General features: G+C 59.7%; 57 protein-coding genes, 1 tRNA gene and 1 riboswitch (2 of these 59 only partly in view). Of the genes, 33 read left to right on the top strand and 25 right to left on the bottom strand.

All coding sequences use genetic code 11. The features are described 5' to 3' along the window. From BT119_RS09420 to BT119_RS09400, 5 genes are all read right to left on the bottom strand, one after another. Positions 1-1,571 carry the 5' portion of a winged helix-turn-helix domain-containing protein gene (locus BT119_RS09420; RefSeq protein WP_175550565.1) on the bottom strand. The gene continues 1,159 nt to the left of window position 1, outside the view, so the window shows 1,571 of its 2,730 coding nt (coding positions 1-1,571); it begins with the start codon at positions 1,569-1,571; the stop codon falls past the left edge of the window. 209 nt (positions 1,572-1,780) lie between these two features. Beyond that, complete coding sequence (locus BT119_RS09415; RefSeq protein ID WP_003365535.1) at positions 1,781-3,145, bottom strand: DUF1329 domain-containing protein; 1,365 nt, start codon at positions 3,143-3,145, stop codon at positions 1,781-1,783. A gap of 28 nt (positions 3,146-3,173) precedes the next feature. Next, complete coding sequence (locus BT119_RS09410) at positions 3,174-5,111, bottom strand: DUF1302 domain-containing protein (protein WP_003365537.1); 1,938 nt, start codon at positions 5,109-5,111, stop codon at positions 3,174-3,176. Between the two features lie 309 nt (positions 5,112-5,420). Further along, positions 5,421-7,103, bottom strand: coding sequence for a fatty acid--CoA ligase (locus tag BT119_RS09405; RefSeq protein ID WP_072365506.1), 1,683 nt, complete (start codon positions 7,101-7,103; stop codon positions 5,421-5,423). Between the two features lie 169 nt (positions 7,104-7,272). After that, entirely contained in the window at positions 7,273-7,905 is a 633-nt protein-coding gene (locus tag BT119_RS09400) for a LysE family translocator (protein WP_054080648.1), read from the bottom strand. Between the two features lie 237 nt (positions 7,906-8,142). On the opposite strand from BT119_RS09400, the gene BT119_RS09395 reads away from it, so the two are divergent. Further along, complete coding sequence (locus BT119_RS09395; RefSeq protein ID WP_054080647.1) at positions 8,143-9,141, top strand: class I SAM-dependent methyltransferase; 999 nt, start codon at positions 8,143-8,145, stop codon at positions 9,139-9,141. Between the two features lie 39 nt (positions 9,142-9,180). Then, positions 9,181-9,374: riboswitch (yybP-ykoY riboswitch) on the top strand. Positions 9,375-9,387: 13 nt separating this feature from the next. Beyond that, the gene (locus BT119_RS09390; RefSeq protein WP_003365548.1) at positions 9,388-9,972 is read left to right on the top strand and encodes a TMEM165/GDT1 family protein; all 585 of its coding nucleotides are present in this window, start codon (positions 9,388-9,390) and stop codon (positions 9,970-9,972) included. Positions 9,973-10,026: 54 nt separating this feature from the next. On the opposite strand, the gene BT119_RS09385 is transcribed toward BT119_RS09390, so the two are convergent. From BT119_RS09385 to BT119_RS09370, 4 genes are all read right to left on the bottom strand, one after another. Continuing rightward, on the bottom strand, positions 10,027-10,845 hold the full coding sequence (locus tag BT119_RS09385; RefSeq protein ID WP_003365550.1) for a M48 family metallopeptidase: 819 nt from the start codon (positions 10,843-10,845) through the stop codon (positions 10,027-10,029). 183 nt (positions 10,846-11,028) lie between these two features. After that, positions 11,029-11,658: an SOS response-associated peptidase gene (locus BT119_RS09380; protein WP_003365552.1), complete on the bottom strand. Its 630-nt coding sequence runs from the start codon at positions 11,656-11,658 to the stop codon at positions 11,029-11,031. 28 nt (positions 11,659-11,686) lie between these two features. Next, positions 11,687-11,947, bottom strand: coding sequence for a putative signal transducing protein (locus BT119_RS09375; protein ID WP_072365504.1), 261 nt, complete (start codon positions 11,945-11,947; stop codon positions 11,687-11,689). Continuing rightward, positions 11,947-12,129 carry a CPXCG motif-containing cysteine-rich protein gene (locus BT119_RS09370; RefSeq protein WP_002552181.1) on the bottom strand — a complete coding sequence of 61 codons (183 nt, stop codon included), beginning with the start codon at positions 12,127-12,129 and terminating at the stop codon, positions 11,947-11,949. Before BT119_RS09370 ends, BT119_RS09375 begins: the two co-directional genes overlap by 1 nt. A 106-nt stretch (positions 12,130-12,235) precedes the next feature. Here BT119_RS09370 and BT119_RS09365 point away from each other — a divergent pair, with 106 nt between their 5' ends. Together BT119_RS09365 and BT119_RS09360 are read left to right on the top strand one after the other, a co-directional pair. Next, positions 12,236-13,399: a 1-acyl-sn-glycerol-3-phosphate acyltransferase gene (locus BT119_RS09365; protein WP_032609513.1), complete on the top strand. Its 1,164-nt coding sequence runs from the start codon at positions 12,236-12,238 to the stop codon at positions 13,397-13,399. A 298-nt stretch (positions 13,400-13,697) separates the two neighbouring features. Next, positions 13,698-13,904 carry a hypothetical protein gene (locus tag BT119_RS09360; RefSeq protein ID WP_003346138.1) on the top strand — a complete coding sequence of 69 codons (207 nt, stop codon included), beginning with the start codon at positions 13,698-13,700 and terminating at the stop codon, positions 13,902-13,904. 74 nt (positions 13,905-13,978) lie between these two features. On the opposite strand, the gene BT119_RS09355 is transcribed toward BT119_RS09360, so the two are convergent. Continuing rightward, entirely contained in the window at positions 13,979-14,560 is a 582-nt protein-coding gene (locus BT119_RS09355) for a YajG family lipoprotein (RefSeq protein WP_003365560.1), read from the bottom strand. Between the two features lie 228 nt (positions 14,561-14,788). Here BT119_RS09355 and BT119_RS09350 point away from each other — a divergent pair, with 228 nt between their 5' ends. Both BT119_RS09350 and mqo read left to right on the top strand, forming a co-directional pair. Then, complete coding sequence (locus tag BT119_RS09350) at positions 14,789-15,022, top strand: hypothetical protein (RefSeq protein ID WP_003365562.1); 234 nt, start codon at positions 14,789-14,791, stop codon at positions 15,020-15,022. A 721-nt stretch (positions 15,023-15,743) separates the two neighbouring features. Further along, positions 15,744-17,252, top strand: coding sequence for a malate dehydrogenase (quinone) (gene mqo, locus BT119_RS09345; protein ID WP_046719915.1), 1,509 nt, complete (start codon positions 15,744-15,746; stop codon positions 17,250-17,252). Positions 17,253-17,340: 88 nt separating this feature from the next. Here the strand turns inward: mqo and BT119_RS09340 are convergent, their stop codons facing one another. Beyond that, positions 17,341-18,237 (bottom strand): homocysteine S-methyltransferase family protein, encoded by an 897-nt coding sequence (locus BT119_RS09340; protein WP_060708708.1) that lies wholly within the window; start codon positions 18,235-18,237, stop codon positions 17,341-17,343. Between the two features lie 110 nt (positions 18,238-18,347). Here BT119_RS09340 and BT119_RS09335 point away from each other — a divergent pair, with 110 nt between their 5' ends. After that, positions 18,348-19,169 carry an ABC transporter substrate-binding protein gene (locus BT119_RS09335; RefSeq protein WP_003365572.1) on the top strand — a complete coding sequence of 274 codons (822 nt, stop codon included), beginning with the start codon at positions 18,348-18,350 and terminating at the stop codon, positions 19,167-19,169. Further along, complete coding sequence (locus tag BT119_RS09330; RefSeq protein ID WP_054080645.1) at positions 19,166-19,999, top strand: amino acid ABC transporter permease; 834 nt, start codon at positions 19,166-19,168, stop codon at positions 19,997-19,999. The genes BT119_RS09335 and BT119_RS09330 overlap by 4 nt, the downstream gene beginning before the upstream one ends. Positions 20,000-20,197: 198 nt before the next feature. Here the strand turns inward: BT119_RS09330 and BT119_RS09325 are convergent, their stop codons facing one another. The 3 genes from BT119_RS09325 to BT119_RS09315 all read right to left on the bottom strand — a co-directional run bounded on the left by BT119_RS09325 (position 20,198) and on the right by BT119_RS09315 (position 21,679). Continuing rightward, entirely contained in the window at positions 20,198-20,485 is a 288-nt protein-coding gene (locus BT119_RS09325) for a PA4642 family protein (protein ID WP_003365576.1), read from the bottom strand. A 66-nt stretch (positions 20,486-20,551) separates the two neighbouring features. Further along, positions 20,552-21,055, bottom strand: a complete 504-nt coding sequence (locus BT119_RS09320; protein ID WP_003365577.1) for a hypothetical protein — start codon at positions 21,053-21,055, stop codon at positions 20,552-20,554. A gap of 66 nt (positions 21,056-21,121) precedes the next feature. Continuing rightward, positions 21,122-21,679, bottom strand: coding sequence for a hypoxanthine-guanine phosphoribosyltransferase (locus BT119_RS09315; RefSeq protein ID WP_003433705.1), 558 nt, complete (start codon positions 21,677-21,679; stop codon positions 21,122-21,124). A 207-nt stretch (positions 21,680-21,886) separates the two neighbouring features. On the opposite strand from BT119_RS09315, the gene upp reads away from it, so the two are divergent. Both upp and BT119_RS09305 read left to right on the top strand, forming a co-directional pair. Beyond that, entirely contained in the window at positions 21,887-22,525 is a 639-nt protein-coding gene (gene upp / locus BT119_RS09310) for a uracil phosphoribosyltransferase (protein WP_003365583.1), read from the top strand. 4 nt (positions 22,526-22,529) lie between these two features. Further along, on the top strand, positions 22,530-23,807 hold the full coding sequence (locus tag BT119_RS09305; RefSeq protein WP_003365584.1) for a uracil-xanthine permease family protein: 1,278 nt from the start codon (positions 22,530-22,532) through the stop codon (positions 23,805-23,807). 195 nt (positions 23,808-24,002) lie between these two features. Here BT119_RS09305 and hemH read toward each other — a convergent pair whose 3' ends face one another. Together hemH and BT119_RS09295 are read right to left on the bottom strand one after the other, a co-directional pair. Then, the gene (gene hemH / locus BT119_RS09300; protein WP_024661430.1) at positions 24,003-25,025 is read right to left on the bottom strand and encodes a ferrochelatase; all 1,023 of its coding nucleotides are present in this window, start codon (positions 25,023-25,025) and stop codon (positions 24,003-24,005) included. Positions 25,026-25,052: 27 nt separating this feature from the next. Then, entirely contained in the window at positions 25,053-25,955 is a 903-nt protein-coding gene (locus BT119_RS09295; protein WP_003433707.1) for a TIGR01777 family oxidoreductase, read from the bottom strand. Positions 25,956-26,243: 288 nt separating this feature from the next. Between BT119_RS09295 and BT119_RS09290 the strand changes: the two genes are divergently transcribed. The 12 genes from BT119_RS09290 (at position 26,244) to BT119_RS09235 (ending at position 36,188) form a co-directional block, all read left to right on the top strand. Then, on the top strand, positions 26,244-27,230 hold the full coding sequence (locus tag BT119_RS09290) for an NAD(P)/FAD-dependent oxidoreductase (RefSeq protein WP_003365592.1): 987 nt from the start codon (positions 26,244-26,246) through the stop codon (positions 27,228-27,230). After that, positions 27,227-27,442, top strand: a complete 216-nt coding sequence (locus tag BT119_RS09285) for a TIGR02450 family Trp-rich protein (RefSeq protein ID WP_002552164.1) — start codon at positions 27,227-27,229, stop codon at positions 27,440-27,442. The genes BT119_RS09290 and BT119_RS09285 overlap by 4 nt, the downstream gene beginning before the upstream one ends. A 107-nt stretch (positions 27,443-27,549) precedes the next feature. Next, on the top strand, positions 27,550-28,512 hold the full coding sequence (locus BT119_RS09280) for a YbgA family protein (RefSeq protein WP_072365501.1): 963 nt from the start codon (positions 27,550-27,552) through the stop codon (positions 28,510-28,512). A 3-nt stretch (positions 28,513-28,515) separates the two neighbouring features. Next, on the top strand, positions 28,516-29,418 hold the full coding sequence (locus BT119_RS09275; RefSeq protein WP_044309899.1) for a MerR family transcriptional regulator: 903 nt from the start codon (positions 28,516-28,518) through the stop codon (positions 29,416-29,418). A 9-nt stretch (positions 29,419-29,427) separates the two neighbouring features. Further along, on the top strand, positions 29,428-30,876 hold the full coding sequence (gene phrB, locus BT119_RS09270; RefSeq protein WP_072365499.1) for a deoxyribodipyrimidine photo-lyase: 1,449 nt from the start codon (positions 29,428-29,430) through the stop codon (positions 30,874-30,876). Next, positions 30,869-31,291, top strand: a complete 423-nt coding sequence (locus tag BT119_RS09265; RefSeq protein WP_003433711.1) for a nuclear transport factor 2 family protein — start codon at positions 30,869-30,871, stop codon at positions 31,289-31,291. Before phrB ends, BT119_RS09265 begins: the two co-directional genes overlap by 8 nt. Beyond that, a complete protein-coding gene (locus tag BT119_RS09260) occupies positions 31,288-32,076 on the top strand; it encodes an SDR family NAD(P)-dependent oxidoreductase (RefSeq protein ID WP_072365497.1) in 789 nt (262 codons plus the stop codon). Before BT119_RS09265 ends, BT119_RS09260 begins: the two co-directional genes overlap by 4 nt. Then, entirely contained in the window at positions 32,073-33,320 is a 1,248-nt protein-coding gene (locus tag BT119_RS09255) for an NAD(P)/FAD-dependent oxidoreductase (RefSeq protein ID WP_003433713.1), read from the top strand. Before BT119_RS09260 ends, BT119_RS09255 begins: the two co-directional genes overlap by 4 nt. Continuing rightward, the gene (locus BT119_RS09250) at positions 33,317-34,117 is read left to right on the top strand and encodes a DUF1365 domain-containing protein (protein ID WP_003433714.1); all 801 of its coding nucleotides are present in this window, start codon (positions 33,317-33,319) and stop codon (positions 34,115-34,117) included. The genes BT119_RS09255 and BT119_RS09250 overlap by 4 nt, the downstream gene beginning before the upstream one ends. Beyond that, complete coding sequence (locus BT119_RS09245; RefSeq protein WP_003433715.1) at positions 34,104-35,372, top strand: SAM-dependent methyltransferase; 1,269 nt, start codon at positions 34,104-34,106, stop codon at positions 35,370-35,372. Before BT119_RS09250 ends, BT119_RS09245 begins: the two co-directional genes overlap by 14 nt. Then, positions 35,365-35,874 carry a DUF2878 domain-containing protein gene (locus tag BT119_RS09240; protein ID WP_072365495.1) on the top strand — a complete coding sequence of 170 codons (510 nt, stop codon included), beginning with the start codon at positions 35,365-35,367 and terminating at the stop codon, positions 35,872-35,874. Before BT119_RS09245 ends, BT119_RS09240 begins: the two co-directional genes overlap by 8 nt. Next, a complete protein-coding gene (locus BT119_RS09235) occupies positions 35,829-36,188 on the top strand; it encodes a YkgJ family cysteine cluster protein (RefSeq protein WP_044309893.1) in 360 nt (119 codons plus the stop codon). Before BT119_RS09240 ends, BT119_RS09235 begins: the two co-directional genes overlap by 46 nt. 438 nt (positions 36,189-36,626) lie before the next feature. On the opposite strand, the gene BT119_RS09225 is transcribed toward BT119_RS09235, so the two are convergent. The 6 genes from BT119_RS09225 to hemA all read right to left on the bottom strand — a co-directional run bounded on the left by BT119_RS09225 (position 36,627) and on the right by hemA (position 42,026). Continuing rightward, on the bottom strand, positions 36,627-37,145 hold the full coding sequence (locus BT119_RS09225) for an acyloxyacyl hydrolase (RefSeq protein ID WP_002552154.1): 519 nt from the start codon (positions 37,143-37,145) through the stop codon (positions 36,627-36,629). A 118-nt stretch (positions 37,146-37,263) separates the two neighbouring features. Beyond that, on the bottom strand, positions 37,264-38,079 hold the full coding sequence (gene murI / locus BT119_RS09220; RefSeq protein WP_065349110.1) for a glutamate racemase: 816 nt from the start codon (positions 38,077-38,079) through the stop codon (positions 37,264-37,266). Beyond that, positions 38,072-38,842, bottom strand: a complete 771-nt coding sequence (locus tag BT119_RS09215; protein ID WP_161428593.1) for a molybdopterin-synthase adenylyltransferase MoeB — start codon at positions 38,840-38,842, stop codon at positions 38,072-38,074. The genes murI and BT119_RS09215 overlap by 8 nt, the downstream gene beginning before the upstream one ends. Beyond that, entirely contained in the window at positions 38,836-39,669 is an 834-nt protein-coding gene (prmC, locus tag BT119_RS09210; protein WP_072365492.1) for a peptide chain release factor N(5)-glutamine methyltransferase, read from the bottom strand. Before prmC ends, BT119_RS09215 begins: the two co-directional genes overlap by 7 nt. Beyond that, the gene (gene prfA / locus BT119_RS09205) at positions 39,670-40,752 is read right to left on the bottom strand and encodes a peptide chain release factor 1 (protein WP_003404940.1); all 1,083 of its coding nucleotides are present in this window, start codon (positions 40,750-40,752) and stop codon (positions 39,670-39,672) included. It lies immediately after the preceding gene. After that, a complete protein-coding gene (gene hemA, locus BT119_RS09200; RefSeq protein WP_003433718.1) occupies positions 40,749-42,026 on the bottom strand; it encodes a glutamyl-tRNA reductase in 1,278 nt (425 codons plus the stop codon). The genes prfA and hemA overlap by 4 nt, the downstream gene beginning before the upstream one ends. 226 nt (positions 42,027-42,252) lie before the next feature. Between hemA and BT119_RS09195 the strand changes: the two genes are divergently transcribed. From BT119_RS09195 to BT119_RS09150, 10 genes are all read left to right on the top strand, one after another. Then, positions 42,253-43,980, top strand: a complete 1,728-nt coding sequence (locus BT119_RS09195) for a tetratricopeptide repeat protein (protein WP_003433719.1) — start codon at positions 42,253-42,255, stop codon at positions 43,978-43,980. A gap of 4 nt (positions 43,981-43,984) precedes the next feature. Continuing rightward, positions 43,985-44,602 (top strand): lipoprotein insertase outer membrane protein LolB, encoded by a 618-nt coding sequence (gene lolB, locus BT119_RS09190; RefSeq protein WP_058416363.1) that lies wholly within the window; start codon positions 43,985-43,987, stop codon positions 44,600-44,602. 2 nt (positions 44,603-44,604) lie between these two features. After that, positions 44,605-45,453 carry a 4-(cytidine 5'-diphospho)-2-C-methyl-D-erythritol kinase gene (ispE, locus tag BT119_RS09185; protein WP_003365629.1) on the top strand — a complete coding sequence of 283 codons (849 nt, stop codon included), beginning with the start codon at positions 44,605-44,607 and terminating at the stop codon, positions 45,451-45,453. 37 nt (positions 45,454-45,490) lie between these two features. Next, positions 45,491-45,565 (top strand) — tRNA-Gln (locus tag BT119_RS09180). 45 nt (positions 45,566-45,610) lie between these two features. Then, entirely contained in the window at positions 45,611-46,552 is a 942-nt protein-coding gene (locus BT119_RS09175; protein WP_003317125.1) for a ribose-phosphate pyrophosphokinase, read from the top strand. A gap of 124 nt (positions 46,553-46,676) precedes the next feature. After that, entirely contained in the window at positions 46,677-47,291 is a 615-nt protein-coding gene (locus BT119_RS09170) for a 50S ribosomal protein L25/general stress protein Ctc (RefSeq protein ID WP_003365632.1), read from the top strand. A gap of 164 nt (positions 47,292-47,455) precedes the next feature. Then, positions 47,456-48,040, top strand: coding sequence for an aminoacyl-tRNA hydrolase (gene pth, locus BT119_RS09165; protein ID WP_003317127.1), 585 nt, complete (start codon positions 47,456-47,458; stop codon positions 48,038-48,040). A 21-nt stretch (positions 48,041-48,061) separates the two neighbouring features. Next, positions 48,062-49,162: a redox-regulated ATPase YchF gene (ychF, locus tag BT119_RS09160; protein WP_003433722.1), complete on the top strand. Its 1,101-nt coding sequence runs from the start codon at positions 48,062-48,064 to the stop codon at positions 49,160-49,162. A 228-nt stretch (positions 49,163-49,390) separates the two neighbouring features. Further along, positions 49,391-50,155, top strand: coding sequence for a serine O-acetyltransferase EpsC (gene epsC / locus BT119_RS09155; protein WP_072365490.1), 765 nt, complete (start codon positions 49,391-49,393; stop codon positions 50,153-50,155). 14 nt (positions 50,156-50,169) lie between these two features. Beyond that, entirely contained in the window at positions 50,170-51,060 is an 891-nt protein-coding gene (locus BT119_RS09150) for a VOC family protein (protein WP_072365488.1), read from the top strand. A 142-nt stretch (positions 51,061-51,202) separates the two neighbouring features. Here BT119_RS09150 and BT119_RS09145 read toward each other — a convergent pair whose 3' ends face one another. Further along, a complete protein-coding gene (locus tag BT119_RS09145; RefSeq protein ID WP_072365486.1) occupies positions 51,203-52,621 on the bottom strand; it encodes a mannose-1-phosphate guanylyltransferase/mannose-6-phosphate isomerase in 1,419 nt (472 codons plus the stop codon). 276 nt (positions 52,622-52,897) lie between these two features. Between BT119_RS09145 and BT119_RS09140 the strand changes: the two genes are divergently transcribed. Beyond that, positions 52,898-54,046: a glycosyltransferase family 4 protein gene (locus tag BT119_RS09140; RefSeq protein WP_072365484.1), complete on the top strand. Its 1,149-nt coding sequence runs from the start codon at positions 52,898-52,900 to the stop codon at positions 54,044-54,046. 43 nt (positions 54,047-54,089) lie between these two features. Here the strand turns inward: BT119_RS09140 and BT119_RS09135 are convergent, their stop codons facing one another. Together BT119_RS09135 and BT119_RS09130 are read right to left on the bottom strand one after the other, a co-directional pair. After that, complete coding sequence (locus tag BT119_RS09135) at positions 54,090-55,496, bottom strand: TolC family outer membrane protein (protein ID WP_072365482.1); 1,407 nt, start codon at positions 55,494-55,496, stop codon at positions 54,090-54,092. Then, positions 55,493-56,299 carry the 3' portion of an HlyD family type I secretion periplasmic adaptor subunit gene (locus BT119_RS09130; protein WP_072365480.1) on the bottom strand. 516 nt of this gene lie beyond the right edge of the window, so 807 of the gene's 1,323 nt are visible here — the last part of the coding sequence; its start codon lies beyond the right edge, outside the window; the stop codon is at positions 55,493-55,495. The genes BT119_RS09135 and BT119_RS09130 overlap by 4 nt, the downstream gene beginning before the upstream one ends.

The following is a 56,299-nucleotide window of genomic DNA, read 5'->3' as shown; positions in this document are numbered from 1 at the left end:
TTGGCAACTGCGAGGTTGGCCAGTGTCGACAGGCACACCAGCCGCTGCCCATAGCGTTTTTCCGGCAGGCTCAGCAGGGCTTCGGTGCAATAGCGCTGAGTCTTTTCGCTGTCTCCACGGCCACGGGCGATGATGCCGCTGAGCGCCAGCCACTGGGCGAGCATGGATTTCTGAGCGGTTGCCGAGGGCGCCGGCAGAAACCGGCTCAGTTGATTGGCCAGTTCTTCGGCGGCATCCAGCTGGCAGGCCAGCCCCAGCGCCCAGGCGTAGAGCACGATCAGGCGTGGCGTGCTGGTCAGCAGGTCATCCGGCAAATCCATCTTCCAGCGCAGCAGCATGCCGACGTTCTGTTCGGCCAGCAGTTGCTCTTCCGAGAGGTTCTGCACCAGATTGGCCGCCACATCCAGATGCCCGGCGCGTAACGCCTGCTCGACCGCTTCGTCCAGTTGGCCCTGAGCGCTGAACCAGCGGCAGGCATTGAGGTGCAGACGGGTCGGTGGTGCACCGGCCGCCTGACGCGCGCGCAACAGATCGGAAAACAGATGGTGATAGCGAAACCAATGGCCCTGCTCGTCCAGCGGCACCAGAAAAACCTGATGCGCCTGCAGATAACCCAGCATCTCAACACTGTCATGGCTGTCCCGCGCGGCGTCGCACAGCTCGGCGCAAAAGCGTTCCAGGCAGGCGGTATCGTAGAGAAACGCCTGAACATCGGCAGGCAGGCAGTCGATCACTTCTTCAAGCAGGTACTCGCGAATCAGCACCTCACTGCCACGCAGCGCCTGGGGCAAGGCGCTTTCGTCGCCGGCTTCGGATGCCGCCAGCAACCAGAAGCGTAGCCCGGCGACCCAGCCTTCGCTGCGCTGAATCAGGCTTTGCAACGCCTCGCTGTCGAGCGACCCGCAGTGCCGCTCCAGCACTGCCATGGATTCGGCGTGCGTGAGGCGCAGGTCCTGTTCGTTGATTTCCAGCAACTGCCGCGTCAGACGCAAGCGTGCCAGATGCCAGTCCGGGCGCTGTCGGCTGGTCACCATCACCACCAGCCCGGCCGGCAGATGATTGAGAAGGAACTGCAGGCAGCGATCGAGTACCGGTCCCTGGGCCAGATGATAGTCATCGAGCACCAGCAGCAGCGGCTTGCTCAGTATCAGGTGCATGGCCAATTCGTCGAGCAGGCCGTCGAGCCACTCCTCGAAGGCAAACGGCTGGTGGCGCTGGCGCATCTTCAGCAGGCTCATCGCCTGCACGCCCAGTTGCGGGAAGAACTGTTGAAGGCTGGCCAGCAAACGCTCAAGAAAACGGCCCGGGTCGCTGTCCCGCGCGCTCAGACCCAGCCATACGTTTTGCCAGTTGTCCGGCAACCCCTGACAGAACTCGACAGCCAGCGAGCTCTTGCCGAACCCGGCCGGGGCGCAGATCAGCAGCAGTCGGCCGCCAAGCCCCGCATCGAGACGCTGACACAGGCGCGCACGGGGGACATAACCCTCAGGCAGAGGTGGACGGAAAAATCGTCCTTCCAACGCAGGAATCGCGCCGTCTGCAAACCCTTGCATTCGGGACAGATCAGTCATGGCCGGCTCGTGTAGGAATCGTTGTTTCGGCATCGCGGTGTTCGGAGACTAGCGGGTAAATCGCTACTTTTGAAAGGCCATCACCGAAAAGACTGTAACAAAATTCCTACAGCTTATAAGGCCGCTTTCCACAACTGAAAAAGCCCCGGTCAAGGGGCTTTTCAGGCGCACAAGGCAGGCGCTGCGCTACAGCGTGTATCGATCAGGTATCAACGAACCCCTTCCTGACGCAGCGCGTTGGGGGTGAAGTCGCTGGTGCCGGCCGTGAAGCCGAACTCGTAGGCTTTCTTCTCTTCGTTCTTCATGCCCAGCGCCACGTAGCGACCCGATTGCAGGTCGTACAGTGTTTCTACCGCGTACCACGGCACTTGCTTGTCGTAGTAGTTTTCCGAGTGTGCCTCGGCCACGCGCCACAACTGACCACGCCCGTCGTAATGATCGATGACGGCAGCCTGCCAGGTGTCCTCATCGATGAAGAAGTCACGCTTGGCATAGATATGACGCTGCCCTTCCTTGAGGGTAGCGGTCACGTGCCAGACGCGGCGCAGCTCGTAACGGGTCAGGTCCTGGTTAATATGGCCGGCCTTGATGATGTCGGCGTACTTGAGCGTCGGATCGTCCAGCTTGTGGCTGTTGGCGGCGATGTACATTTCCTGCTTGCCGATCAGTTTCCAGTCATAGCGATCCGGCGCGCCGTTGTACATGTCGAGGTTGTCGGAGGTGCGCAGCCCGTCGGACGCGGTGCCCGGCCCGTCATAGGACACCTGCGGCGCACGCCGGACGCGGCGTTGACCGGCGTTGTACAGCCAGGCCGAACGCGGCTCCTTCACCTGATCGAGGGTTTCATGCACCAGCAGCACGCCACCGGCCAGACGCGCCGGGGCGGTGACTTCCTGCTTGAAGTAGAACAGCACGTTGCCCGGATTTTTCGGGTCGAAATCCCTCATCTTGTCGCGAAACACGAACTGATCGGAGAAATACACCAGGCTGTAGGAGCCGTTGGGCTGTGGCGTGGCCTGGGTGACCAGACGCTTGACGCTGCCGCCCCGGTAGCGGGTGATGTGGTTCCAGATGACCTCGACACCGCTGGCCGGGATCGGGAACGGGATGGCCGTGTCGAAGTTTTCCAGACCACTGCCGCCGCCGACCAGCTTGGTGGTGGTGGCATTCTTTTTGATCGCGGCGAACACGTCATCCGGCACGGTGGCACCGCGATGGGTCGGGTACACCGGAATCCGGTAGCTGTCCGGGTAACGCTTGAACATCGCGTATTGGCCCGGCGCCAGCTTGTCCTTGTACTGCTCGACATTGGCCGCAGTGATGATGAACAGCGGTTTTTCACTGGCATACGGGTTGGCAAGGAAACCCTTGCTGTCCACCGCCCCGGCGTTTTTCGGCATCGGGCTCCAGGCTGGAATGGTGTTGGCCGCATTACCGGCCTTTTCCGCGCCCATCGGCGTCAGCGAGGTGCCCAGCTTTGCCGCTTCGGACTCGGATACCGCAGCCATCACCCCTGTCGCCAGCAGCGACAGACCCAGAACCCCGGCTTGCAACAGACTTTTTGTTATTTTCATGTTCATCGTCATCCTGAAAACCATGTTCTTAGAAGTTCATGCCGAAGCTGAGCGCCACGAAGTCCCGGTCATCGACCGTGGTGTACTTGCCATCAAAGAAGTTGGTGTAGGAAAGATTCGCGGTGTAGGTGTTCTGGTACTCGGCATCGAGCCCCAGGCTGACGGCCTTGCGTCCCTCTTCGAAGTTGCCGCCAGGGCCGGGTGAATAACCTTTGACGTCATGCGACCAGGCCACGCTCGGCTTGAGGTTGACCCCGGCAAACACGCTGTTGTAATCCCAGATGGCACGCGCGCGGTAGCCCCAGGAGTTGGCAGTGGTAAAGCCGTCGTCTTCGCAATAGCGGGTCAGGTTGTTCTGCTCGGCACCGGTCAGCGTGCCGGCGTTCAGCGTTGCGCATTGACCGCCAGGCAGCGGCCCAGGGCCATACACCGGATCGCGTCCGTAACGGATTTTGGAGGTGCTTTCGAGCCCGCCCACGTGCGTCCAACCCACTTCACCGACCACCGTCAGACGCTCTGCGCCCATGACCTGATCGAAGAACTGGGTAAATGTGGTCTGCATCTGGGTGATTTCTTTGCGGCGATAACCGGCTTGATCCGTATTCGGCTGACCGCTGAGCAGCGACACGTTGGGGTTGAGCGGCGAAATGCCCGAATAGAGGATGTCGGTGGTGTTGACCTGAATCGGTGCGTTGGGGCGGTAGCTGATCTCACCGCTCCACGCCGTGCCGGTGGGCAGCGTGGTCGAGAAGCTCAGGCCGTACAGGCGAATGTCTTCGGGGTACTCAACGTAGTAACTGGAGTTGCCCGCCACCACCACCGGCAGCAGGCTGGGGGCCAGCGCGGCGGCCGTGCTGGCAGGAATGCCGTTGCGAACCAGCGAACCGACCAGCCCTTGCGGACTGAACGAAGCGGCCGAGCCGCCGCGCCCGCTGAAAATCGGTGCACGGCTGTGGTAATTCATCATGTACGCGCCGAACTCGGTATCCAGCGGTTCGAAGTTGTAACGCAAGGCGAAACCGAACTGGCCGCTGTCGCGCGCATCGCGGTCAGGGCCTCGACGCACCACCGCGCCCTCATCCGGGTTGCCGAACACCACGCCCTGCTGCGACAGCGAATTGAACACCGCACCGCGCGCGCCGGCTGGCAAACCGGCCGCCGTCAGCGAGCTGTTCAGGCCGCTGCGGCTGCGCAAGACCGCCAGGTTGTTGTTGCAGCCATCGGCAATCACATCGGGTTGCGAGAAGAAGGTGCCGCAGTTGTCGACGACCGTCTGATCCCATTCCAGCTGGTAGAAACCTTCGGCAGACAGGTTGTCGGTCAGGCTCTGGGACAGGTAGAACATGTTGACCGGAATCAGGCCTTCCTTGATTTCCGAACCGGGCCGCCGGAACGCCGAGACATCGATCGGGTTGACGCTGTTGATGCCGCCCTGAATGAAGGTACTTTCACCCCAACTGATGACCTGCTTGCCGAAGCGCACCGCGCCGGGCTGATCGGCAATCGAATAGTTGTGATAGACGAAGGCGTCGAGCAGCTGGAACCCGGACGACTTGGCGCCCTCTTTGCGGCCCGAGTCGCTGATGTCCTTGAACTCGCGGTTTTCATCCTTGAGTTCGAAGTCGTACCAGTATTTGCCGCGCAGGAAAACGCCGGTGTCGCCGTATTTCAATTCCAGATCATGAATGCCCTTGAAGATCTTCGAAAACGTCTCCCCACGCTTGAAGTTCAAGTGACCGTCATCGGACGTCTGCGACAGACCACGCCCACCGTTGTTGGCGCCGATCAGGTTCTTGTTGGGATTGGCAGTCGACCAGCTCGCGCCCACCGACAGCGAGGAGTCGAAACTGCCTTCGATCTCGCCAACGTTAAAGGTCACGGCAAAGGCCGGGCTGGCGAGCGATGAGGCAAGGCTGACAGCCAGAGGCAGCCTGGCCCGACGCCAGAAGGGGGATGTGCTTGTCATCGACGCTACTCCTTGTGTTTTATTGTTATGGCGGTGGGGAAATCCAGAAACGAATCAGTCATCGAATCAACACACACGCCAGGTCCGCTCTTGCCATTCCCGGTGCTGACTATAGCCAGCACACTCTGACGCTAGATCCCTCTAAAGTGTGATTTGCACGACCAACGCCTCTGGACCGCCCGTTTCCGGGAGGCCGCCAAAAAACATGTGGCGGGGAGGATGGCGTAATTTGCAAATTTGGCAAGTCACAGAGCAGGACCTGCAGCGCAGACACGTGCCGTCGCCGACGGATACGGCACGCCCGAGGTGTCAGAGGGTCGACAGAAAGGCACTGTTGCTGCTTTGCCACTCCACGATGTCCAGGCGCATGCGTTTCTTGTCCAGCTTGCCGACGCTGGTCTTGGGAATTTCGGTAACAAGCGCGATCTGGCTGGGAATGGCCCACTTATTGATATGACCTTGCTCGACAAACGGCTTGAGGTGTTCCTTCAAACCCTTGGCATCGAGCTGGTGGCCATCACGAATCACCAGCAAGGCAAACGGCCGCTCTCCCCATTGCGGATCGGCGATGCCGACCACCGCCACTTCGCGCACTGCCGGGTGGCGACTGCACAAGTCTTCGAGTTCCAGCGAGGAAACCCATTCGCCACCGGTCTTGATCACGTCCTTGATACGGTCGCGAATGTCGATGAAGCCCATGCCGTCCAGCGTCGCTACATCGCCGGTGTGCAACCAGCCGCCCGCCCACAACTCGGCGCCTTTTTCGGGCTCGCGAAAGTAGCTTCCGGTCAGCCAGGGCGCACGCAAAACCAGCTCGCCTTGGGTTTCGCCGTCGGCCGGGAGGAAGTTGCCCTGTTGATCGATGATGGCGGCCTCCACCAGCATCCCCGGCACGCCGGCCTTGATCCGGTAGGTGATGCGCTCGTCTTCACTGCCCGCTTTCAACTCCTCGTTGATGTGCGCTACGGATATGAGCGGTCCGGTTTCGGACATGCCGTACGCGGCAGTGAGCTGGATACCCTTGGATTTGGCGGCCTGATACAGGCTGCGGGTCAGGGAGCTGCCGCCAATGATGATCTTCCAGCCGCGGAAATCGACATCCTGGGCAGACTTAGCGTTCAGGAGCATTTGCAGGATGGTCGGCACGCAATGGGAGAAGGTGACTTTCTCCCTGCGCCAGAGCTCTACCAGCAACTCGGGATCGTAGCGGCCGGGGTACACCTGCTTCAGACCAAGCATGGTTGCGGCATAGGGAATACCCCAGGCGTGCACGTGAAACATCGGCGTGATCGGCATGTAGACGTCATCGCTGCCGAGCAGCCGGGTGCTGTCGATACAGCCCATGATGGTCGCCACGCCCATGGTGTGCAGCACCAGTTGGCGGTGGGTGAAATACACCCCCTTGGGGTTGCCGGTGGTGCCGGTGGTGTAAAACGTGGTGGCGACCGAGTTTTCGTCGAAATCCTCGAACACGTATTCGGGGCTGGCCGCCGCCAGCAGGGTCTCGTACTCGCCCACGAGGTTGGGCAGCTCGGCGGTCTTGTCTGGCAAATCGGTCAGCAGCAGGGTCTTTTCGACCGTATTCAGATGTTCGGACATCGCCTGATACAGCCCGGTGAACTCGCTGTTCACCAGCACCAGACGGTCATCGGCGTGATTGATGGTGTAGGCGATCTGCTCGGGAGAAAGCCGCACATTGACGGTGTGGATGACCGCGCCAATCATTGGGATGGCGAACATGCACTCCAGGTAGCGGTGGCTGTCCCAGTCCATCACCGCCACGGTGTCGCCGGCTTTCACGCCCGCCGCGGTCAGTACGTTGGCCAGGCGGCAGATGCGTTCGTTGAGGGTGGCGTAGGTGTAGCGGACCGAATCACGGTAGATGATTTCGCGCGTCTTTTCATAACGACTGCCGGACAGCAGCAGGCGCTTGATCAACAGAGGGCACTGATAAGCGCCATCGGCGGGCGGAAGAACGCGAGTCTGTAACATATGAAGCCCTTTTCAAAGTCCACAGGCGTGGCTGGAAATATGGACTCTAGGGCCTCGGGCTGCCAGTGAAATCAGTAAAAGGGATGATTTGGCGAGACGCCCCGTGCTGTCTGCAAGGGGCGTCCGGGTTGCTGCATATGCTCGGTGTTAGGCGTCCTGAATTCAGGTTTCAGCGGACCTCGGTCAGCGCCAGCTTGATGCCCAGCGCGATCAGCACGCCGCCCATGGCCCGATCGAACCAGTGCCCCATGCGCGCGAATCCTGCGCGTACTCGGGCCTGGCTGAACAGTCGCGCCACCAGACAGAACCACGCCGCCGTCGCCACCGCGAGATACACGCCGTAACCGCCCTGCACCAGCAATGGCGTATGCGGATTGATCACCACGGTGAACAGCGAGAGGAAGAACAGCGTCGCCTTGGGGTTCAGGCCATTGGTGACGAAACCGCTGATGTAGGCACCGCGCGCCGTGCGCTCGCCGGGAGTGGCCTTGATGGCGGCATCGCCCGTCGCAGAGGCCGGTTTGGCGCGCAACGCCTTGATGCCGATGTACAGCAGATAGGCAGCGGCTGCCCATTTCAGCGCGTTGAACAGCACGATGGACTGGGAAACGATAATCCCGATCCCCAGCAGCGAATAGCCCACATGCAGAAAGATCGCCGAGCCGACGCCCAACGCCGCCCAGGTCCCGGCCTTGCGCCCATGAGTCACGCTTTCACGCACCACCACCGCGAAATCCGGGCCGGGACTGGCAACCGCCAGCAAGTGAATCAGCGCAACGGTAAGAAACTCTGCCCAGTACATGTGGGACCTCCTGGAGAATTGACGTCTGACCCGGCAGATTACGCTGTCTGGTGTGTCCGCAACAGGTGCCCGCATTGATGCGACGCAGGGCTTGCTCTAACTATCGTGCGACGCTGGAGCCTGGGGAACGATCATCGCAACTATCGTGCGACGCTCTGCGTCGCATGCCGTTCTGGACGCTCCGCGTCCTGCTGGCCCATATCCTGTTAGACTGCGCGCTTTTTCAGGAGCCATTCCATGGACCCGCGCAGCGAAGTGTTACTCCGTCAGGCCGAGCTGTTTCAGGGCTCGCTGTTGTTGGTCGGGCTGCCCGCCGATGACCTGCTCGGAAAACTGCCGGATGCCCGTGGATGGTGCTGGCACGCCGGTGATCAGGCGGCGCTGGACGCACGTTTTGAAGGGCGCGTGGATTTCGGCGTCGAAGCGCCACAGACTGCTTTTGAAGCCGCCGTGCTGTTCCTGCCCAAGGCACGTGACCTGACCGACTACCTGCTCAATGCGCTGGCCTCACGACTGGCCGGGCGCGAGCTATTTCTGGTCGGCGAGAAACGTGGCGGTATTGAAGCGGCTGCCAAGCAACTGAGCCCGTTCGGTCGCGCACGCAAGCTGGACAGCGCCCGCCACTGTCAGCTGTGGCAGGTCACGGTCGAGCACGCACCGCAAGCCGTCAGCCTGGAAAGCCTCGCCAAGCCCTACCAGATCGAATTGCAGGACGGCCCGCTTACCGTCGTCAGCCTGCCCGGCGTGTTCAGCCATGGCCGCCTCGACCGTGGTTCAGCCCTGTTGCTGGAAAACATCGACAAGCTGCCCAGCGGAAACCTGCTCGACTTCGGTTGTGGCGCCGGAGTGCTGGGGGCGGCGATCAAGCGTCGTTACCCGCACAACGAAGTCATCATGCTCGATGTCGATGCCTTCGCCACCGCCAGCTCGCGCCTGACCCTGGCCGCCAATGGCCTGCAAGCCCAAGTGCTGACCGGTGACGGCATCGACGCAGCACCGATGGGGTTGAACACGATTCTGAGCAACCCGCCGTTCCATGTCGGCGTTCATACCGATTACATGGCAACGGAAAACCTGCTGAGAAAAGCCCGCCAACATCTTAAATCAGGCGGCGAACTGCGCTTGGTGGCGAATAATTTCCTGCGTTATCAGCCGTTGATCGAAGAGCACGTCGGGCAGTGCGAAGTCAGGGCGCAAGGCAACGGTTTCAAAATCTACAGCGCCAAACGCCCCTGAAATAAGCACTTGCCGAAACGTTTTCGCGGAGGCAGAATCCGCTCCGTCCTAGGGGAGTAGTCTCCCACGAGCGCCATGCTCGTCCGGCACGTATCAACATACTTGGTCCTCAGACCATGGTACGTGCGACCCGGAATCCGCTCAGACGGATCGGTGGTTTGACAAGACCTATGACACGAACACCTTACCCGGGGCGGGGAGGTCGTACGTGTCATAGCCGTGTCGGCCCGCCCCTTAGGAAACCTGATGCTGGAATCATTCTTAATCCCTACCGCAGTGGTCGCACTCGCCGAAATCGGTGACAAGACGCAGTTGCTCGCGCTCATTCTCGCTGCGCGCTTTCGCAAGCCCTGGCCGATCATCGCAGGCATCGTTGCCGCAACGCTGGCCAACCATGCAGCAGCCGGCGCTGTAGGTGCGTGGTTCAGCAGTTATCTGTCAGACGCAGTGCTGCACTGGATACTCGCCGCCAGCTTTACCGCCACGGCGCTGTGGACACTGGTTCCGGACAAGATGGACGATGACGAAGCCAGCACGGCACGCAAGTTCGGCCCGTTCATGACCACGCTGATTACGTTCTTCATCGCTGAAATCGGTGACAAGACGCAGATCGCCACGGTGATGCTGGCGGCGCAGTATTCCTATCTGTGGCTGGTCATTCTGGGCACCACGGTGGGCATGCTGCTGGCCAACGTGCCGGTGGTACTGGCGGGCAATTTCGCCGCCGAGAAACTGCCACTGACCCTGATCCGCCGACTGGCTGCCTGCGCGTTCTTCGTGCTGGCGCTGGTGGCGGTTTACAAGGCAATGCAAGTCAGCGGCTGGGTGTAATGCTGGCCCGTAGCGTTGCAAAGACACTCGCAACGCTACGGACGACTCATTCACTCAGGATTTGGGGGCAGCCTGATACAGCGGCATGACTTTCGGAATCGCAGCCTGCAACGAAGCGATGCGACTTTCCGAGGCCGGGTGAGTGCTCATGAACTCAGGCTGCGAACCACCGGAGTTCTGGGTCATCTTCTGCCACAGGGTGATCGCCGCATTCGGGTTGTAACCGGCACGTGCGGCCAGTTCCAGACCGAGCAGATCGGCTTCGTTCTCGTTACTGCGGCTGTTGGGCAGTGTCAGGCTGTAGTTGACCACGGTATCTGCCAACGCCAGGCTGTCCTGTCCCAATCCCAGCAAGGCACCTGCGCCCTGCTTGGCCATTGAAACGCCGTATGCCTTGGACATCGCTTCACGCCCGTGCTCGCGCAGGGCATGGGCGATCTCGTGGCCCATGACCGCAGCGATTTCATCGTCGGTCAGCTTGAGGGTATCAATCAGACCGGTGTAAACGAAAATCTTGCCGCCAGGACCACAATTGGCGTTCAGCTCATCGCTCTTGATCAGGTTGACTTCCCACTGCCACTGCGCCGAATCAGGCCGCAATTTGGGCGCCTGGGCAATCAGTCGATTGGCGATTGCATGAACCCGCTTGGCATTGGCGCTGGTGGTGTCCAGCACCCCTTTGCTGGTCGCCTCGCCAACGGTCTGCTGGTAGGACTGGGCGTACATTTTGTTGACTTCATCCGTGGAGAGCATGCTGAACATGTACTGTTTGCGCTCCACACCGACCGAGTCGCCACTCGTGGTATTGACTGCCTGACACCCGCCGAGCAGCAACGCAGCGCTCAAGGCACAGAAGGCAAATGAAGGACGCATGGTGTATCTCCTTGTATGTAAAACGGTCAGTCCCGGGGCAGACCTCTGCGCCAGATACCGGCCAACTGGCATCTTGGTCTTTGACAGGGGTGGATGGTTCCCGCAGGTGTGTCCAGTTTGTATCAGATGTACTTCAACGCGGATATCGGATTTGTCCGATTCGGTGTTTTTTGCCGTCCCCGCCTAGCTTAATGGCGTGAGGCACTCGGGCGCATTCAGCTTGGGATCGTTGACCAGATTGGCCAGAGGCCGTTCGCGCAGCGCCGTCTGCGGGGCAGCCAGTAACGCTTGCAACGTCGGCAGCGGCGTGTCGGCGGCCAGCCAGTCTTTCTGGCCCTTGGCATCCAGAATCAATGGCCGACGCTGGGTCGCAGCCGCCTGGGTGACCACCGCGACGCTCAGGTACGTATGCCCCTGCACCGGGTAGGCTTCCCAGATGGCGGCGAAAAACAGCGCGGCGCCCTCCCCCGGCGTCAGCCAGAACGGACGCTTGCGCACCGTGCCGCGCCACTCGTAAAAGCCGTTGGCGGGCAGCAGGCAGCGGCGATGGGTAAAGGCGTCACGAAACATGGGTTGCTCGGCCACGGTTTCGGCGCGGGCATGGGCGGGTGTTTTCGACAGATCGGTGAGCCAGGCCGGCGTCAGGCCCCAGCGCGCGCGCACCAGCTCGATACCGTCAGCGTTTTCGGCGGCGCGCATGATCAACACCCAGTCGGCTGGCGAAATGTTCCATTGCGCCTGCTGATCGGCAGGAAAACCGGGCAAGGCGGCAAAGGCAGGGGTCCAGCGAAACAGGGCGTAGCGTCCACACATGGGGGCTAATCAGACTCTTTTAAGGTGCTCAGCACACCAGTACATCGGGGAAGTCGTCCGGCTCATCGCCAGACAGAGGCGAGGCGCTATTGTACGCAGTGATCAACGCTCGTGCGCGAGCGACCTGCGCATCTTCGACCCTGAGTGCCAGCAGCCCCAGCCCCGGCAGCTCGCCCATCGCCCCGAGCAGATCGCGACCGGCCAGATGCGCGTTGATGCCTTCACTGGCGAGCATTGCCAGCAGCAACTCGGCCTCCATCAGGTTCTCGGGCTCGTAGATCTTCTGCATCACTCGTTCTCGCTGCGAACGTCCAGATTCCAGTCTTCGCCGTCGGTCTGCAGGTCGAAAATGATCGGGCGGCAACAGACCGGACAGTCTTCAATGTACTGTTGATCGCCACCGGAAAGGTCCAGTACGGCTTCGACAGGTTCGCCGCAATAAGGGCAGTCGTAACTCTGTAATTCCTGCATCACGGTCTCCGGGATCAGTTATGCGTATAATTGACCCATTCTTCAGAAGGCAGTTTTAACAAATACGTCTTCTTTTTACCCTATTCGATTCAAACAAGAGAGCATGATGGGCGAATTTGATGCCATCCGACCTTACAACGATGCAGAAGTCCCCGCCGTCTTGGCACGTCTGCTGAGCGACAAAGCCTTTCTCGCCATTCTGACCCGATTCCGCTTTCCCCGCCTCGCGGGCGCATTCGGCTGGCTGCTGCAGCCTACCCTGGCGCGCAAGCTGCGCCGCGAGTTTGCCGGTATCGACTCGGTCGCCACGCTGCAGGACAAGGTCGAATATTACGTCGACCACACGATCGAACGCGCCACGGACGGGGTCACCTACACCGGCGTCGAACAGCTGAAGTCCGGTTGCGCCTACCTGTTTTTGGCCAACCATCGCGATATCGTCATGGACCCGGCGTTCGTCAACTACGCCGTGTACCACGCAGGCCTGCCCACTCCGCGCATCGCGATTGGCGACAACCTGCTGCAAAAGCCATTCGTCAGCGACCTGATGCGCCTGAACAAGAGCTTCATCGTGCATCGCTCGATCATCGGGCGACGCGAGAAAATGGCGGCTTATCAACTGCTGTCGGCGTACATCAATCACTCGATCACCAAGGACTGCCAGTCGATCTGGATCGCTCAGGCCGAGGGCCGCGCCAAGGACGGTGACGACCGTACCGAGTCGGCGATCCTCAAGATGTTCCACATGAGCCGCAAGGATGAGCCGTTTGGCGACGTGATTCGTTCGCTGAACCTGATCCCGGTGTCGATCAGCTACGAATATGATCCGTGCGACAGCGCCAAGGCCCGCGAGCTGTACATTCGTGCGACAACCGGCGTCTACACCAAGACGCCGGGCGAAGACGACGTGAGCATTGCCCTCGGCATCACCGGCTATAAAGGCCGTGTGCACGTGAACTTCGCACCGCCGATCACCGAGTATTTCGAGGACACCAAGCAACTGGCCATCGAGATGGACCGGCAGATTCTCGGCGGCTATCGGCTGTTCCCGGTGCATTACCTGGCTTACGCGCAGTGGAGCGATGCCGATCCGGCGCTGGAAGTGCCGAAGGCTGACGCACTGTTCCCGGCCGATGAACTCGAACGCGCCAGGGAGGAGTGGGAAAGTCGCCTGGCTGGCACGCCGATCGAGCACCGCCCTTACATGATTCAGCAATACGCGACACCGGTGCGCAACCAGTACCGCGTCAAGGCAGGGCTGGCGCTTTAAGAATCGGAACGTCTATCGCGCCCATGCTCCGCGTGGGTACGCCGTTCTGGATGCTCTGCGTCCGGTCTTGAGCGCTTCAGCGCGCCGTGACGCAGAGCGTCACCCAAGGCATTTCCATGCTGGAGCGTGAGGAACGACAGGTGTGCGGGAGAGCACGTGTCATGCCCATGCTCCGCGTGGTCATGCGCCCCCGAAATATTCTGCATGACAACTCTCTGCCGCTGTCACCCCAGCGTCATACTTCGCCTGCATTGTGTGGCTCCTCGAGAAACGGACTTCCCTCTCTTTGGAGCTTGTCATGCTGCATGCAAAAAATCAGGATCGCCTTTATCTCATTGCCCCAAGCGATGAGCAGCAGGAGTTGATCGATGGCCTGGCCTTCAATGTTCAGGACCGCCACTGGTTGGTCTACTGCGCACTTGGCGGGCATGTTCATCATGATCTGCCGGATCTGGATCAGGACACGGGGTTGAGTTTTCTGGACTTTTACCAGCAGGCAGCCTGATACCAAACCCGGGACAGCAAAAAGCCCGGCCCCCTCAACAGGGGCCGGGCTTTTTTATCGCGATGGTTAGAGGCTTACTGCGACAGGGTCGAACCGATGGTCGGGTCCTGGAACACGCGAGTCAGTGCGTCGCTCAGCACGTCGCTCACCAGCTTGGTGTTGGTTTCCTGATTCGGCGCCATACCGAAACGCTGATCCAGCGATGCGGCGTAACGACCACTGTAGGTGCGACCGTTATTGCGCACGTCAGCGCGGAACGTCGAGCTGATGGTGGCTTCAGTCACATACAGACCTTCCTTGGGCGACTGGTACTTCAAGTCAGCGAGGGTCACGGTCAACTGCGGAGCGCTGCCGCCCTGGGTCGGCGTAAAGCCCAGCAGGCGCACGGCGGCTTCAGCCTGGGCCTGGAGCTTGGGAACGATATCGGCACCGTTGACGCTGATCGAACTGGTTTCCGGGTACATGCCACCGCGCGTGCCCAGTGTCGGGCCAGGACGGCCGTCGACGACACGCACCACCACAGGCTGCCCGCGCCCTACCGGCGCCAGCTGCGCGTTGAGCTTGGGCGTGGGGCTGAGTTGTTGTGGGCTGTGGGCGCAACCCACCAGGGTCAAACTGCTTACAGCAAGCAAACCGAACAAAATGCGACGCAGCATGCTCATTTCTCCATGGGCCAGACACTGAATGTGCGGCAGTATAGCGGCCTGTAACAGCCGCTAACCAGAGGCCACTGACCGTTAAGCCTCGGACATTCGACACGCATCGGGGTTCACGCAGCAACGCAGGGCGAGATTCATCCGGCACGGTGTAATCATGGCGTCACATCCACGCGGCAGACTCGCCTCCATCGCACAGACGCTCATTCACGTCACAGGAGCTGCGCCATGAATCTGTTCCGGTCTCTGTTCACTGCACGCCCCCAGCATCGCCACTACGCGCGTATCGATCAGGCAGGCATCTGCCGTGCATTCAAACACTGCGCGCAACGTCCGACCGGCGTGGAATGGGTTGAAGTGACCGAGCAACGGATCAGCTGGCTGAATCGACCACTGCCCGCCAGCGCACGCGTGACGCAGCGTAGCGAACGCTCAACGCGCGGCCAGTTGCTCACCGCCTGACCGGAGAGGGAATAAAAGTCATTTAAAGCGATCAATTCCTGCCATTTCATCGCTATAATCTCCCCCCGATTATAAGGACGTCTCCTGATCGGGCCTCGCAGCACTGCTAATCGCCGTATTAGCGCCTTCGTAATGCCCACAGAGAGCCGCCCACACAGGTCATTTGCGCACGAGTGTGCTCGATGAAAGGTGAAGAAAGCTCGAATCGAATCGAACCTTTCCCGCCCGTCAGCGCCTCACTCTTTATGCTCCTGACCTGCCAGCGCTGTCATCGCAGCCATTTCGAGGTTTGGTTCGCGTTCCCAAAAGGACGTGAAAAACGGGTTTCACTACTTCACAAGAGTGTGGCGAGCAAATGAATAGGTACGCGTTTGTAAATGCACCATCAGCGTCTGAACCGACTCTCTTGAACAGGACTGACCGCGACTGCGCCTCCATGACCGGAGCCTGACGCCATCGGCAGGAGCCAATTGCACAAGGGGCTCCCTGACGATGGTCGAATGGCCTCGCAGGCCTGGAAATGCGTTCATGAAGCATTGATGAACCATGACCGGACCTGACCGGGACCTGCGCTTTGGATGCGAAAAATTGCGAAGAATCGGTCAGGCGATCCTGGCAAGGCGCACGAGGGTAGACATTTGATCCAGCCCACGAACACCTGGCAACCAGCCTCAGGATCGTATGCCGTCAATTTGGTGCTGCAGATTTTGGAGACGCGTTAATGGCGCATAAAGAAGCAGTCGATGTAGTACTGGTCGGAGCGGGCATCATGAGTGCCACTCTGGCGGTATTGCTTAAAGAGCTCGACCCCGGCATCACGCTGGAAGTCGTTGAGCTGATGGATTCCGGTGCTGCAGAGAGTTCCAACCCGTGGAACAACGCCGGCACCGGCCACGCAGGTCTGTGCGAGCTGAACTACACGCCGCCTGCGGCTGATGGCTCCATCGACATCAAGAAAGCGGTGCACATCAACACCCAGTTCGAAGTCTCGAAACAGTTCTGGGCCTATCTGGCACGCAAGGGCACCTTTGGTTCAGCCAGATCGTTCATCAACCCGGTCCCGCACCTGAGCTTCGTGCAGGGCGAAAAAGGCATCTCGTTCCTCAAGACCCGTTTTGAAGCCATGAGCAAGCATCACGCCTTCTCTTCGATGGAATATACCGAAGACAAGGCAAAGCTGGCCGAATGGATGCCATTGATGATGCCGGGGCGGCCTGCGGACGAAAAAATTGCCGCAACACGCATGATGAACGGCACCGACGTCAACTTTGGCGCGCTGACCAATCAACTGCTCGGCCATCTGACCAGTGCTCCAGGCACACAGATCAAGTACCGCAGCCGGGTGACCGACCTGACCCGCAACGGCGCTGGCTGGACCGTCAGCGTCAAGGACGTGAATGGCGGAGGCACGCGTGAGATAGATGCCAAATTCGTGTTCCTCGGTGCCGGTGGCGCAGCGTTGCCGCTGTTGCAGTTGTCGGGCATCGAAGAAAGCAAGGGCTTTGGCGGCTTTCCGGTCAGCGGTCAGTGGCTGCGTTGCGACAACCCGGAAGTGGTCAAGCATCACCAGGCCAAGGTCTACAGCCAGGCCGCCGTGGGTTCGCCGCCAATGTCCGTGCCGCACCTGGACACCCGCGTGGTCGATGGCAAGAAATCCCTGCTGTTCGGACCGTATGCCGGCTTCACCACCAAGTTCCTGAAACACGGCTCGTTCCTCGACCTGCCGCTCTCGGTCCGCGTGGCCAACATCAAACCGATGCTGGCGGTGGCGCGCGACAACATGGACCTGACCAAATACCTGGTCAGCGAAGTGATGCAATCAATGGAGCAACGCCTGGAATCGCTGCGCCGCTTCTATCCGGAAGCGAAAGCCGAAGACTGGCGTCTCGAAATCGCCGGTCAGCGCGTGCAGATCATCAAGAAAGACGCGAAAAAAGGCGGCGTGCTGCAATTCGGCACCGAGCTGGTCTCCGCAAAAGACGGCTCATTGGCCGCCCTGCTCGGTGCGTCACCGGGTGCATCGGTGACCGTGTCGATCATGCTTGAGCTGCTCGAACGCTGCTTCCCGGAGAAAACCCGCACGGAATGGGCGACCAAGCTCGAAGAGATTTTCCCGGCCAGGGAAAAGATCCTCGAAACCGATGCGCCGCTCTACGAGCGCATCAGCGCGCAGAACGACGAGGCGCTGGAACTGGTCGAGAAAAGCAGCCAGGAACACAGCTTCGCCTGACCCTACCGCTGCTGCTGTGCTGTAACAAAAAGCCCCGTGAGCCTTTACCAGCCACGGGGCTTTTTATTGGGTGTATTGCAGGTGCCGGTCAGAGGCTTCGGGACAGTACGGCAATGTGCTCCGGGCCAATTCCGCAGCAGCCGCCAATGTGCGTGGCGCCGCGCTTGACCCAGTCTGCCGCCCACTGCTGATAGCCCTGCGGGTCAAGGTCTTCACGCAGCTCATCCAGACCGTCGTTGGCCGTGGCGTCCTTGGGTTGCGGCGGGAAGGCGTTGGCATACGCACCAATGGCTATGTCGACGTTCAACGACTTGAACACCTCACGCGCCGCGTCGATTGCGCCGCCGATCACCTCTGGCTGGCTGCAGTTGAACAGCAGCGTGGCGACACCCATTGCTGCGGCGGCCCTGGCGGCGTCGGCGACCGGCTCGCCTGAGCGCAGACGCGGAGTTTCGTCAGTGTCCTCATCCTGCAGGGTGAACGACAGCCAGAACGGTTTTCCGTCATTGGGCAGCCCGGCGCGGATGGTCTGCGCTTCGAGAATGCAGCTCTGGGTTTCAGCCAGCCACAGGTCGACATACGGCGACAGCCCGGCAACCAGTGGTTTCAGCACATCGGCAGCCTGCTCCGGCTGATACAGGTCAGGGCGATAGGAACCGAACAGCGGCGGAATGGAGCCCGCCACACGGGCGCGTCCGCCAGAGGCATCGGCCGACTCACGCGCCAGTTGCCCGGCCAGCGCAGCCAGTGCCTGACCTTCGCGGGCAAAACGTTCTTCGCCAATATGAAACGGCACGACGGCGTAGCTGTTACTGGTGATGACCTGAGCACCACTTTCGATATAAGCGGCGTGTACCGCACTCACCGCTTCGGGTGCTTCACTCAATGCCAGAGCCGACCACTCCGGCTGGCGAAACGGGGCTCCGCGACGCTGCAGTTCACGGCCCATGCCGCCATCGAGAATTACAGTTGTGCCTTGAGTCATATGTGATCTGCTTATATGTATATGAAAAAAACTCATTATGAGTCAGTCTTGTATAACGTATTTAATACGGCCCTTTCATCAAACTACAAACACTTTTTCAGGGGAAATCTGTGAATTATCGCGCTCTGCTGGGCATCGGCCTGGTCACTCTGGCGGCCTCCACACACGCTATGGCCGGCGCCACGCTGGATCGCGTGCAGAAAAACAAAGAGCTGGTCAACGTCCTCATGGAAAGTTACCCGCCCTTCTCTTTCCTGAATGACAAGAATGAACTGGACGGCTTCGATGTCGACGTCGCCAAGGCCGTGGCGCAGAAACTGGGCGTCAAGTTGCGCCTTGAAACGCCGTCCTGGGACGTGATCGCCGCAGGCCACTGGAGTGGCCGTTATGACATCTGCGTCTGCTCGATGACACCGAGCAAGGCCCGCGCCGAAGTGTTCAACTTCCCGGTCGAGTATTACGCCTCGCCTGCGGTGATCGTAGTCAACGCCTCGGATGATCGTATTCATTCGGCCAAGGACCTGAGCGGCAAGAAGGTCGGTCTGACCAGCGCCTCCAGCTATGAAAGCTATCTGAACAAGAATCTGGTCATTGATGGCGCCGAAGACAAGCCACTGCAGTACCCGTTCGAAGACGTACAGATCGCCCCGTACGACAACGATAACGTGGCCTTTCAAGACCTCGGGCTGGGTGCTGGCAAGCGGCTGGACGCGATACTCACCAATCTGGTGACCGCAAAACCGCGCCTGGATCAGGACAAGCGCTTCAAACTGGCGGGCGAGCCGCTGTATGAAGAACCCAACTCGGTGGCCATCGAAAAAGACGATCCGGAATGGGACGCCAAGGTTCGCCAAGTCTTCGCCGAACTCAAGAGCGACGGCACCCTGAGCAAGCTGTCGCAAAAGTGGATCGGTGCTGACATCAGCAAATGACTTCCTTTCAGTCCCAGCGCCCACCCGAGCAGGCCGAGCAGAGCCTGCTCAAGCGAGTTTTCGGCTTCCGCACACGGCTTTACCTGACCTGGCTGGCCATGTTTGTGCTGTTCGCCGGTTTCTTCCTGAGCTTCGATCTGAAGCTGTCGATCATCCTCGACAAACTGCCGAATCTGATCGGGCTGCATCTGGCCCCCAACGGCTTTCTGCAGGGCGCGGCGCTGACATTGTTCGTGTCAGTGTGCTCGATCGTGGTCTCGGTGGCGCTCGGCTTTGTCACGGCACTCGCGCGGCTTTCCAGCAGCGCGGTGGCGTTCGGCATCGCCAGCTTTTACGCCTCGTTCTTTCGCGGCACGCCGCTGTTGATCCAGATCCTGCTGATCTATCTCGGCCTGCCACAACTCGGCATCGTGCCCGGAGCCATCACGGCGGGGGTGATCGCGCTGTCGCTCAACTACGGAGCTTACCTGAGCGAGATTTTCCGTGCGGGCATCATCGGCGTCTCTGCCGGACAGCGTGAAGCCGCGCTGGCCCTGGCCTTGCGCCCGGCACAGATCTTCTGGCGCGTTACCCTGCCCCAGGCCATGCGCACGATCATTCCGCCGACCACCAACCAGTTCATCTCCATGCTCAAGGACTCCTCACTGATTTCAGTGATGGGCGTCTGGGAAGTGATGTTTCTGGCACAGTCTTACGGCCGCTCCAGCTATCGATACATCGAAATGCTGACCACCGCAGCGGTGCTGTACTGGATCATGTCGATCGGGCTGGAGTTGTTGCAGTCACGACTGGAGCGGCATTACGGCAAGGCGTATCAGGCGCGCAAATAACTGCGGCTTTCGTCCTTACGCTCCGCGTGCGGTGCAGCGTAGCCGTGTGACGCAGAGCGTCACGAAATGCATGCCAACGCGGAGCATTGGCACGATAGGTGTTCTCTGGTGCGCCTCTCGTTCCTCACGCTCCGCGTGGGAATGCAGTTCCGGACGCTCTGCGTCCAGCCCTGGCAATGCGGAGCCTTGACAGGATAGTCAACCGCGGGCTTTTTCGATCAGTTCGATGTACTCATCAGCGTTACGCTGATCCTTGATCAGGGCGATGAAGTCGTTGCCGTGCTCGTCCTTGCCGTCGAAGTCATGGCCCGCTTCCTTGAAGAACACCAGAAAGCGTTCGAAATCGTTGATGCGCAGCCCACGGTAGGCCTTGATCAGCTTGTGCAGCGACGGCGAGGTAGCATCATACGGCTCGAAATCGAGGAACAGTTTAATCTGCTCATCGCCGATCTCATCGCCAATCAACTGCTTCTTATCTTTACGCATTACAGGCTCCAGCAGGTCGCAGACACTTTCACGGTCGGGCAGTTTACCCTCCGGCGAGCGCCGCGCTCAACGCGCACGTGCAGAGGTGGTGTGCAGATCAGCCCAGATGTGCCCGTTGGCATAACTGAGGAACTGGCAATAGACCTTCTCGTTGCGCAGCAAGTCCACCAGCACACGGTATTGGGACAGCGGGTAATAAAGCGTCAACGTGCGCGACGGCTCATCATAGGTCGGCTTTTTAAGGCTTTTGCTATCACCGCCATCGAAGTGCACGAGCACCTGGGAGATGGACGCGCCCTTGTTCAGCGACTTGCCCTTGAGGCGCAGCGACAAGGGCGAGGTGACCGGAATCGGCTGCTGACTCGACTGCCGCTGGTTACCGGCAACGATGGTGTATTCGGTGACACGCATCAACTGTTGCTGCTCGGGCACACCTTCGCGCAGGCTCAGGTCATCAGGCGGCAGGTATTGATCGTGCATGGGGCTGGCCGAAACCGGCGCAGCAGGTGCGGCAACTGCCAGACCAGACAACAGCACCAACGCCACGGCGCCGGGAATCAGTAGCTTCATTGAGGGTTTCCATATAATTGCGAATCGACGACCGCCCCTGTTCGCAGAAGCGGCCGTCAGAATGCCTTACATCCCTTTGACCGCATAGATACCGGCAGCGTTACGCCAGTAGCCTTTGTAGTCCATACCGAAACCGAAGATGTAGCGGTCGATGCACGGCAGGCCGACGTAGTCGGCTTTCAGGTCCGGACGGGCCTTGCGGTCGTGGTCCTTGTCGATCAGCACGGCGGTGTGCACGGCGCGGGCACCGGCGTGTCGGCAGAAGTCGATGATGGCACCCAGGGTGTGACCTTCATCGAGAATGTCGTCGATGATCAGCACGTCACGGTCCATGAACGAGACTTCCGGCTTGGCTTTCCAGAACAGATCACCACCGGTGGTTTCGTTGCGATAACGCGTTGCGTGCAGGTAGGACGCTTCCAGCGGGAAGTTCAGGTGGGTGAGCAGCTTGCCAGAGAAAATCAGGCCGCCATTCATGACGCAGAACACGACAGGATTGCGCTCGGCCAGCTCGGCATTGATCTGCGCGCCGACGCGGGCAATGGCCGCATCCACTTCGGCCTCGGTGTACAGGCAGTCAGCTTCGCGCATGACTTGACGGATATGCTCGAGATCAGCGGACATGACGCTCTCCAGGTAAGGCAGTTTGAGAAAAGCGGGCAAAGGTACGCATCCGTTCAAGCCAGAGCAAGTGATTCTGGACTAACGTTGCGTGTGTCTTGCAAAAGCCGCGAACGTCGAAGCTTCGTAACGATACTGCACGTGCTTTAAGACAGTAACAGCTGAATAGATTAACCTAGACCGATTTTTGCCCCGCTGGAGCCTTTCCCCATGCCCATTCGTGAGATCCGTCACCCGCTGATCCGCCACAAGCTCGGCCTTATGCGCCGCGCCGACATCAGTACCAAGAACTTCCGTGAGCTGGCTCAGGAAGTCGGCGCGCTGCTGACCTATGAAGCCACGGCCGACCTGACCCTGGAAAATTACGACATTCAAGGCTGGGCCGGTACGGTGTCAGTCGAGAAGATCGCAGGCAAGAAAATCACCGTCGTGCCGATTCTGCGCGCCGGTATCGGCATGCTGGACGGCGTGCTCAGCCTGATCCCGGGTGCCAAGGTCAGCGCGGTCGGCGTGGCCCGCAACGAAGAAACCCTGCAGGCACACACTTACCTGGAAAAACTGGTCCCGGAAATCGACGAGCGCCTGGCGATGATCATCGACCCGATGCTGGCCACCGGCAGCTCGATGGTCGCCACCATTGACCTGCTGAAGAAGGCTGGCTGCAAGGAAATCCGCGCCATGGTCCTGGTCGCGGCGCCCGAAGGTATCGCTGCCGTAGAGCAAGCGCACCCGGATGTGATGATCTACACCGCCTCCATCGACGAGCGTCTTAACGAACACGGCTACATCATTCCGGGCCTGGGCGATGCCGGTGACAAGATTTTCGGCACCAAGCAGAAGGACGCGTAACCCGATGACGCAGCAGGAGTTCAACGATCCACTGTGGCGCACGATTCTATCCGGCGCGCAAATGCTGTTCGTGGCCTTTGGCGCGCTGGTCCTGATGCCGCTGATCACCGGGCTCGATCCGAACGTGGCACTGTTCACCGCAGGCCTGGGCACGCTGTTGTTCCAGATCGTCACCGGGCGTCAGGTGCCGGTCTTTCTGGCCTCGAGCTTTGCCTTCATCACCCCGATCATCCTCGCCAAGGGCCAGTTCGGTCTGGCCGCGACCATGGGCGGTGTCATGGCGGCAGGCTTTGTATACACCTTTCTCGGTCTGGCCGTGAAGATCAAGGGCACCGGTTTCATCGACCGCCTGCTGCCTCCTGTGGTGATCGGGCCGGTCATCATCTCGATCGGTCTGGCGATGGCGCCGATTGCAGCCAACATGGCGATGGGCAAGTCCGGCGATGGCGTGCAGTTGATTCCTTATCAGACCGCCATGCTGATTTCGATGCCGGCCTTGCTGACCACACTGATTGTGGCGGTGTTCGGCAAAGGCATTTTCCGTCTGGTGCCGATCATCTCCGGCGTGCTGGTGGGCTTCGCGCTGTCGTTCTACTTTGGTGTGGTCGATACCAAAAAGATTGCTGACGCTGCCTGGCTGGCCTTGCCGCACTTCACCGCACCGGAATTCAACTGGCAGGCGATTCTGTTCATTGTCCCGGTCGCCCTGGCACCGGCCATCGAACACATCGGCGGGGTGATTGCAGTCGGCAGCGTGACCGGACGCGACTACCTGAAAAAGCCGGGCCTGCACCGCACGCTGTTCGGCGACGGCATCGCCACCACCGCTGCCGGCCTGTTCGGCGGCCCGCCCAATACCACCTACGCCGAAGTGACTGGCGCGGTGATGCTGACCAAGAACTACAACCCGCAGATCATGATCTGGGCGTCGTTCTTTGCCATCATCCTGGCGTTCATCGGCAAATTCGGGGCGCTGCTGCAGAGCATTCCAGTCCCGGTAATGGGCGGCATTCTGTGCCTGCTGTTCGGTTCGATTGCCGCAGTGGGCATGAACACCCTGATCCGCCACAAGATCGACCTGGCCGAAGCGCGCAATCTGGTGATTGTCTCGGTCACGCTGGTGTTCGGGATCGGCGGCGTATTGATCGGCACCGGCAACGGACCGAACGATTTCGGCCTGAAAGGCATTGCCCTGTGCGCCGTGACCGCCATCGCCCTGAACCTGATCCTGCCGGGCAATGACAGCTGGAAGAACAAGCAACTGGATGATCAGTTGCCTTGACGCTTCACTTCTTGACTATCGTGCCAATGCTCCGCGTTGGCATGCAGTTCTGGACGCTCTGCGTCCTGTCCTGAACATGGGTGCTGCGCAGATTTGTGACGCGGAGCGTCACCCAAGGCATTCCCACACTGGAGCGTGAGGAACGATAAGCGTCTGGAAGAACACTATCGTGCCCATGCTCCGCGGTTCAGCGCATCACAACATCAACGGCGCACGCTCGCACAGCCTGTTCAGCTCTTTCGCCCAGTTGGGGTCGTCGTTCAGGCAAGGGATCAGGATCAGTTCCTCTCCCCCCGCTTCCTTGAACTGCTCGGCACCGCGGTCACCGATCTCTTCCAGTGTCTCGATGCAATCAGCGACGAACGCCGGGCACATGACCAGCAGCTTCCTGACACCTTTCGCCGCCAGTTCATCCAGATGCGCTTCGGTGTAGGGTTCGATCCACTTGGCGCGCCCCAGACGTGACTGGAACGACACCGACCACTTACCGTCAGGAATGCCCATACGCTTGGCGAACGCCGCCGCCGATTGTATGCATTGCGCGCGATAGCAGGTGGCGAGCACTTCGGCGGGTGCGGTCATGCAGCAGTCGTCCTTCAGGCAATGCTTGCCGGTCGGGTCGAGCTTGTGCAGGTGCCGCTCGGGCAGACCGTGGAAGCTCAGCAGCAAATGGTCATAAGGTTGCTCCAGATGCGGCCGCACGCTTTCCACCAGTGCACTCAGGTACTCGGGCTGATCGTAGAACGGCTGCAGAACCGAGAACTGCATCTTCAACGATTTGGCGCGCACCACGCGTTTGGCTTCTTCAATGACCGTGGTCACCGTGCTGTCGGCGAACTGCGGGTACAGCGGCGCCAGGGTGACTTTTTTGAAGCCCTGCTCTGCCAGCCGCGTCAGCACGGTTTCGATGGACGGCTCGCCATAACGCATGGCCAGTTCGACCGGCCCGTGCGACCACTCCTTTTTCATCGCCTGCTGCAGGCGCTTGCTCAGCACCACCAGGGGCGAACCTTCATCCCACCAGATGGACGCATAGGCGTGTGCGGACTGCTCGGGCCGCTTGATCAGAATCAGCGAGACCAGCAGCCTGCGCACTGGCCATGGCAGGTCGATCACATAAGGATCCATCAGGAACTGGTTCAGATAGCTGCGCACGTCTGCCACTTGAGTAGAGGCAGGCGAACCCAGATTGACCAGCAACAAAGCGTGATCGGTCATGCAACATCCTATTCATTTCAACAGCGTTCAGTGGCGACCCAGCAAATCCTGCAGGGCGGTGTCGAGTTCGGTGTACTTGAATGTAAAACCAGCTTCCTGCAAACGCTCCGGCCGCGCACGCTGGCCACCGAGCAGCAATACCGAAAGCTCGCCCAGCAATACTTTCAGGGCCAGCGCCGGCATGGGCATGAATGCCGGCCGGTGCAGAATGCCGGCCAGGGCCTTGGCAAACTGACGATTGCGCACCGGTGACGGCGCACAGACATTATAAGGACCCTTTGCTTCATTCAGATTCAACAGAAAATCAATCGCGGCGATTTGATCCTGGATGTGAACCCACGGCATCCACTGCCTGCCATTGCCGATCGGCCCGCCCATGCCGAATTTGAAAGGAGGTAACAGACGCTGCAGAAAACCGGCACGATCGGACAGCACCAGGCCTGTGCGTATCAGCACCACGCGCACGCCCAGCGCCTCGGCGCGTTGTGCGGTTTCTTCCCAGGCGTTGCACAGCTGGCTGGCAAAGTCTTCCTTGGCAGGCAGCGAGGTTTCGTCGATTTCGCGCTCGCCACTGTCGCCATACCAGCCGACTGCAGAGCCGGAAATCATCAGCGCAGGTTTTTGCTCGCGAGTGCCCAGCCATTTCAGCAGTTGCTCGGTCAGGCCGACGCGACTTTCCCACAGCAACAGACGGCGCTTGCGGGTCCACGGACGATCCGCAATGGGCGCGCCCGCCAGGTTGATAATTGCATCCACCGGCTGCGTACCCAGCTCATCAAGACTGGCAATGCCACGCACCGAAGGGCCGCACAGCTCGACGACGTCGGCGGGTTTTCGGCTCCATACCGTCAATTCATGGCCTTGAGCAGACCAGAAACGGCAGAGCGCTCGTCCTATCAAACCAGTACCACCGGTCAGCAATATGTGCATGGCAGATAACCTCGCGTGGCGTAGGTGACAATTGGGTAGTCTTATTTTTACCAGTGACGCTGTCCGTGACGCTGGTCCGGAAAACGAAACTGTCAGCTGAACCATAGGCCACAGCAGAATGAAACGCAGCCTCGAGGCCTTTGCCCGAGTCGCTGAACCGTTCGACCTTGCCAGTGGCAATGTGACTCAACCGCTAAATTCTAAAACCACTGCAAGTTATACCAAACAAGAAGATTGTACAGGTTTTAACTACGGCGTAGTCTGTACAGACAAGGTAACGAGGCCCCTATGACTGTCCCTATCGCAATCATCGGTACCGGTATCGCCGGACTCTCCGCAGCCCAGGCGCTGACATCCGCCGGGCATCAAGTGCACCTTTTCGACAAGAGCCGCGGCAGCGGCGGTCGTATGTCCAGCAAGCGCAGCGACGCAGGTTCGCTGGACATGGGGGCACAGTATTTCACCGCCCGTGACCGACGCTTTGCCACCGCAGTCAAGCAGTGGCAAACCCAGGGTCACGTCGCCGAGTGGACACCCTCGCTCTATAACTTTCATGGCGGCAGGCTCAGCCCCTCTCCGGACGAGCAGGTGCGCTGGGTCGGCACGCCTGGCATGAGCGCCATTACCCGGGCGATGCGCGGCGATCTGCCGGTGTCGTTCTCGTGTCGCATCACTGAAGTGTTCCGTGGCGAACAACACTGGAACCTGCTGGATGCCGAAGGCGAAAGCCACGGCCCTTTCAGCCATGTGATCATCGCCACCCCGGCCCCTCAGGCCACTGCCCTGCTGGCTGCTGCGCCGAAACTGGCCAGCGTCGTGGCAGGCGTGAAGATGGACCCGACCTGGGCCGTGGCGCTGGCCTTCGAAACCCCGTTGCAGACGCCCATGCAGGGTTGCTTCGTGCAGGACAGCCCGCTGGACTGGCTGGCCCGCGACCGCAGCAAACCTGGTCGCGACGCCACGCTCGATACCTGGGTGCTGCACGCCACCAGCCAGTGGAGCAGGCAGAATCTCGACGCTTCCAGAGAACAGGTCACCGAACAGTTGCACGGTGCATTCGCGGAATTGATCGATTGCACCATGCCCCCGCCAGTGTTCAGCCTCGCCCACCGCTGGCTGTACGCACGGCCTGCCGGCTCTCACGAATGGGGTGCCTTGTCGGACGCCGATCTGGGCATTTATGTCTGTGGCGACTGGTGCCTGTCCGGGCGCGTGGAAGGCGCATGGCTGAGTGGCCAGGAAGCAGCGCGCCGACTGCTGGAGCATGTGCAATGAATCAGATCAACCCGCGCAAGCTGCTGCTGTCGAAATGGACAGCCGCCACCCCGCTCAACCGGGAAAAGCACTTCTTGGTCACCGAGCTGTTCAAGGACGAAGAAGGCACTGTGCTGGAAATCGAACTGCAGGCTGTGCTGACCCAGCGCAGCGAGCGGCTGCCGTGGCAGGTGTTGCAACAGGCGGATACCTGGCGAATGGGCTGGAAGTAGCTTTTACCGCCCTCTACAAAGAATTTGACTTGTACAGTTACACCCCTATGATGAAGACAAGTTGTACAGCACGAACTATCTGTACAAGTCTTCTGTAGAGGTGACTGATGGCGACGTCCGTAATCGAAAAACCCAAACTCGGCATCAGTGCCTGCCTGATGGGTGCCGAGGTTCGCTTCAATGGCGGACACAAGGAATCTCATCTGTGTACGCAGGCGCTGAGCAAGTATTTCGATTTCGTCCAGGCGTGCCCCGAAGTCGCTATCGGCATGGGCATCCCCCGCGAGCCGATCAGGCTGGTAGGCGACGCAGAAAATCCGAGGGCGCTCGGCACGGTCAATCGTGACCTGGACGTTACCGAGGCATTGGCGGATTACGGCATACAGATGGCCGATGAGCTGGGCGATATATGCGGTTACATCTTCATGCAGAAATCCCCTTCCTGCGGTCTGGAGCGCGTCAAGGTCTACCGCGAAAACGGCGCTCCGGTCGATGGCGGTGGTCGCGGGATCTATGCGCAGGCCTTTTGCGAACGTCATCCCGATCTGCCCGTTGAGGAAGACGGCCGGCTCAACGATGCGGTGCTGCGCGAAAATTTCGTCACCCGCGTGTTTGCCTATGCCGCCTGGAAACAGCTGTTGAAAGAAGGCATCACCCGGCGCGCCCTGACCGAATTCCACTCGCGCTATAAATACCAGCTGATGGCCAATGATCCGGTGCAGTACAAGGCGCTGGGCAAGATGCTCGGCAGCATGGGCCGCACCGACCCGAACGAAATCGCGCCGCTGTACTTCAGCCAGCTGATGGCGGCCTTGAAAAAGTGCGCCACGCGCAGTACGCACACCAACGTCCTGCAACACCTGTGCGGTTATTTGAAACAAACCATTACCAGCGAGGACAAGCAGGAAATCCAGCAGGTCATCGCCCAGTATCACCAGGGCATCGTGCCACTGATCGTGCCGCTGACGCTGCTCAAGCATCATTTTCGCCAACATCCGGACCCCTATGTGGCACTGCAGGTGTACATGCAGCCCCACCCGGAAAACCTCAGCCTGCGCAATGCGATTTGACTCATGAATGAAACAGACACAGACGTGCCGGGCGACTGGCTGCCGATCCGCGAGGTCGCACGACAGACAGGCGTCAACGCCGTTACCCTGCGCGCCTGGGAGCGGCGTTACGGACTGATTGTCCCGCACCGCACCGCCAAAGGTCATCGGCTGTATTCGGACGAGCATGTGCAGCGCGTCATGAAGATTCTGACCTGGCTCAACCGTGGCGTGTCGGTCAGTCAGGTCAAGGGCCTGATCGATGACAATCGCCAGGACGCTCTGCCGCCGACCAACGACTGGGACGCATTGCGTCAGACCCTGCTGGTCGCGATCGGCGAGCTGGCCGAACGCCGGGTCGATGACGTGTTCAATCAGGCGATGTCGCTGTACCCGCCGCGCACACTGTGTGAACAGTTGCTGCTGCCGCTGCTGGCCGAACTGGAACGACGCTGGCAAGGCAAGTTCGGCGCACAACTGGAGCGCACGTTTTTCTACTCCTGGCTGCGCAGCAAGTTCGGCGCGCGCATCTATCACAACAACCGTCAGCTCAATGGCAGCCCGTTGCTGCTGGTCAATCAGTCCGATCTGCCGCTGGAGCCGCATCTGTGGCTCGCGGCCTGGCTGGTGAGCAGCGCCGATTGCCCGGTCGAGGTGTTCGACTGGCCATTGCCGGTCGGCGAGCTGGCGCTGGCAGCCGAATACCTCAAGCCACGCGGCATATTGCTGTATTCCAGCAAGTCGCTGAACGTGACCCAGCTGCCACGATTGCTGGCCAATATCACCTGCCCTGTCGTGCTGGGCGGACCAACGGTGCAGATCCATAATGCCGAGTTGCTCGTACAGGCCAACGAGATATCTGGACTGACCCTTGCCCACGACGTACTCAGCGCTCAGATCGAGCTGGGCAAGCTCGGACTTATCTAAGGACTTCTCATGCAACTGATCTGGCTGCGTAGCGACCTGCGCGCTCAAGACAACACTGCCCTGACCGCCGCCATGGAGCGCGGTCCGACGCTGGCGGTCTACCTGCTCAGTCCTGCGCAGTGGCGCAGCCATGATGACGCCGACTGCAAGGTCGACTTCTGGCTGCGCAACCTGGTCGAGCTCGAGAAGGGGCTGGGCGAGTTGAATGTTCCCTTGCTGGTCCGCGAGGCGGACACCTGGGACCAGGCGCCTGAAGTGCTGGCAAAGCTGTGCACACAGTTCAAGGTCGAGGGCCTGCACCTCAATCAGGAATACGGCATCAACGAGACCCGTCGCGACCAGGCAGTGCAGAAGGCGATGGAAAAAGCCGGTGTGCACTTCAACAGCTATCTCGATCAGCTGTTATTCAAGCCCGGCAGCATCCTGACCAAGACCGGCAACTATTTTCAGGTATTCACCCAGTTCAAGAAGGTCTGCTACACCCGACTGCACGAGGCCATGCCGCACCCGGTGCGCACCCCGAAAGCGCAGCCGGCACAGTCGATAAAAAGCGATCCGATTCCCGATCAGGTCAAGGGCTTTGCCACGCCAGCGAAAGCGTTGCGTGACCTGTGGCCAGCCGGTGAGGCGGAAGCCAGACGGCGCATGGACGCGTTCGCCGACGAGCAGATCAGCTACTACAAGGACGAACGGGATTTTCCGGCCAAGCCCGGCACCAGCCAGCTGTCGGCCTATCTGGCGGCCGGGGTGATTTCGCCGCGCCAGTGCCTGCACGCGGCCCTGGCCAGCAATCAGGGCGAGTTCGAGACCGGCAACGTGGGCACCGTGACCTGGATCAACGAGCTATTATGGCGAGAGTTCTATAAACACACGCTGGTCGGCTACCCGCGCGTCTCGCGTCATCGCGCCTTTCGCCCGGAAACCGAGGCGTTGAAGTGGCGCGATGCCCCCGAAGAGCTGCGCGCCTGGCAAGAAGCGCGCACCGGGCTGCCGATCATTGATGCAGCGATGCGCCAGTTGCTGGAAACCGGATGGATGCACAATCGGCTAAGGATGGTCGTTGCGATGTTTCTCACCAAAAACCTGCTGATCGACTGGCGCGAGGGCGAGCGCTTTTTCATGCGCCACCTGATCGATGGCGACCTGGCGTCGAACAATGGTGGCTGGCAGTGGAGCTCGTCCACCGGCACCGACTCGGCGCCCTACTTCCGTATTTTCAATCCGTTGTCGCAGTCGGAACGCTTCGACCCCGAAGGCGTGTTCATCAAACGCTGGCTGCCGGAACTGGCGGATCTGAATAAAAAGCAGATTCATGACCCGTCGTTAATCGGTGACCTGTTTGGCGCGGCTGACTACCCGAAACCCATCGTCGACCTGAGCAAAAGCCGCGCCCGCGCCCTGGCAGCGTTCAAGGCCCTACCGGCTCGACAGCCGGCCGCAGGAGTCGAACATGGCTGATTTCCTGCATCGCTTCGCCGAAGGTTTTGCCGCGCTGAACAAGGACAACCTTGACCAGGTTGCCGAGCTGTATAGCGAAGACGTGTCGTTCAGCGACCCGATGCACGATATCCACGGCCTTGCCGCCATGCGCCGCTATTTCGGCGAACTGTACGCCAACGTCCAGGACCTGCACTTCGACTTCCACGCCTTCGACGAGGTGCGCCCCGGCGAGGGCTATCTGGTCTGGACCATGAGTTATTCGCATCCGCGTCTAGCCGCCGGCCGGACAATTCAGGTAGAAGGCTGTTCGCACCTGAAGTGGCGCGACAAGGTTTATCGGCACCGGGACTACTTCGATGCCGGTGCATTGCTCTACGAACATCTGCCCATCATGGGTCGGGTCATCCATTGGTTGAAGAAGAGGTTGGGATGAGCACTCCTGTTGCACGACGCATCTGGTTGACCGGGGCAAGCAGCGGCATTGGCCTGGCGCTGGCCAAAGAACTGCTCAACGCCGGTCATCGGCTCGCGCTGACCGCCCGCACGATTGAGCCATTGCAAAACCTCGCGAACGTTTATCCCACGCAGGTGCTGCTGGTGACCGGTGACATCACCGACCCCGAGCAAGTCAAGGCGATTGCCGGCGATATCGCGCAGCAATGGGGAGCCCTGGACACCGCCATCTTCAACGCGGGCACCTGCGAATACATCGATGCCCGGCAGTTTGAAGCGGCCATGGTCGAACGCGTGGTGCGCACCAACCTGCTGGCCAGCAGTTACTGCATCGAGCACGCGTTGCCGCTGCTGCGCAAAGGTCATCAACCGCATCTGGTCGGCGTCGCCAGTGCGGTGACCTACCTGGCGCTGCCCCGCGCCGAAGCCTACGGCGCGTCGAAGGCCGGCCTGCGTTATCTGCTAGAAGCCCTGCGTCTGGATCTGGCCAGCGAAAACATCGACGTGACGGTGGTCAGCCCTGGATTCGTCGACACGCCGCTGACGCAGAAAAACGATTTCCCCATGCCGATGCGCTGGCCGGTCGAGAAGGCCGCCAAACATATCGCCAGCAAACTGGGGCGCAACAAACGCCCCTTGGATATCGCCTTTCCGGCGTTGTTCATCTTCAGCATGAGCTTGCTGGCCCTGCTCCCGGCACGCGCCCGACTGGCCCTCGGCAAACGCATGGCGCGCAACGAATCGTCGAATAAGGACGCGCAATGAAGATCGCAGTCATTGGCAGCGGGATCGCTGGCCTGACCAGTGCCTACCTGCTCAACCGCGCGCACGAGGTGACCGTGTTCGAGTCTTCGGACTGGATCGGCGGGCACACTCACACGGTGGACGTGCAGGTCGAGGGCCGCGCCTACGCCATTGACACCGGTTTCATTGTCTTCAACGACTGGACCTACCCCAATTTCATTCGCCTGCTAAGCCAGCTGGGTGTCGGCTTCAAGCCCGCCGAAATGAGCTTTTCGGTGCATGATCCGCGCACCGGCGTGGAATATAACGGCAACAACCTCAACAGCCTGTTCGCCCAGCGCAGCAATCTGCTGTCGCCACGGTTCTGGGGCATGCTGCGCGATATTCTGCGTTTCAATCGCCAATCGGTCGATGATCTGGAAAACCAGCGCATCGCGGCGGACACCACGCTGGGCGAATACCTGAAGACCGGCGGTTATGGCCAGCGCTTCATCGATCATTACATCGTGCCCATGGGCGCGGCGATCTGGTCGATGTCGCTGGCCGACATGCTCGGCTTCCCGTTGCAGTTCTTCGTGCGTTTTTTCAAGAATCACGGTCTGCTCTCGGTCACCCACCGCCCGCAATGGTGCGTGATTCAGGGCGGCTCCAGAAGTTATGTGGAACCGCTGACAGCCTCGTTCCGCGAGCGCATTCGTCTGTCGTGCCCGGTCACACGTGTCGAGCGTGACAGCGAAGGTGTGACGCTGCACAGCGCCATGGGCAGCGAACGTTTCGACAAGGTGGTGTTTGCCTGCCACAGCGATCAGGCCCTGGCCCTGCTGGCGCAGCCATCGAGTGCCGAGCAGTCGATTCTCGGCGCCCTGCGCTATGCCGAAAACGATGTGGTACTGCATACCGACACGCGACTGCTGCCCGAGCGCAAACTGGCCTGGGCGAGCTGGAACTACCGCTTGGGCGGCGGCGAACAGCAGTCGGCCGCCGTTACCTATGACATGAACATTCTGCAAGGGATCGAGAGCGACACGACGTTCTGCGTCAGCCTCAACCAGACTGCCGCCATCGACCCGGCCAAAATCCTTGGCCGTTACCGCTATGCCCATCCGCAATACAGCCTCGGTGCGATTGCTGCACAGGCGCGCTGGGAGGAAATCAATGGGGTCGATCACACTTGGTACTGCGGCGCCTACTGGGCCAATGGCTTCCACGAAGACGGCGTGGTCAGCGGCCTGCGTGTCGCCCAGGCCTTTGGTGAAACGCTGTGAACAGCGCCCTCTACAGTGGCTGGATCAGCCACCGGCGGTTTGCACCGCGCGCCCATGAGTTCACCTATCGGATAGGCCTGCTGTATCTGGATCTGGATGAGCAGGACAGCGTGCTGGGGCTTTCCCCACTGGCAGGTCGGGGGCGTTTTGCGCCGTTCTCGTTTCGTGAGCGAGACTATCTGCCAGAGCTGACCGGGCAAGGGCTGACGCTCATCCAGGCGGTTCGCGAGCGGGTCGGCAAAGCGTTGGGCCGCATTCCGTCGGGTCGCGTCTGCCTGCTGACCCAGGCACGCAGTTGGGGCCTGTCGTTCAACCCGGTGAGTTTTTTCTACTGCCATGAGGCCGACGGCACACTGGCCGGCATTCTGTGTGAAGTCACCAACACCCCGTGGGGCGAGCGCTACAGCTACGTGCTGCCCGCCACCGGTGAAGGCCATCAGCATTTTGCCGTGGCCAAGGCCTTTCATGTTTCCCCGTTCCTGCCACGTGATCTCGAATACCGCATGAGCTTCAGCCAGCCCGCCGAACGGATCGGTGTACACATGGCTGACTGGCAAGGCGAGCTGAAGATGTTCGACGCCACGCTCAATCTGACCCGCCAGAATCTGAACCGCAAGACGCTGCACCGCTATCTGATCGCTTATCCATGGATGACCGCGAAAACCTGTCTGGCCATTTATTGGCAGGCCATGCGCCTGCTGGTCAAACGCATACCCATCTTTTCCCATCAGGCCGCTGACGGCGAGTACCGTGCTGCCGCCGCGCAATCCAAGGACTCACTCCATGAAAAGCAGTAGCAGTAGTTTTTCTGCCAATCTGGGCACCAATGGTTTGACTGCCAACCTCTTGCGTCGAGGCGTGCTGCGGCAACTCGCAGGACTGCGTAACGGCCAGTTGGTAGTAATCGAACGGGGTGAGCGCCATGTGTTCGGCAAGAACGGCGCACTGATTCAGGCTGAAATCCACATTCTCGATTCGGCAGCCTGGGGCATGGTCGCCAGCAACGGTTCCATCGGTGCGGGTGAGGCCTTCATTCATGGCTACTGGACGACACCAGACCTGACGGCGGTGGTCCGGGTGTTTGTCAGCAATCTGGATGTGCTGGATGCGATGGAGGGCGGAATGGCACGCCTGACCCGCCCGCTGATTCATGCGCTGCACTGGCTCAACCGCAACACGCGCGAAGGCTCGCAGAAAAACATCGCGGCCCACTACGACCTGGGCAACACGCTGTTCGAGCAGTTTCTCGACCCGACGATGATGTATTCGGCCGCGCAGTTCCTCAGCGAAGACGACACGCTGGAACAGGCGCAGTTGAACAAGCTTGAGCGTATCTGCCAGAAACTTGCCTTGAAACCCACCGATCACCTGCTGGAAATCGGCACCGGCTGGGGGAGCATGGCTATTTACGCTGCGCAGCACTACGGCTGCCAGGTGACCACCACGACCCTGTCTAAAGAACAGTTCGCCTACACCGAGCGACGGCTGATCGAACTGGGCCTGCAGGATCGCGTGACGCTGCTGCTGACCGACTACCGTGACCTGACCGGTGAGTATGACAAGCTGGTGTCCATCGAGATGATCGAAGCGGTCGGCCATCGCTTTCTGCCCACGTACTTCAAGCAATGCGCGAACCTGCTGAAAAGCAACGGCATGATGCTGTTGCAGGCGATCACCATCCGCGAGCAGCGTTACGCACAGGCCAAACGCAATGTGGACTTCATCCAGCGTTACATTTTCCCCGGTGGCGCCCTGCCCTCGGTGGCGAAGATGCTCGACATCGTCGGCAGCGATACCGACATGAACCTGCTGCACATGGAAGATTTCGGCTTGCACTACGCACGCACCCTGCGCCTGTGGCACGACAACTTCAAAAACGCTCACGGCAAACTCGCTGAACTGGGTTACGACGAGCATTTCCTGCGCCTGTGGGAGTTTTACCTGTGCTACTGCGAAGGCGGCTTCCTGGAGCGGACCATTGGCACCGCGCAACTGCTGCTCGCCAAGCCCGAAGCGCTGCGCGAACCCTTGCTTGGGCGCTTCAATGCTTAAATCCATCGCCAATGCGCTGTTGTTTCAGATCGGCTGGTTCGCCTGCGTACTGGGCGGCAACAGCTTCTGGCTGCTGATCGCCGCCGGCGTCCTGGCGGTGCATTTTATGTGGATCAGCTCATGGGCAGCCGAAGGCCGGCTGATTCTGACCGTGACCTTGATCGGTATCGTGCTGGACAGTGCCTTGATGACACTCGGCGTTTTTGATTTCGGCACGGGCGGCTATCTCTTGCCGCTGTGGCTGGCGCTGTTGTGGGCGGTGCTGGGCACCACGCTCAATCATTGCCTGGCCTGGACGGCGAAGCCACTATGGCGCGCAGTCGTGCTGGGCGCTATTGGCGGCCCGATGTCGTACTATGCCGGCTCGCAACTGGCACAGGTCCATCTTCCCCTTGGAGTGTGGCCAGGCATGTTGGTGCTGGGTCTGGTCTGGGCGGGTGTATTTCCCCTGCTGCAATGGCTGGCAGCCCGCGCCGCCAGACACTCGGGAGAACCGCTCTGAACGCTACACTCATTCCGCTCGCAGAGATCCACGGCGAAGAACCCGCAGTCACGTGTTCGACCTGCGCAGCCTGCTGCTGCCAACTGGAAGTGATGCTGATCACCGATACGGGCGTGCCTGAGCGTTACATCGATACCGATGAGTGGGGTGGCGAGGTCATGTTGCGTCTGGATGACGGCTGGTGCGCTGCGCTGGATCGCAACACGATGATGTGTACGATCTACGAGAAACGCCCGTTGATCTGTCGTGAATTCGAAGCGGGTGCGGAAGATTGCCTGAATGAACGCAAAGGGATTGCGACGGCTTATCTTTGATCAGTGTTGCCTGGTTGATAACTATCGTTCCCACGCTCCGCGTGGTAATGCATTTCGTGACGCTCCGCGTCACACGGCGGTTCTTCGACATCAGGTGAATTGGTGCCCGACTCAGGTCACCTTTTCGCCCCTCGGCGAGTTACTTTGATAAGGCCAAAGTAACCAAAGCCTTTCGCTCCTGTTTCCGGCCCGACTTCGTCGGGTTCCTTCGCCCTGACACTGATCCGGGGGCCGCCGCAACGGGCCATCCTTGGCCCGGTGCGGCTTGCTCGGCGTCCTGCCTCGCATCCCCCGGATCAGCGCCAGAACTCAGCCGTCACTAACGTCGCACTCTGCGTTGTCAGTGCCATCGCGATAAAAAAGCATTTTATGCGCAATGGCTTTGGGCAGGGCATTACGTTGTGCTGTAGCGAAGCGTTGGCACGAATGCCAGTCAAATCAGAACGGCATCTTATAGTGCAGTGCGTAGCTTTCTATACCGTCGTTCGGCTCTTTGATGCCGGCGTTGGAGTAGTGGGTCGCACGGATACCGACTTCATGCCCGCCCGCGAAGCGCAGACCAAAACCGATACGGTCTTCGAAGTTGAAGGCAGAACCGAACTTGCGGTCTTCAACCTGGGTGTTGGAGAACACCGAGACGCCGATACCGGCTTCTACGTATGGCTTGACGTTGCCGTTGCCGAATTCGTAGACCAGAACAGGGGAGAACGACAGGCTGTGGTTATCCTTGTAGTCCTTGCCATCCCAATAGGTGTAAGCACCATCCCAGTAGCCGGTCAAACGGCCGATGTCGCTTTGCAGCCAGGTTTTATCCCAATCGAACTGCACGCCCAGACGATAAGTCATGGTCGACTCGCCGGTCTGACCGACCGAAAACTCAACACCATCAGCCTGCGCGATTGAAGCTTGCCCTGCCAAAGCGGCCGCAATCACGGCCAGGCAAAAGAGTCTCTTCATGAGAAACGTCCTAAATATATTAAATTGTACGAAAAGTGTTGGAATTCATCAGCCGCTTTTATAGAAGCCGCGGAGGCGACGTTAGTTCACCCCAAAAGCGCCTTTTTTCACGTTTTTTTTACAAACGGAAGCTTCTCACATCGCCGACGTTTTGCGACAAAAAAGGTAGGATTTTTCTGAAATTGTCCGGTATGTCACTAGACCAATACACAGTGTCGCGTGCGACACCACTGGCAAGCAGGCCGGACCGTGCCAAAAGACGCTGCAGCTGTCGCGCCACTGCGGCTCCGGTGTCGATCAGGGTGACCGATTCGGGGAGCATTTGGCGCAGCAATGGCTTGAGGAACGGGTAGTGCGTGCAGCCCAGAATGATCGTGTCACAGCGCGCTGCCAGTAACGGCTCTACATAGTGCTGCAGCAACTGACGGATTTGCGGGCTGACCAGATCGCCGGTTTCGATCAGTTCGACCAGCCCGGGGCACGGCTGGGTCACGACCCGCACATCGTTGGCAAAACGGTCCAGCAAGGCCGCAAAGCGGGCGCTTTGTAGCGTTCCGGTGGTCGCCAGCACACCGACGACCCCGCTGCGGGTCGCCTCGGCAGCCGGTTTGACCGCTGGCTCCATGCCTACAATCGGCCAGTCCGGGTAGCGCTGACGTATGTGCGACACACCTGCTGCCGTGGCCGTGTTGCAGGCGACGACCAGCGCTTTGGCACCCTGCTCGCGGAAAAAACCGGCAATCGTCAGGCACCGCTCGATGATGAATTCGGGAGTCTTTTCGCCGTAGGGAATGTGCCCGCAGTCCGCCAGATACAGCAGCGACTCGCTGGGCAACAGCTGACGGACTTCATTGAGCACTGACAGACCGCCGACCCCGGAATCAAAGATTCCGACCGGCGCATCGCTGCCATGGCTCATATGAACGTCAAGCATGCTCGCCCTGCACGCTGGCCGGACCACAGACGCTGCACGCCGGGTCTCGCTTGACCTTCAGTTCACGAAAACGCGTGCTCAGGGCGTCGATCAATAACAGTCGACCAACCATGGGTTCGCCAAAACCGGCCAGCAGCTTCAATGCTTCCAGCGCCTGCAGGCTGCCAACCAGACCGACCAGCGGCCCGATGACACCCGCCTCGCTGCAGGTCAGCTCGGCTTCGCTGCCATGCCCGTACAGACAATGGTAACAAGGGCTGTCCGCACGACGCGGATCGAACACCGACAACTGCCCTTCGAGCCGGATCGCCGCTCCGCTGACCAACGGCTTGCCGGCGGCGACACAGGCGGCATTGACCGCTTCGCGGGTGGCGAAATTATCCGAGCAATCCAGCACCAGATCGACAGCCTGCACCGCCGCGTCCAGTGAGTCGGTATCCAGCGCTGCGCGATGAGCGACAAGGGTGATCTCGGGATTGATCGCGCTGAGCCGGGCGATGGCCGAATTCACCTTGGCCTGCCCGATGCTCTGAGTGTCGTGGATGATCTGGCGTTGCAGGTTGGTCAGGTCGACGTGATCGAAATCCGCCAGATGCAGCTCACCAACCCCTGCGGCGGCCAGATACAGGGCCACCGGCGAGCCAAGCCCGCCGACGCCCACGATCAGCGCACGACTTTGCTTGAGTCTTAGCTGGCCGTCGATATCGACGTGTTGCAGCAGAATCTGGCGACTATAGCGCAGCAGCTCCTGGTCACTCAGCACGGCTTGCATCCGAACGTGATGCGCTCATGCTCGCCCAGATCACGGCGCGTCTGAATACGCTCGAAGCCCTCGCGAATCAGCAGTTCACGCACCGCAGGCCCCTGATCGTAGCCGTGTTCCAGCAGCAGCCAGCCATCCGCGTTGAGGTGTGCAGGCGCCTGTTCGATGATCGTGCGCAAGTCATCCAGCCCGTCGGAACCGGCCACCAGCGCACTGCTCGGCTCAAAACGCACGTCACCAGCCGACAGATGCGGATCGGCGTCGGAGATGTACGGCGGATTGCTGACGATCAGGTCGAACTGTCGACCTTGCAGGCCACTGAACCAGTGACTTTCGAAGACTTCAGCGTTATTCAGTTGCAAGCGCTGCCGGTTGCGTTCGGCCAGGGCGACGGCCTCTGGCACACGGTCAACCGCGGTGACCTTCCATTGCTGGCGTTCGTTGGCCAGCGCCAGCGCAATCGCGCCGGTGCCGGTGCCGAGGTCCAGCACCTGAGCGGGTGCGAAGGCAGGCACCAGTTCCAGAGCGGCCTCGACCAGCATTTCGGTCTCGGGACGCGGGATCAACGTGTGCGGCGCGACTTCCAGATCAAGCTTCCAGAAGCCCTGCTGGCCGAGAATGTAAGCGACCGGCTCGCCCTTGCGGCGGCGCTCCATGTAACCGGCGAATGCCACCGCGGCTTCGGTGCTGACGATGCGCTCGGGCCAGGTGTGCAGAAAACTGCGCGGTTTGCCCAGCGCTGCCGCGAGCAGCAACTCGGCATCAAGGCGTGCAGTCGGTGAATCGGGAAGCTCGGCGCTTCTGAGTACACTTGCGATGATGGTCATTTACTCACCCAGTGCCGCAAGTTGATCAGCCTGATATTCAGCGAGTAGCGGCTCTATCACTGCATCGACCCCGCCCGCCAGAACTTCATCCAGCGAATACAAAGTCAGGTTCACGCGGTGATCCGTCACTCGCCCCTGAGGGAAATTATACGTACGTATGCGCTCGGAACGATCGCCCGAGCCTACCAGCAGCTTGCGTTCGCTGGCGATGGCATTGGCCGCCGCGCTGGTCTGCTGATCATTCAGTTTGGCAGATAGCCAGGACATTGCCCGGGCTCTGTTCTTGTGCTGCGAACGCTCTTCCTGACACTCGACGACAATACCCGACGGCAAGTGGGTAATGCGGATCGCCGAGTCGGTCTTGTTGACGTGCTGACCACCGGCACCCGAAGAACGATAGGTGTCGACCCGCAGGTCGGCAGGGTTGATCTCGATCGCCTGCTGCTCGTCAGGCTCCGGCAACACCGCCACCGTACAGGCAGAGGTATGAATACGGCCCTGGGATTCGGTCTCCGGCACACGCTGCACACGGTGCGCGCCGGACTCGAATTTCAGCTTGCCATAGACGCTGTCACCCTCGACACGCGCGATGACTTCCTTATAGCCGCCATGCTCGCCTTCGTTTTCGGACAGAATCTCGACCCGCCAGCCACGCCGCTCGGCGTAACGCGAATACATGCGGAACAGGTCGCCGGAGAAGATCGCCGCTTCATCGCCGCCGGTGCCCGCGCGGATTTCCAGAAACACGTTACGACCGTCGTTCGGGTCCTTGGGCAACAGCATGCGCTGCAATTGCGCTTCCAGCTCGACCAGTTGCTGCTTGGTTTCGCGAACTTCCTCGACGGCCATTTCACGCATGTCCGGATCGCTGTCCTTGAGCAGCGCCTGTGCGCCCTCCAGGTCACCCTGCACCCTGAGCAACTGCGCGTAGAGCGCAACGACCGGCTCCACTTCAGCGTATTCACGGGAATAGGCGCGAAAGCGTGTCTGATCGCTGATGACTTCCGCGTCGCCGAGCAGCGCGGTCAGTTCCTCGAAACGGTCGCTGAGCACATCCAGCTTATTGAGCAGTGAAGCTTTCATTGCGGGGTTTTATCCGTCGAGCCCTCACCGAGGGCAAATAGTTCCTGGGCCATGGCCAGCGCATCGACGCGACCTTCGGCAGACAGCTTCTTGAGCTGCACGCTCGGTGCATGCAGCAATTTGTTGGTCAGGCCACGCGCCAGCTGGATCAGTACGTCCTCGGCATTGCTGCCGTTGGCCAGCATACGTTGCGCCTTGCTCAGCTCTTCGTCACGCAGCCGTTCGCTTTGTTGACGATAGGCACGCAGCACATCGACTGCGGCCAGTTCGCGCAGGCGCGACATGAAGTCCTCGGCACCCACGCTGACCAGTTGTTCGGCGGCCAGCGCCGCGCCCTGACGGCTCTTGAGGTTCTCTGCCACCACTTCATGCAGGTCATCAACGCTGTACAGGTAAACATCGTCCAGCTCGCCGACTTCAGGCTCGATATCCCGCGGTACGGCGATATCGACCATGAAAATCGGTTTGTGCTTGCGCAGCTTCAGCGCACTTTCCACGGCGCCCTTGCCCAGAATCGGCAACTGACTGGCCGTCGAGCTGATCACGATGTCGCTGTTGACCAGTTCCGCCGGGATGTCCGACAGCAGCACCGCGTGCGCGCCGAACTCGGCGGCGAGCATGCTGGCGCGTTCCAGCGTACGGTTGGCGACCACGATACGCTTGACGCCCAGATCATGCAGATGCCGGGCGACCAGCGTAATGGTCTCGCCTGCACCGATCAACAAGGCCTGGCTGCGTTGCAGGTCACTGAAAATCTGTTTCGCCAGGCTGACTGCGGCAAAGGCCACAGAGACCGGGTTCTCGCCGATGGCGGTGTCGGTGCGCACCTGTTTGGCGGCGCTGAACGTCGCCTGGAACAGTCGACCGAGCAATGGCCCGACCGTGCCGGCTTCGCGGGCAACCGCGTACGCGGACTTCATCTGGCCGAGAATCTGCGGCTCGCCGAGCACCAGCGAATCGAGCCCCGAGGCGACACGCATCATGTGCCGCACGGCAGCGTCATCTTCGTGCACGTAAGCACTGGCACGCAGTTCTTCAAGACTGAGGTGATGATAATCGGCGAGCCAGGCAAGAATACTGTCCGCGCCGAGGTGCTCGTGTTCGATGTACAACTCGCTGCGGTTGCAGGTCGAGAGGATCGCAGCCTCTCGGCTTTCCGTCAGTTGGCAGAGCTGCTGCAATGCCTCGACCAGCTGTTCCGGGGTAAATGCCACACGCTCGCGAACGTCGACCGAGGCGGTCTTATGGTTGATACCGAGTGCAAGGAAGGCCATTCAGGGTCGCAGGTGGTGACGTGAAGCCGGTAATTGTCCTACTTCGATAAGCTCAGAACAACCACCACATATTATTGTCCCACTACAATCGCTCGTCGCAGACCGTGCTTTCGGGTCCGCGACACTGCAAACACACGCATTGCATCAGTTTTTCCGACGGCTGTGGGTTTTGCCAACAGCCTTGTGTCATGATGCTCACACCGCAGGTAAGCCGCCCTTCTTATATATGAATAGATCCTCCGCGTTGTTCCTTGCTCTCGCCTTTCTGGGCGGCTGTCAGTCCATGACTCCCGCCTCGTCACAGCCTGTGCCCGCTCAAAAGGACGCCCCGCCCGCGCCTGAAGCCAAGCCGCAGGTCTATGGCTCGTTCACTCAGGACACCCTGGTCAGCCTGTTGAGTGCGGAGCTGGCTGGCCAGCGCAACCGCTTCGACATCGCCCTGGACAACTACGTGACCCAGGCGATCAAGACCCAGGACCCAGGAGTCTCGGAGCGCGCTTATCAGATTGCCGAGTACATGGGTGCCGATCAGTCGGCGCTGGATACCGCATTGATCTGGGCGAGGAACGCACCAGGCAATCTTGAAGCGCAACGCGCCGCCGCCATTCAACTGGCGCGCGCCGGGCGTTACGACGATTCGCTGGTGTACATGGAAAGAGTCCTGCAAGGCCAGGGCGACACGCACTTCGATTTCCTGGCCCTGTCGGCGGCCGAAACAGATCCGGACACCCGCAATGGTCTGCTCAAGAGCTTTGACCGATTGCTGGGCAAATACCCGAACAACGGTCAGCTGATTTTCGGCAAGGCGCTGTTGCTGCAACAGAACGGCGATTCCGAACAGTCGCTGAAACTGCTTGAGGACAATCCGCCTAAAGAAGGTGAAATCGCGCCGATTCTGCTGCACGCCCGTCTGCTGCAAAGCATGAACCGAGGCAAGGAAGCGGTGCCCCTGCTGGAAAAAAGCATCAAGAAATACCCCGACGACAAGCGCCTGCGCCTGACCTATGCGCGCATGCTTGTCGAGCAAAACCGCATGGAAGACGCGAAAGTGCAGTTTGCCGCACTCTTGCAGCAGTATCCGGATGACGACGAGCTGCGCTTCTCGCTGGCCCTGGTGTGCCTTGAAGCCAAGGCCTGGGACGAAGCGGCGGGCTATCTGGAAGAACTGATCGCCCGTGGCGCGCATGTCGATTCAGCGCACTTGAATCTGGGCCGCATCCACGAAGAGCGCGATGACCCGCAAAGCGCGCTCAACGAATACGCTCAGGTAGGCCCCGGCCCGGACTTCCTGGCGGCGCAATTGCGCCAGGCCGATATTCTGGTCAGCAACGGCAACGGTGCCGAAGCCGCCAAACGGCTGTCCGAAGCCCGCGCCGAAGAGCCCGATTATGCCGTGCAGCTGTACCTGATCGAAGCCGAAACCCTGACCAGCAATGATCAACTGGATCGTGGCTGGCAGGTATTGAATCAGGCGCTCAAGCAATACCCGGATGACGCCAACCTGCTGTACACCCGCGCCATGCTGGCTGAAAAACGCAATGATCTGGCGCAGATGGAAAAAGACCTGCGGACCATCATCAAGCGCGAACCGGAAAACGCCATGGCGCTGAATGCGCTGGGCTACACCCTTTCCGATCGGACCACGCGTTATAGCGAAGCCCGCGAACTGATCGAAAAAGCCCACCAGATCAGCCCTGACGATCCGGCAGTGCTCGACAGCCTTGGCTGGGTGAACTACCGCCTGGGCAATCTGGACGATGCCGAGCGCTACCTGCGTCAGGCCCTCGAGCGCTTTCCCGACCACGAAGTCGCCGCTCACCTGGGCGAAGTACTCTGGGCCAAGGGCGAGCAGCGCGAAGCCAAAAAAGTCTGGGCCAAGGCCCTGGAACAACAACCCGACAGCACCGTCCTGCGCAGCACACTGCGACGCTTGACCGGATCAGAGACCCTTTGACGTTATGTTTTTGCGCCATGTAATCGTATTCAGCCTCATCGCCCTGCTCACCGGCTGCGCCGGCCTCACCTCTCGCGAAGCCGTTCAGGGCAAGGGTGACCCCGCGCAATGGCGCGAGCACAAACAGCAACTGAGCAGCCTCGATGGCTGGCAGATCAACGGTAAAGTCGGTATCCGCGCGCCGAAAGACTCCGGCAGCGGCACCCTGTTCTGGCTGCAACGCCAGGATTACTACGATATCCGCCTGTCCGGCCCGCTCGGCCGTGGTGCAGCGCGGCTGACCGGCAGGCCCGGCGCCGTGGTGCTCGAAGTCGCCAATCAGGGCCGCTACGAAGCCACCTCGCCAGAATCACTGCTGCAGGATCAACTGGGCTGGAAGCTGCCCGTGTCCCACCTCGTATGGTGGGTACGCGGTCTGCCGGCACCGGACAGCAAAAGCAACTTGACACTTGATGGCGACAGCCGGCTGGCCAGCCTTGAACAGGATGGCTGGCAGGTGGAATACCTCAGTTACGTCGAGCAGAACGGTTATTGGCTGCCAGAGCGCGTCAAGCTGCACGGGCAGGACCTGGATGTCACGCTGGTCATCAAGGACTGGCAGCCTCGCAAACTGGGGCAATGACCATGAGCACGCCACAACTGGTTTTGCCTGCCCCGGCAAAACTCAATCTCATGCTGCACATTCTGGGACGTCGCCCTGACGGCTATCACGAACTGCAGACGCTGTTTCAGTTTCTCGATTACGGCGACGAACTGGGTTTTACCGTTCGCGAAGATGGCGAGATTCGCCTGCAGACCGATGTTCCCGGCGTTCCGCATGACAGCAACCTGATCGTCAAAGCTGCCCGAGCCCTGCAAAAACAGTCCGGCTGCACACTGGGCATGGATATCTGGCTGGAAAAACGCCTGCCCATGGGTGGCGGTATCGGCGGCGGCAGCTCGGATGCAGCGACCACCCTGCTGGCCCTGAATCATTTGTGGCAGCTCGGTTGGGATGAGGATCGTCTGGCGCAACTGGGGCTGACGCTGGGCGCCGATGTACCGGTTTTTGTGCGTGGACATGCCGCTTTTGCTGAGGGCGTCGGCGAAATTCTCACCCCGGTGGACCCGGAAGAACCGTGGTATTTGGTGCTCGTTCCGCAAGTCGCTGTAAGTACAGCAGAAATTTTTTCAGATCCGTTGTTGACACGCGACACGCCGCCCATTAAAGTGCGCCCCGTTCCCAAGGGAAACAGTCGAAATGACTGTAAGGCGGTTGTAGAGAGGCGTTACCCAGAAGTACGTAACGCTTTGAATTTGTTAGGTAAATTTACCGAAGCAAAATTAACCGGAACTGGAAGTTGTGTGTTTGGGGCCTTCCCAAACAAAGCTGAAGCTGATAAAGTCTCGGCCCTTCTTACAGAGACCCTTACGGGGTTCGTAGCGAAAGGAAGCAACATCTCGATGTTGCATCGTAAGCTGCAAATTCTGTAGCAGGAATTGAGTGCCAGGCACTCGATTGATTCAATACAGGGGCGTCGCCAAGCGGTAAGGCAGCAGGTTTTGATCCTGCCATGCGTTGGTTCGAATCCAGCCGCCCCTGCCATTTTCTATACTCATCCAGGTTACCCTCAGCCTCTAGGTACTGCGCGTGTCCAAGATGATGGTCTTTACGGGGAATGCCAACCCCGATCTCGCTCGGCGTGTAGTACGTCAGCTGCATATCCCACTGGGTGATGTTTCTGTTGGAAAATTTTCCGACGGTGAAATCAGCACTGAGATTAATGAAAACGTCCGCGGTAAAGACGTCTTTATCATTCAGCCGACCTGCGCACCCACGAACGACAACCTGATGGAACTCGTCGTGATGGCTGATGCCTTCCGTCGCTCCTCAGCGTCCCGAATCACTGCTGTGATTCCCTACTTTGGTTATGCCCGCCAGGATCGCCGTCCGCGCTCCGCACGTGTTGCAATCAGCGCAAAAGTTGTCGCTGACATGCTGACCGTGGTGGGAATCGATCGTGTACTCACGGTTGATCTTCATGCTGACCAGATTCAGGGCTTCTTCGACATTCCGGTAGATAACATCTACGGCTCCCCCGTTCTGGTGGATGACATCGAAGATCAGCGCTTTGAAAACCTGATGATCGTTTCCCCGGATATCGGCGGTGTCGTGCGTGCACGTGCTGTCGCCAAATCCCTGGGTGTCGATCTCGGGATCATCGACAAACGCCGTGAGAAAGCCAATCACTCCGAAGTGATGCATATCATTGGTGATGTCGAAGGGCGTACCTGCATTCTGGTTGATGACATGGTCGATACCGCCGGCACGCTGTGCCACGCGGCCAAGGCCCTGAAAGAGCATGGTGCTGCCAAGGTCTTCGCCTACTGCACACACCCTGTGCTGTCGGGTCGGGCGATCGAAAACATTGAAAATTCCGTGCTGGACGAACTGGTGGTGACCAACACCATCCCGTTGTCCGCCGCCGCTCAAGCCTGTGGCCGTATCCGTCAACTGGATATTGCCCCGGTAGTCGCCGAAGCGGTTCGCCGCATCAGCAACGAAGAATCGATCAGCGCGATGTTCCGTTAACTGACATCACGCAGACGAAAAGCGCCCCGCCCTGACATCCGGTCAGGGCGGGGCTTTTTTGCCCATACCATCCGAGCGCTGGTCGCAAACGCAACGGTGGATGTGGTTAATTTGGAGATACAACATGAACGAATTTACCCTGAATGCAGAACAGCGTTCCGACCTGGGGAAAGGTGCGAGCCGCCGCCTGCGTCGTCTCGCTAGCCTGGTTCCAGCTGTCGTCTACGGTGGCGACAAAGCCCCCGAGTCCATCAGCATGCTGGCCAAGGAAGTTGCCAAACTGCTGGAAAACGATGCGGCCTACAGCCACATCATCGAGCTGAACGTTGGTGGCAAGAAGCAAAACGTCATCATCAAGGCGCTGCAACGTCACCCGGCCAAAGGCCACGTGATGCACGCTGACTTCGTGCGCGTTATTGCCGGCCAGAAACTGACCGCAATCGTGCCGATCCACTTCCTGAACGAAGAAGCTCCGGTCAAGAAAGGCGGCGAGATCTCGCACACTACCACTGAACTGGAAGTGACCTGCCTGCCGAAAGACCTGCCAGAGTTCATCGAAGTTGATCTGGGCACGCTGGAAGTAGGTGACAACGTTCACCTGTCCGAACTGAAAGCCCCTAAAGGCGTTGAGTTCGTCGCTTTGGCACACGGTACTGACCTGGCAATCGCCAACGTCCACGCACCGCGTATCGTCAAAGACGAAGAAGAAGGTGAAGCTGAAGAAGGCGCTGCCGAGTAATTCATTACTTGGTAACGTCGGAGTTGCTCAGGAGACATCGCGAGCGATAGCAGGCAAAGCGGGCGAGATCGCTGAGTTTACATCATGGTAAATGAGCAGTTTTCGTCCACATTGCCGCTGTCGTCAGCGGTTCAACCCTCAACTCCAAAGGAAGAGCCCCTGTCGTGACCGCCATACAACTGATCGTGGGCCTGGGAAATCCAGGCGCCGAATACGAACAGACCCGGCATAACGCAGGGGCTTTTTTTGTTGAGCGTATTGCTGCGGCGCAACGAGTCAATCTCGTTCCCGAGCGCAAATTCTTTGGCCTGACCGGGCGCTTCACGCACCAGGGTCAGGATGTTCGTCTGCTGATTCCCACCACTTACATGAACCGCAGCGGCCAGGCTGTCGCGGCACTCGCCGGCTTTTATCGCATCCCGGTCGAGTCGATTCTGGTGGCGCATGACGAACTTGACCTGCCTCCAGGCGTCGCCAAACTCAAAGTGGGCGGCGGCCATGGCGGTCATAACGGGCTGCGCGACATCATTGCGCAGCTCGGCAATCAGAACACATTCCATCGCTTGCGGCTTGGCATTGGCCACCCGGGCGATGCCAGCAAGGTATCCGGCTTTGTCCTGGGTCGAGCGCCACGCGCCGAACAGGAAAAACTGGACGCCAGTATCGACTTTGCCCTCGGCGTGCTGCCGGATATCTTCGCCGGTGAATGGAACCGGGCGATGAAAAACCTGCACAGCCAGAAGGCCTGACATCACTCGAGGGGAAACACCATGGGATTCAATTGCGGCATCGTCGGCCTGCCTAACGTCGGCAAGTCCACCCTGTTCAACGCCCTGACCAAATCTGGTATCGCGGCCGAGAACTTCCCCTTCTGCACCATCGAACCGAACAGCGGCATCGTGGCCATGCCCGACCCGCGTCTGGCGGCCCTGGCAGCCATCGTCAACCCGAAACGCATCCTGCCGACCACCATGGAGTTCGTCGACATCGCAGGCCTTGTGGCAGGCGCTTCGAAGGGCGAAGGCCTGGGCAACAAGTTTCTCGCCAACATCCGCGAGACCGACGCCATCGCCCACGTGGTGCGCTGCTTTGAAGACGAGAACGTGATTCACGTTTCCAACAGCGTCGACCCCAAGCGCGATATCGAGATCATCGATCTGGAACTGATCTTCGCCGACCTCGACAGCTGCGAGAAGCAACTGCAAAAGGTCACCCGCAACGCCAAGGGCGGCGACAAGGACGCAGTGGTCCAGAAAGGCCTGCTCGAGCAGTTGATTGCACACTTCAGCGAAGGCAAGCCTGCACGCAGCCTGATGAAGAGCATGAGCAACGACGAGAAAGCCACCATCCGTGGCTTCCACCTGCTGACCACCAAGCCGGTCATGTACATCGCCAACGTCGCCGAAGACGGTTTCGAGAACAACCCGCTGCTGGACGTGGTCCGCGCCATCGCCGAAGAAGAAGGCGCAATGCTGGTGCCGGTCTGCAACAAGATCGAAGCCGAAATCGCCGAACTCGATGACGGCGAAGAAAAAGACATGTTCCTCGAAGCCCTGGGCCTCGAAGAACCCGGCCTGAACCGCGTAATTCGCGCTGGCTACGAAATGCTCCACCTGCAGACCTACTTCACCGCTGGCGTCGAAGAAGTACGCGCCTGGACCGTCCGTGTCGGTGCAACCGCACCACAGGCCGCAGGCGTCATCCACACCGACTTTGAAAAAGGCTTTATTCGTGCCGAAGTCGTGGCCTATGACGACTTCATCCAGTTCAAGGGTGAGTCCGGCGCCAAGGAAGCCGGGAAGTGGCGTCTGGAAGGCAAGGAATACATCGTCAAGGACGGTGATGTGATGCATTTCAGGTTTAACGTCTGATTCGAGTCTTCGGTTTCAGGGGCATCCTGAAACACTTCGAACTGCACACCTCGATAAAACCGCGCCCTGACGCGGTTTTATCGTTTTTGGGCTGCCTGCGAGAAACGCGCCTTGCGCCTGATACGCTCCATTTTTGTGTTGCACTAAAAGCAACAAAGTTTTCAGTTTGTGTTTTTGCTCGCTCTTCGACCCCATGTCCATACTCCCCTACCGACACAGGAGATGGATATGAGCCCTCTTTGGCAGCGCCTTCGCGAACAGGCTCACCAGTTGAGCGAACGCAATCCAGCATTAGGCGAATACGCCAAAAGCCACCTGCTCGACTACGAAACGTTCGAGGCTGCGCTTGCCGCAAACCTCGCGCGTCAGATTCAGGCTCAAGCCAGTAACGTAGCACTGGAGAGCTGGTTCAAGTCGATCATCGACGCCAACCCCGGTATCGCAGAAGCGGCCGCAGCCGATATAAACCACCTGGAAATCGTCAATCCGGCTTGTCCTGACCACCTCACCGCTTTTCTGACCTTCCGCGGTATCCTCGCTGTGCAGGCTTATCGCATCGCCCACGCACTCTGGGCTGAAGGAGACGTGCAAAGCGCGGTGCTCTTACAGAACTGGGCGGCCAATACCTGGAGCATCGACATTCATCCTGCCGCTCGTCTGGGCCGGGCGCTGTTCGTCGATCACGGTATTGGCCTGGTCATTGGCGAGACCGCTGTAGTCGAGGATCAGGTAAGCCTGTGGCACGGCGTCACTCTGGGCAGCACACTCAGCGAGGCGGGCGACAGACATCCCAAGATCCGCCGGGGCGCATTGATTTGCGCCGGTGCAACCGTTCTGGGAAACATTGAGGTGGGAGCGCGTGCAATCGTGGCGGCCAATGCGGTGGTACTCAAGCCGGTAGCCGCAGGAACCGTGGTTGCGGGCGCTCCAGCCAAGGTAGTAGGCGACGCTCCCGCAGCCCTCGCTACCTTTAACGCAAAATCCCGACGCTAACAGGAGATCCCGCCATGACAGCTACCGCGCAGTTCCCGCAGGGTATCGATCATCCCCTTGTCACGGTACGCAATCACTCCGAGGCACTGGAACTCTATCGCAAGATGGGGTTCGCGCCCTCCCCGGTCAGCCGTCACCCTTGGGGAAGTGTCACATCCCTGATGATGTTCCCGGGTAACTTCATCGAACTGATCGGCGTAGAGGATGCCTCCAAATTCGGAACTAACGCGGTAAACGGCTTCTGTTTCGGCCGTCAGTTGGGGCAATTTCTCGACCGCGGTGAAGAAGGCATTTCGTTGGTAGCACTGCACAGCAAAGATGCCGATGCTGACCACGCCCGTCTGGTGCAGGCTGGTCTGGAAAGTCAGGGGCGTATCGACTTTCGCCGCAAGATGACCTTGCCCGATGGTCGTCAGGATGAAGCGGTGGTTTCCCTGGCCTTGTTTATAGACCCTGAACTACCGGACGCCTCCAACTTTATCTGCCATCAACACAGGCCCGAGCTGATATGGGTTCCAGGCTGGCAAAACCATCCCAATGGCGCGGACGCAATCCTGGCGATCACCTACCTTGCAGAACCCCGGTTACTGGAGACCCGCTGGAGAGCGATCTATGGCGATGCGGTGAAGTACAACGGCAAGGCACTGGAAGCAGATACACGATGCGGCCTGCTCAGGGCCATAGACGCAGCCACGGCAGCCCGAGAGTTTGCAGGCATCGAACTGCCCGGCAGCGTTGAAGAGCGTCCCCACGCGATTGCCATCCGGCTGCACACCAAACGCCTCGATGCGCTGCGCGCGATCCTCGAAGACAACAAGGTTGCGCATCGAGAAGCCTCGGGGCGCATCTACGTCGCACCGCAAGCCGCCGGCAACGTCATCCTGGAGTTCACTCAGAACTGCTAGACGAGGCTTATCCAAGGACCTGTCACTGTCCTGAGCGATCAGGCGGCAAACACATGGACAGAACAACCGCTCCTTTCCCAACGAAAAACGCCCCGCAAACAGGTTTGCGGGGCGTTCGGACCAACATTCAGCGGATGCCGGATTACTTCTTCAGACGACCGTAGCGGTCTTCAAAGCGCACGATGTCGTCTTCGCCCAGGTAAGAGCCGGACTGCACTTCGATCAGTTCCAACGGCACCTTGCCAGGGTTGGCCAGCGAGTGCTTGACGCCCAGCGGGATGTAAGTGGACTGATTCTCGGACAGGATCAGTTCCTTATCGTCGCAGATAACCTTGGCGGTACCGGATACAACGATCCAGTGCTCGGCGCGGTGGTAGTGCATCTGCAGCGACAGGCACTCACCTGGCAGTACGCTGATGCGCTTGACCTGATAACGCTCGCCGAGATCGATCGTGTCGTAGTGGCCCCACGGGCGGTTGACCAGTGGATGAGTGACGAACTCGGGACGCTCTTCTGCCTGCAGACGCTTGACCACGTCCTTGACCTGCTGGCTGTTGTGCTTGTTGGCAACCAGGACGGCGTCCTTGGTTTCGATAACGATCAGGTCCTCGACGCCAACAGTGGCAACCAGTCGATGGTGCGACTGCACCAGGCAGTTGCGCGTGTCGATTGCCATCACATCGCCTTCCAGGCGGTTGGCATTTTCGTCGTGCGGGCCCACGTCCCAGATCGCTGCCCAGCTGCCCAAATCGTTCCAGCCTGCATCCAGTGGCACGACCAGACCAAGGTCGGTGTGCTCCATGACCGCGTAGTCCACGGACTCATCGGCGCACAAGGCAAACTTCTCGGCCGAGACATGCAGGAAGTAGTTGTCGGCATCGGAGTCAGCCAAGGCTATGCGGCAGGCAGACAATATGTCGGAGCGATGCTTTTTCAGCTCAGCCAGGAACACCGAGGCACGGAACATGAACATACCGCTGTTCCACAGGTAAGCACCTGAGGATAGGTATTCGGCAGCCATCTCCGGGGAAGGCTTTTCCTTGAAGGCCTCGATCGCGAAGCCACCCTGAGCAATGGATTCACCACAGTGAATGTAGCCAAAACCGGTTTCAGCGTGAGTCGGGGTGATACCGAATGTCACCAGACGGCCTGCCTCAGCGTGCGTCTGTGCAACCTCTACCGCTTGTCGGAAAGTTTCTTCATCATGGATATGGTGGTCGGCAGCCAGCACCAGCAGGATCGGGTCGGTGCCATCAGCCATCGCTTCAATCGCAGCCAAGGCGATGGCCGGCGCCGTGTTGCGGGCAAGTGGTTCGAGAATGACACGACGACTGCCCATTTTCGCAACACGTAACTGCTCGGCGACAATGAAGCGGTGATTTTCGTTGCTCACAACAACCGCAGGCGCGTGTTCAAGGCCTTTCAGGCGAGCCAGTGTGCGTTGAAACATGGTTCCCTGATCCTGGCCATCAAGGGCAAGAAACTGCTTCGGGAAACTCTGCCGCGACAAAGGCCATAACCGCGAACCACTACCGCCAGCCAGGATTACAGGGGTGAACATAGACGCTCCATTCTTGGGCCACGAAGGCGTGGCAAAGGCCCATTATCCGGGTGCTCTGGCTGCTATGCAACATGAAGGCCACTACAATATGCCTGCCATTCAGTAACTCCGTCGCCGCAACTGCTCGCCACCCCGTGCGAGCCAAGCCGCCGCATGTTAGTCTTCGCGCCCGATTCCGCGCCTGATTCCGCATATCCGCCACACGCAAGCGTAATACGCTGCCTTGGTACACCATTGAGAAGTAATGTAATTGATCGACATTGAGAACGACAGAACATGGATATAGGCTTGAGTTGTACGGTCTGGGCGAAAGGCGAACGTGCCGGCCATCTGGACGGTATCGGCATATATTCCAGGGCGCTTTGGCACAGTCTGACCAAGCTGAGTCAGGCTGAAGATATCCACGTCAAACCTTACGCATTCGGCAAGCACCTGCCAGTCCTGGCCTGTGGTCAGCCGCAACAGTTGTCCAGCGACTACCGTATTCATGCCGTGCTCAGTGGCGTCCTCAAACTGCCATTGGGTAGCTCGGCAAGCATCGCCAAAGACGTACAACTGTTCCATGCCACGGATCACCATATCCCGCGGATCAAAGGCGTACCTGTCGTCGCTACGATCATGGACATGATTCCGGTGCTGCACCCGGAATGGATCAAGCAAGACCTCAAGCGCCTGAAAAGCTGGCTGTTCACCACCAGCATCGAACGTGCCGATCACATCATCACCATCTCCGAATACAGCAAGCAGGACATGATTCGTCACCTGGGCATAGCGCCAGAGCGCATCAGCGTCACGCCCCTAGGCGTGGACCCTGTGTATTTCGAGCGCATCGGCGCCGCCGAGCGCAACAGGGTGCTGGACGCCTATAGCCTCAAACCCGGCTTCTTTCTGGTAGTCGGCACCCTGCAGCCTCGCAAAAACCTGCAGCGCGTGCTGGAAGCCTTCCAGCAACTGCCCGCACAGGTACGTAAAGAGCATCCGTTGGTAATTGTCGGTCGTGACGGTTGGAGCAACGAAGAACTGCTACCGCAGCTTGAGGCGTTGCAGCAACGTGGCGAAGGTCGCTGGCTGAGTTACCTGCCACAGAATGAGGTGCTGGCGCTGCTGCAAAGTGCCGGAGCGCTGGTGTTTGCTTCGCTGTATGAAGGGTTCGGCCTGCCGGCCATCGAGGCATTCGCGGCGCAGTGTCCGCTGATCGCGTCCAACAATTCTTCACTGCCGGAAGTGACGGGGGATGCAGCATGGGCTGTCGACCCGAACAGTGCGGAGAGCATCAGCACTGCAATGCTCGCCGTACTGGAACAGCCAGAAGAGCGTGAGCGCAAAGTTCAGTCAGGGCTGGGGCGTGCGCGTCATTTCAGTTGGGATGCCTGCGCGCAGAGCACGCTGGATATCTACCGCAAGGTGCTGGCGGCTCGTCGCTAGAAGAGCCACCAGGCACAAGCCCTTAAGCGCGTAGCAGGTGCGATCAGGGCGTCTTTTTCAAGGCCGAGTCCGCAGCCTTCTCGACTGCCGGATTGGTTCCACCCAGCCAGACATTGACGCTGTCGACACTCTCCTGCGGCGGACGGCCTGCCCATCGATTGAGGATGAACAGGTTGGTGATGAAGTCGTACTGTGCCCTGAGCAGGTCACGCCGCGCCTTGAACTCGTTCTGCACGCTGGTCAGCACATCGACCGCGTTCACCACGCCATAGGAAAAGGCTTTCTGCGCCGCAATACTCGATTGCTCTGCCGATCCCAGCGCGTTCTTGTTGGCGCGGATCTTCTCGACACTGGAAAACGCCGTCAGGTAGGCGTTGGTGGTTTCCTTGACCACCTGGCGGCGCACGCTTTCCACATCCTGTTCGGTGGCCAGTTGCTCGTTGTACAGCCCACGCACCCGCGCAGAGGTCGAGCCGCCGCTGTAAATCGGCACGCGCACGCCGATTGTCGCCACATAGCTGTCGCTGCGCGGTGACAGGGTGTTGTCGTAGCCCACGTCACTTTGCTGGGCACCCAAGGTGAAGGTCAGCGTCGGATAATGCCCACCCTTGCCTTCACGTACCGCGGCGTTGGCAACGTCGAGACTGCTTTCACGAGCCTTGAGCAGCGGGTTGCTGTCGATGGCCTGGGCCACCCAGGTATCCATCGATTTAGACGGCGCCTGCAGCGCAATGTCGTTTCTGATGCGGCTCAAAGGCTCGGTGATCGGCCGCCCGACAATTTCAGAGAGCGCAGCACGGCTGAGCCTGATCTGGTTACGGGCATCAACCTCCTGTGCGGCCAGCAAATCGACACGCGCCTTTAGATCCAGCAGATCAGTGACCACGGCCATCTTCTTGTCGTACATCGCATTGACCCGATCCAGGCTCTTTTGCGTCGCCCGGCGCTCAGCCATGATCAGCTCGAGTTCATCGTCGGCAGACAGCGCCTGGAAATACCGTCTGGCCAGATCAACCGTGGCCTCAGCCTGGGCATCTTCGGCCTGATGCCCCTTCTGCTCCGTCGTGCTCTTGGCCTTCTGGTAGGCTTCCCAAGCCTGTTTGTTGTACAGGTACTGGGTCAGGTTGAGCGAATAGCTGGAGTTGTTATAAAGCTCGCGCTCCGTGTCATCCTTGCGCAGGATCCGGTTGTAACTGCTGTTCGCAGTGACCTGCGGCAACAGCCCGCCAAAGGCATCACGCTCGCTGTCGACTGCCGACTGAGCACGCAGATAGGCAGACAACACTCGCGGGTCTTCCAGACGCGCCTCTCGATACAGTTTCATCAGATCCACGGAGTATGCCGAAGCACTGGTGACCTGAGGCGCAGCGGGCTGCGTAGGGTCTGCATGAACCTGAATACTGACCAGCCCGAGGGAAAGGAACACAGGAACGAAGCGCAGCACGATCATTCCTCGATCATTGATTTGATAAACACATTGGACGCCGGCTTCAACAGGTATTGAAGCATGGTCCGTTCGCCAGCATTGATCAGCACTTCAGCGGGCATGCCCGGCTGCAGCTTGTGGTCACCAAGACGCTTCAAGCCTTTCTCGGTCAGTTTTACCCGAACCAGGTAATACGGCTCACCGGCATCGTCTTTCAAACGGTCGGCGGAGATACGCGTCACCTCACCCTCGATGACAGGAGTAGTAGCACTGTTGAAGGCGCTGAAGTGAACGTCCGTCAGCTTGCCGATGGAAATCCGGTCAATGTCGGTGATAGCGACATGAGCCTCAACGACCAGCTCGGAAGATTCCGGCACGATATCCAGCAACGGCGTGCCAGCGCTGACTACACCGCCCACGGTATGAACCTTCATGTCCAGTACCATGCCGTCCTCAGGGGCCCGAATGACCACGCGAGACAGACGGTCCTGCAGCGCGGTAGCGGTCTCCTGCAAATCGAATACCTTTGACTGCACATCGCTCAACTCTTTCGCGACGTCAGAGCTGAAGTTCTTGTTCAACTGAATGATCTGCAGTTCGGTCTCGCTGATCTGTAGCTGAGTCTTGGTGATCGTGGACTCGTGATCGGCCACTTCGGACTTGAGCATGTCCAGCTTGCGCTCCTGCTCAAGCAATCGTTGCTTATCCACGAAGCCCTGAGATAGCAGATCCTTCAGCTCGGTGATCTCACTGCTGTAGGATTTTTCAAGGCTGATCTTGGTGCGGATCATGTCTCGCAGACCACTGATCTGCTGCTTCAATTGCCC

It is taken from the genome of Pseudomonas sp. NFACC10-1 (assembly GCF_900119195.1).
In the GTDB taxonomy this organism is placed as follows: domain Bacteria; phylum Pseudomonadota; class Gammaproteobacteria; order Pseudomonadales; family Pseudomonadaceae; genus Aquipseudomonas; species Aquipseudomonas cerasi.
Note: the sequence above shows the minus strand (reverse complement) of the source record. Positions and strands in the feature narration are given on the sequence as shown.

Coding starts and splice junctions, on each gene's coding strand:
- BT119_RS09415 (WP_003365535.1), bottom strand. CDS start 3,145: ATGAAAATAACAAAAAGTCTGTTGCAAGCCGGGGTTCTGGGTCTGTCG.
- BT119_RS09410 (WP_003365537.1), bottom strand. CDS start 5,111: ATGACAAGCACATCCCCCTTCTGGCGTCGGGCCAGGCTGCCTCTGGCT.
- BT119_RS09405 (WP_072365506.1), bottom strand. CDS start 7,103: ATGTTACAGACTCGCGTTCTTCCGCCCGCCGATGGCGCTTATCAGTGC.
- BT119_RS09400 (WP_054080648.1), bottom strand. CDS start 7,905: ATGTACTGGGCAGAGTTTCTTACCGTTGCGCTGATTCACTTGCTGGCG.
- BT119_RS09395 (WP_054080647.1), top strand. CDS start 8,143: ATGGACCCGCGCAGCGAAGTGTTACTCCGTCAGGCCGAGCTGTTTCAG.
- BT119_RS09390 (WP_003365548.1), top strand. CDS start 9,388: ATGCTGGAATCATTCTTAATCCCTACCGCAGTGGTCGCACTCGCCGAA.
- BT119_RS09385 (WP_003365550.1), bottom strand. CDS start 10,845: ATGCGTCCTTCATTTGCCTTCTGTGCCTTGAGCGCTGCGTTGCTGCTC.
- BT119_RS09380 (WP_003365552.1), bottom strand. CDS start 11,658: ATGTGTGGACGCTACGCCCTGTTTCGCTGGACCCCTGCCTTTGCCGCC.
- BT119_RS09375 (WP_072365504.1), bottom strand. CDS start 11,947: ATGCAGAAGATCTACGAGCCCGAGAACCTGATGGAGGCCGAGTTGCTG.
- BT119_RS09370 (WP_002552181.1), bottom strand. CDS start 12,129: ATGCAGGAATTACAGAGTTACGACTGCCCTTATTGCGGCGAACCTGTC.
- BT119_RS09365 (WP_032609513.1), top strand. CDS start 12,236: ATGGGCGAATTTGATGCCATCCGACCTTACAACGATGCAGAAGTCCCC.
- BT119_RS09360 (WP_003346138.1), top strand. CDS start 13,698: ATGCTGCATGCAAAAAATCAGGATCGCCTTTATCTCATTGCCCCAAGC.
- BT119_RS09355 (WP_003365560.1), bottom strand. CDS start 14,560: ATGCTGCGTCGCATTTTGTTCGGTTTGCTTGCTGTAAGCAGTTTGACC.
- BT119_RS09350 (WP_003365562.1), top strand. CDS start 14,789: ATGAATCTGTTCCGGTCTCTGTTCACTGCACGCCCCCAGCATCGCCAC.
- mqo (WP_046719915.1), top strand. CDS start 15,744: ATGGCGCATAAAGAAGCAGTCGATGTAGTACTGGTCGGAGCGGGCATC.
- BT119_RS09340 (WP_060708708.1), bottom strand. CDS start 18,237: ATGACTCAAGGCACAACTGTAATTCTCGATGGCGGCATGGGCCGTGAA.
- BT119_RS09330 (WP_054080645.1), top strand. CDS start 19,166: ATGACTTCCTTTCAGTCCCAGCGCCCACCCGAGCAGGCCGAGCAGAGC.
- BT119_RS09325 (WP_003365576.1), bottom strand. CDS start 20,485: ATGCGTAAAGATAAGAAGCAGTTGATTGGCGATGAGATCGGCGATGAG.
- BT119_RS09320 (WP_003365577.1), bottom strand. CDS start 21,055: ATGAAGCTACTGATTCCCGGCGCCGTGGCGTTGGTGCTGTTGTCTGGT.
- BT119_RS09315 (WP_003433705.1), bottom strand. CDS start 21,679: ATGTCCGCTGATCTCGAGCATATCCGTCAAGTCATGCGCGAAGCTGAC.
- upp (WP_003365583.1), top strand. CDS start 21,887: ATGCCCATTCGTGAGATCCGTCACCCGCTGATCCGCCACAAGCTCGGC.
- BT119_RS09305 (WP_003365584.1), top strand. CDS start 22,530: ATGACGCAGCAGGAGTTCAACGATCCACTGTGGCGCACGATTCTATCC.
- hemH (WP_024661430.1), bottom strand. CDS start 25,025: ATGACCGATCACGCTTTGTTGCTGGTCAATCTGGGTTCGCCTGCCTCT.
- BT119_RS09295 (WP_003433707.1), bottom strand. CDS start 25,955: ATGCACATATTGCTGACCGGTGGTACTGGTTTGATAGGACGAGCGCTC.
- BT119_RS09290 (WP_003365592.1), top strand. CDS start 26,244: ATGACTGTCCCTATCGCAATCATCGGTACCGGTATCGCCGGACTCTCC.
- BT119_RS09285 (WP_002552164.1), top strand. CDS start 27,227: ATGAATCAGATCAACCCGCGCAAGCTGCTGCTGTCGAAATGGACAGCC.
- BT119_RS09280 (WP_072365501.1), top strand. CDS start 27,550: ATGGCGACGTCCGTAATCGAAAAACCCAAACTCGGCATCAGTGCCTGC.
- BT119_RS09275 (WP_044309899.1), top strand. CDS start 28,516: ATGAATGAAACAGACACAGACGTGCCGGGCGACTGGCTGCCGATCCGC.
- phrB (WP_072365499.1), top strand. CDS start 29,428: ATGCAACTGATCTGGCTGCGTAGCGACCTGCGCGCTCAAGACAACACT.
- BT119_RS09265 (WP_003433711.1), top strand. CDS start 30,869: ATGGCTGATTTCCTGCATCGCTTCGCCGAAGGTTTTGCCGCGCTGAAC.
- BT119_RS09260 (WP_072365497.1), top strand. CDS start 31,288: ATGAGCACTCCTGTTGCACGACGCATCTGGTTGACCGGGGCAAGCAGC.
- BT119_RS09255 (WP_003433713.1), top strand. CDS start 32,073: ATGAAGATCGCAGTCATTGGCAGCGGGATCGCTGGCCTGACCAGTGCC.
- BT119_RS09245 (WP_003433715.1), top strand. CDS start 34,104: ATGAAAAGCAGTAGCAGTAGTTTTTCTGCCAATCTGGGCACCAATGGT.
- BT119_RS09240 (WP_072365495.1), top strand. CDS start 35,365: ATGCTTAAATCCATCGCCAATGCGCTGTTGTTTCAGATCGGCTGGTTC.
- BT119_RS09235 (WP_044309893.1), top strand. CDS start 35,829: ATGGCTGGCAGCCCGCGCCGCCAGACACTCGGGAGAACCGCTCTGAAC.
- BT119_RS09225 (WP_002552154.1), bottom strand. CDS start 37,145: ATGAAGAGACTCTTTTGCCTGGCCGTGATTGCGGCCGCTTTGGCAGGG.
- murI (WP_065349110.1), bottom strand. CDS start 38,079: ATGCTTGACGTTCATATGAGCCATGGCAGCGATGCGCCGGTCGGAATC.
- prmC (WP_072365492.1), bottom strand. CDS start 39,669: ATGACCATCATCGCAAGTGTACTCAGAAGCGCCGAGCTTCCCGATTCA.
- prfA (WP_003404940.1), bottom strand. CDS start 40,752: ATGAAAGCTTCACTGCTCAATAAGCTGGATGTGCTCAGCGACCGTTTC.
- hemA (WP_003433718.1), bottom strand. CDS start 42,026: ATGGCCTTCCTTGCACTCGGTATCAACCATAAGACCGCCTCGGTCGAC.
- BT119_RS09195 (WP_003433719.1), top strand. CDS start 42,253: ATGAATAGATCCTCCGCGTTGTTCCTTGCTCTCGCCTTTCTGGGCGGC.
- lolB (WP_058416363.1), top strand. CDS start 43,985: ATGTTTTTGCGCCATGTAATCGTATTCAGCCTCATCGCCCTGCTCACC.
- ispE (WP_003365629.1), top strand. CDS start 44,605: ATGAGCACGCCACAACTGGTTTTGCCTGCCCCGGCAAAACTCAATCTC.
- BT119_RS09170 (WP_003365632.1), top strand. CDS start 46,677: ATGAACGAATTTACCCTGAATGCAGAACAGCGTTCCGACCTGGGGAAA.
- ychF (WP_003433722.1), top strand. CDS start 48,062: ATGGGATTCAATTGCGGCATCGTCGGCCTGCCTAACGTCGGCAAGTCC.
- epsC (WP_072365490.1), top strand. CDS start 49,391: ATGAGCCCTCTTTGGCAGCGCCTTCGCGAACAGGCTCACCAGTTGAGC.
- BT119_RS09150 (WP_072365488.1), top strand. CDS start 50,170: ATGACAGCTACCGCGCAGTTCCCGCAGGGTATCGATCATCCCCTTGTC.
- BT119_RS09145 (WP_072365486.1), bottom strand. CDS start 52,621: ATGTTCACCCCTGTAATCCTGGCTGGCGGTAGTGGTTCGCGGTTATGG.
- BT119_RS09140 (WP_072365484.1), top strand. CDS start 52,898: ATGGATATAGGCTTGAGTTGTACGGTCTGGGCGAAAGGCGAACGTGCC.
- BT119_RS09135 (WP_072365482.1), bottom strand. CDS start 55,496: ATGATCGTGCTGCGCTTCGTTCCTGTGTTCCTTTCCCTCGGGCTGGTC.